Source organism: Phenylobacterium sp. (assembly GCF_035309685.1).
Taxonomy (GTDB): domain Bacteria; phylum Pseudomonadota; class Alphaproteobacteria; order Caulobacterales; family Caulobacteraceae; genus Phenylobacterium.
In genome coordinates this window covers 1-55952 of record NZ_DATGEX010000057.1, presented here as the reverse complement: position 1 = coordinate 55952, position 55952 = coordinate 1, and the positions used below count along the sequence as shown (strand labels likewise).

The window sequence follows — 55952 nt, the reverse complement described above, 5'->3', positions numbered from 1 at the left end:
CGGGCGATCTTCTCATAGGCCGCGAGCAGCGGCGGGATCTGCGCGTGCAGCTCCATCAGGAAGGTGAAGGAGCCATCCAGCGGATGGTCCGACGGCGGCCCGGGAACCTGCGGCTGGCGTCCCTCCGCCAGCGCCTGCACGATCTCGAACATCGCATCCAGCGTCAGGCTGATCTGCAGCAGCAGCAGGTGGGTGCGCGTGCGCAGGACCGAGTCGCCCACGTCGAACAGGGTCTCGCGGTTGCGCTCATAGATCTGCGCCTCGCGCTCCGCGGCCTTCAGGAACCTGAACGTGATCGGGCCATAGGGGTCGCCGCGCCCGCGGGCCTCGTCCGCCAGCCGCAGGATCAGTTTGAGCGCCGCCAGGATCTCGCCGAACAGCTGGGCGGCGCTCTGCTCGCGTTCGCGGCGGCGCAGGTGCTGCTCGAACCGCCCCGACACCAGCCCGCCGAGCGAGGCCAGCACGGCGCCGATGATCACCCCCAGCAGGGTCTCGTCGTTCGGATCGAGATGCATGTCCGCCGGCCCCGCTTTCCAACCCTCAGTTGGGGGGCGCCTGACCCCAGGAAGCAAGGTCGTGATGTCACAGGCTGCGCTTGCCCGTGCGTCAGCCGAAATTGATGTTATGATCCACCGAAGATCAAAGCCAAGACGCTACACCGGGAGTCTGACGCCATGCGACGTGTCCTCATCCTCGCGCTGGGTACCGCCCTTTCCACCGCCGCCCTCGCGCTCACCCTGCCGGCGTCGGCGGCGCCCGCCGCGAAGGCCGACGCCGATCCGACCGTAACCCCGAAAGGCTGGACGGCGCCGAAGACCGCCTTCGGTCAGCCGGACCTCTCCGGCTACTGGTCGAACGCGACCATGACGCCGCTCACCCGCAACGCGAAGCTCACCGACAAGCTGGTGGTGCCGCCGGCCGAGGCCCGCGGCCTTGAGCAGGCGTTCTCCGAGGCGCTCGCCGAAGCCGACCGGCCCACCGACCAGAAGAAGGGTCCAGGCGCCGTCACCGACCCAAATTCGCCCGAGGCCAAGCTGGTGAAGATCCGGCCCGACTTCGCTGCCGCCGGTGGCGACGTGGGCGGCTACAACACCTTCTGGATCGATCCGGGCGCGCACATGATGGTGGTGAACGGCGAGTACCGCTCCTCGATCATCACCACCGCGAACGGCCTGCCGCCGGCCCGCAAGGCAGGCGCCGAGCCCGCGTTCGGCCGCTATCGCGACGTCTACGACAGCTATGAAAACCGCTCGCTTGGCGAACGCTGCATCATGGGCTTCGGGCGCAACTCCAGCCCGCCGATGCTGGCCAACGGCTACTACAACAACGACTACAACATCGTGCAGACCCCGGACGCGGTGGTGATCCAGGTCGAGCTGATCCACGACACCCGCATCATCCGGCTGAAGGGCGGCCACCGCCCCGACGACGTGCGGCCCTACATGGGCGACTCGATCGGCCATTGGGAGGGCGCCACCCTGGTGGTCGAGACCACCAACTTCCCGCAGAGCGACGCCTTCATGGGCTCGTGGAAGCACCTGAAGGTCACCGAGCGCTTCACCCGCGTCTCGCCGACCCGGATCAATTACCAGTTCCAGGTCGAGGATCCGGACACCTGGGACAAGCCGTGGGGCGGCGAGTACGACTTCGCGCCCCTGAAGGGCATCGTCTACGAATACGCCTGCCACGAAGGCAACTACGCGCTGCCCGCCATCCTGGCCGGCGCGCGCCGCAAGGAACAGGAAGCCGCCGCTGGCGGGGCCAAGCCCGGCGGGCAATAGGCGCCGAGAACCCCGCTCATCTCCGCCGCGCGGAGATGAGCGGCGCTACTTCGGCTTGCGGAACCGGAACATGAACTGATCGGTCTTGCCCAGGATCGCCGGGTCCAGGACCATCTTGCTGTGGTCGTCGTCCTTCATGGCCAGGACCGTGCTCTCGCCATCGAACTTGAAGCCCGCGGCCTCCACCTCGGCGCGCACATCGGCCGGGTTGATGCGGTGCAGCCGGTTGACCGCCGTGGTCTCGTCCATGCCGGCCGGCGCCACGTGGTCGATGATCACGAAGACCCCGCCGGGCTTTAGCGCCGCGAACACCTTCTTGTTGAACGCCGGCACATCGGCCGGGCCCATGAAGCGCACATGCAGGTCGTGGTAGTTCTGGCGGATGAAGACCGCGTCCAGGCCCATCGGCAGCGCCATGTCGTTCATCGGCACCGCCAGGGTCGTGACGTTGGACCAGGCCGGATCCTTGGCGCGCGCCGCCTTCAGGTCGACGATTCCCGGGTGCACCTTGAGGATCTCATCGGGCATGAAGCCGTAGACCTTGCCTTTCGGCCCGACGGCCTGGGCGAAGGCGGTGGTGAACCGGCCGGGGAAGATGTCGGCCACCTGCCAGCCCGGCTTCACGCCGACGAACTTCAGCACCTCCGGTCCGTGGTAGGTCGGACTTGAGAGCGCATCGCCGCGCGACGGGTCGATGGGCGAATGGATGTCGAACTTCGGCGGCTGAGCGCCGGCCCAGCTCGCGCTCAGCGCCAGGAGCGCCAAGCCAAGCGCGGCGCCTCTGAACTGGATCGTCATGTCGTTTCCCCCTCTATTTGCCGCGAGGCTAGCACGGCTGGGGGAGGCGCGCCTCAGTCGGCCTGGTCGGCGTAGATCTTCATCAGCCGGTAGAGGTAGTCGCGGCTGTCGTAGAGCACCTTGACCCGGATGTGCTCGTTCAGGCCGTGCACCCCGTCGCCATCCGGATCGCCGAAGTCGCCGCTGATGCCATAGGTCGGAATGCCCACGGGCGTGAGGAAGGCGCCGTCCGTCGCGCCCGCCGACATCAGCCGCACGTTCGGCACGCCGGACCACATCTCCGACGCCAGCTTCTCGGCCGGCCCCAGCACCTTGGGGTCCAGCGGCGGCGGCGGGGCGACCGCGTTGCGGGTCTCGCGAACCGTGACCTTCACCTTCGCATCGCCGATGACCCGATCGAGCGTCTGGCGCACCTCTTCGACACTGGTTCCGGGGAAGATGCGGCAGTTGACGTTGGCCCGCGCCCGCTGCGGCAGGGCGTTGGTGGCGTGGCCCGCGTCCAGCATGGTCGCCACGCAGTTGGTGTGCAGGATCGCGTTGATATCGAGATCCTTTTCCAGGAGGTCCCGCGCGGCCATGTCCTGCGGGTTCTTGAGCAGAACCGCGAGCGCCTCGCGCTCCTGCGGCGTGCGCGTGGCGGAAAGCCTGGTGAAGAAGTCCCGGGTGGTGTCGTTGAAGGTCACCGGGAAGCGGTAGGCCTGGATGTGGGTGAGCGCCGCGGCCAGGTGATAAATCGCGTTGTCAGGCGCCGGCCGTGAGGAATGGCCGCCCGGGTTGGTGACCTCCAGGGTGTAGTTCTGCGACAGCTTCTCGCCCACCTGGATGCCCATGAAGACCGGCTTGCCGTTGGCGTCGAGGTCGCCGCCGCCGCCCTCGTTGATCGCGAAGGCAGCATCGATCAGGTCGCGCTTGTTCTTCGCCAGATACTCAGCGCCGTTGAAGGCCCCGTTGGTCTCCTCGCCGCAGGTCAGCGCCATCTTGATCGTGCGGCGCGGGTGAAAGCCCTCCTTCTTGTAGCGGGCCATGGTGTCGACCCAGGTGGCCGCCATCGCCTTATCGTCGGCGGCGCCGCGGGCGTAGAAGAAGCCGTTTTCCTCGACCAGCGTGAAGGGGTCGCGCGTCCAGTCCTCGCGCTTGGCCTCCACCACGTCCAAGTGGGCCAGCATCAGCACCGCCTTGGCCTTGGGGTCCCTGCCCGGCAAGATCGCCACCAGGCCGCCCTCCTTGGGATGGTCCGGCGCGGCGAAGGGGTGCAGGTCGCTGTCGGGGAAGCCCGCCGCCTTCAGGCGCGCGGCCATGCGCTCGGCGGCGAGCGTGCAGCTCCCCACCGAGAGGCTGGTGTTGGTCTCCACCAGCTCCTTGTAGAGCGCACGGAACTCGACCTGGTCGGGCCTGGGCTGCGGGGCCTGGGCGAACACCGGGCCGGCGGCGACGGACGAGACGGCGAGCACGGAAATCAGCGTTCTGAACACGGAATGGAATCCCCTCGAAGAATCGCCCGCGAACCTGCGGCGTCGCGGCGGTCCTGGCAAGCCGGTCGGCCGGCCCTGGCTCAGCCGGCGAAGCGGCGGTTCAGCTTGCGCATGCCGCCCAGCCAGCGGCCGTAGTTGTCAGTCTTGTTGCGCATGTACTGCAGCACCTCGGGATGCGGCAGGATCAGGAATTCCTCGGCCTCGATCCCGCGCACCACCGACTCGGCCAGAACCTCCGGCTCCATCATGCCGTCGATGCTGGCGACGCCATCGGGATTGTTCGCGGTCATCGCCGTGCGCACCGCCTGCGGGCAGAGCACCGAGACCTTGATGCCCTGGTCGCCGTGGGTGATCGACAGCCACTCGGCCAGGCCCACCGCGGCATGCTTGGTCACCGCGTAGGGCGCCGAGCCGATCTGCGAAAGCAGGCCTGCCGCCGAGGCGGTGTTCAAGAGATAGCCGCCGCCGCGCGCCGCCATCCTGGGGACCAGGTGCCGCGCCGCCCAGACGTGGGCCATGACGTTGATGTCCCAGATCCGCTGCCAGGCGTCGTTGGGCGTTTCCGCGCCGCCGCCCACGCCGATGCCGGCGTTGGAGCAGAAGAGGTCGATGGGGCCGTGGTCGGCCTCCACCGTCTCGATCAGGCTCTGGATGTCGGCTTCGCGGGAGACGTCGGTGGTGAAGGCGACGCCCCCGACCATCTCCGCCGTCGCCTGGCAGCCCGCCGCATCGCGGTCTGCGCAGACGATGAGCTTGGCGCCCTCGGCCTTGAACCGGATCGCGAGCGCGCGGCCGATGCCGCTGGCCGCGCCAGTGATGACGATGATCTTGTCCTTCAGCTCCATGGCGCGGCGGCTCTCCCCATTGCGTGGCGCCTCGGGTTTAGGCCCCCTCTTTCGCCGCCGCCAGCTTGTCCGCCGTCTTCGTCTCGAAATCCGAGGCGTCGTGCCGCTCGTGCAGCTGGCTTTCCGGCGCCCCGAAGGCCCGGTTGACCATCCGCCCGCGCTTCACGGCCGGCCGCGCCGCGATCTGGTCGGTCCAGCGCTGCACGTTCTTGTAGTCCTGCACGCTCAGGAACTCGCCGCCCTCATAGAGCACGCCCTTCACCAGCGCGCCGTACCAGGGCCAGGTGGCCATGTCGGCGATGGTGTACTGATCGCCCGCCAGATATTCCGCCTCGCCCAGCCGGCGGTCCAGCACGTCGAGCTGGCGTTTCACCTCCATGGCGTAGCGGTTGATCGGATATTCCATCTTCGATGGCGCATAGGCGTAGAAGTGGCCGAAGCCGCCGCCCAGGAACGGCGCCGAGCCCATCAGCCACATCAGCCACGAATAGGTCTCCGCCCGCGCCGGTTGCTCGGTCGGCAGGAAGGCGCCGCCGAACTTTTCCGCCAGGTGAATGAGGATCGCGCCGGACTCGAACACCCGGATCGGCTTGGGCCCCGAGCGGTCCATCAGCGCCGGAATCTTGGAGTTCGGATTGACCTCCACGAAGCCGGAGCCGAACTGGTCGCCGGAGCCGATGTTGATCAGCCACGCGTCGTACTCCGCGCCCTTGTGGCCGGCCTCCAGCAGTTCCTCGAACATCACCGTCACCTTCACCCCATTGGGCGTGGCCAGCGAATAGAGCTGGAAGGGATGCTTGCCGATCGGCAGCTCCTTCTCGTGCGTCGGGCCGGCGATCGGGCGGTTGATATTGGCGAAACGGCCGCCGCTCTCCTTGTCCCAGGTCCAGACCTTCGGGGGAACGTAGGCGGTGTCGTCGGCCATCTTGAGAACTCCTGCGGTTGCAGCCTCCGATGTGGGCGACGCAAACGCGTTTGGCTAGTCGGAGCCCACGCCTTATGTACCGAGGCCATGGCCCTGGACGTCTTCCTCAACACCTTCGCCGGCAACCCGCTGGACCGCGCCAGCGAGCGGCGCACCAACCCCGAATGGATCGCCGAACAGCTGGCCTCGTCGGAATCCCTCGGCGTCGCCATGTGGAACGGCCGCCCCCTCGTCGAGCCCGCCCCGACCGCCGAGAACCCCACCGGCCTGCAGATCGCCTATCTGCCGGCCAAGCTGGTGGGCGAGTTGGCCGGCGGCGCCGAGCGCCTGCTGTTCATGGGCCTCTGGAAGGAAACCGCCGTCTTCGCCGTCGACCTGGAGGGCCCGGCCGACCCCGGCGAAGGCCCGCTACAGGGGTTCGGCAAGTTCGAGGACCTGCGCTCGATCGCGCTGCGCCTGCCGCCCAACGAAGCCGCCATCGTCGCCACCGCCAAGCAGATGTTCGAGTGGCGCCGGCGTCATCCGCACTGCGCGGTCTGCGGCCAGCGCAGCGAGGCCCAGGACGGCGGCTGGAAGCGCAAGTGCCCCGCCTGCGAGACCGAGCACTTCCCGCGCACCGACCCGGTGGTGATCATGCTGGCCTACCACGGCGACCGCTGCCTGCTCGGCCGCCAGGAACAGTGGCCCAAGGGGATGTTCTCGGCCCTCGCCGGCTTCCTCGAGCCCGGCGAGAGCATCGAGGAGGCCTGCGCGCGGGAGCTGTCCGAGGAGGCGGGCCTGCGCGCCCGCAAGGTCCGCTACCACTCGACCCAGCCCTGGCCCTATCCCTCATCGCTGATGATCGGCCTGATCGCCGAGGTGGAGGACGACGAGGGCGTCGCCGACCAGGCCGAACTCTCCGAGATCCGCTGGTTCACCCGCGCCGAAGCGCGCGACCTGATCGCCGGCAAGCTCGACGGCGTCGCCGCCCCCAACCGGCTCGCCATAGCCCACCAGCTGATCAAGGCCTGGGTGGAAGACTCATCCCTCCCTTAATGGGGAGGGACGTTACCCCCGCGTCCGGAACGGATCGGCCGGATACACCCCCAGCACCTCGAACTTCTCCGAGAAGAACTGCAGCTCCTCGAAGGCGCGGGCGAGCGCGATGTCCTCGGGCCGCCCGTCGACCTCGGCGTAGAAGAAGGTCGCCGCCCAGGCGCCGTTCTCCATGTAGCTCTCCAGCTTGGACATGTTCACGCCGTTGGTCGCGAAGCCGCCGAGCGCCTTGTAGAGCGCCGCCGGCAGGTTCCGGACCCGGAAGATGAAGCTGGTGATGCAGGGCTCGGTGAACGGCGGCCGCGGCGGATCCTTGTCCGCCGTCATGACCAGGAAACGGGTGGTGTTGTGGTGCTCGTCCTCGATGTCGCGGACCAGGATCTCCAGGCCGTAGATCTCCGCCGCCAGCGCCGGCGAGACCGCCGCGCGGGTCTTGTCGGGGGTCTGGCTCAGGATGCGCGCCGCGCCGGCGGTGTCGCCCACGCCCTCGGTGGTCAGTTTCATCCGCCGGATGGTCTTGCGGCACTGAGCGAGCGCGATCGGCATCGAGACGGCGATCCTCACGTCGTCCAGGGTCACGCCCGGATTGGCCATCAGCATGAAGTGGATCGGCTTGAACCGCTCGCCGACGATCTTCAGGCCGGAGTTGGGCAAGAGGTGGTGCACGTCGGCGACCCGGCCGGCCACCGAGTTCTCCACCGGGATCATGCCCAGCTGGCAGTCGCCCTTCCGCACCGCCTCGAAGGCGTCCTCGAAGGTGGCGTGCGGGACCGGCTGCATGTCCGGATAGGCGGCCATGCAGGCTTCGTGGCTGTTGGCGCCCAGTTCGCCCTGGAAGGCGATGCGTCCGTGACCTGCTTGGGCCTTGCTCATGCAAGGGTCCTAGCATGCGCCCGCGCACGCTCAAGGTCCGCCGGGTTGTCGACGCTGATCGGCGCCTCGTCGATCACCGCCGCCCAGATCGACATGCCAAGTTCCAGCGCCCGCAGCTGCTCCAGCCGCTCGCGCTTCTCGAGCGGCGATGGCGGGGCGGCGCAGAACCGCTCCAGGGCGGCGCGCCGGAAGCCGTAGATGCCGTGGTGCAGCCAGACCGGGCCGTCGCCATAGAGCACCGAGCGGGTGAAATAGAGCGCCCGCGCCGTGCGCCGGTCGGCCTGCATCGCGGCCACCACCTTGGGGATATCCGGATTGCTCCGCTCCGCCGGATCGGCCTCGGCCACCATGACCGTCGAGAGGTCGCAGGAGGGTTCAGCCTCCAACAGGCGCGCCACGGCGACCACCGCGTCGGGCCGCACGAAGGGAATGTCCCCCTGCAGGTTGATCACCACGTCGTGCCGCCCCGCCGGGTCCAACGCCTTGAGCGCGGCCACGATCCGGTCGGAGCCTGACGGCAGATCGGGATCGGTCAGCACCGCGCGGCCGCCGGCTTTTTCGACCGCGTCGACGATCTCCTGATCGCCCGCCGCGACCGCCACGGGCCCCACGCCGGCGGCCTGCGCCTGCCTCAGCACGCGGACGATCATCGGTACGCCGCCGATGTCAGCGAGCGGCTTCCCGGGGAGCCGGGTTGCGGCCATGCGCGCGGGGATGAGGACGATGGGGGTCATAGATACGCTGAGGCAGTGCTTGGGCGGTTGCGCGAGCGCCGGTAGCGTGTAAGAGAGCCGGACGCAACAAGGGGCGGGATTCCCGCGCTTTCGCCGGCGCGAGTCGCTGGCGCTTAGAGGGCCGATTTCGGGAAGATGAGCGACAGCCTAGCCTTCAACAAATACGCCGGCGCGGTGCTCGCCACCGGTTTCGTCATCGCCCTGCTGGTCAATGCCTCGGGCATGGTGTTCAGCGAGGACAAGGTCGCCAAGCCGGGCTTCAAGGTCGAGGTGGTGGAAGACACCGGCGGCGCGGCCGTGGCCGATGTTCCGCCCGACTGGGGCACGGTGCTGCCGAAGGCCGACGTGGCCGCCGGCCAGACCGTCTTCGCCAAGTGCCAGTCCTGCCACAGCCTGACCGCCAACGGCACCGGCCCGAACCTGACGGGCGTCGTGGGCCGCAAGCCCGGCACCGAGGCCGGCTACGCCTATTCCGACGCCATGAAGGCTGAAGGCGCCAAGGTGCCGGTCTGGGACTACGAGCACCTCTACGAGTACCTCAAGGCCCCGCAGGCCTACGTGAACGGCACCAAGATGACCTTCGTCGGCCTGAAGCAGCCGGTCGACCGGATCAACCTGATCGCCTACCTGCGCGGCCAGGGCGGCACGCTGCCGATCCCGGCGCCGAACCCGGCCGCCGCGGCCGCGGCTGCGGCCCCTGCCGCCGGTGGCGCAGCTCCGGCGGCGGGCGCGGCTCCGGCCGCTCCTGGTGCTCCGGCCGCTCCTGGTGCTCCGGCGGCCAAGCCCGGCGACAAGCCGGCTGCGGCGACCACCCCGGCCACGCCGCCCGCCGGCGCGGCGCCCGCGCCGAAGTAGGCGTCCCCGCCGGACCTAGGGCTTGGGTTTCGCCGGCGCCGCCGGCGGCCCGACCGCGCCTTCCAGCCTGTTGTCGATCGCGGCGATATCGGCCGGCGGCTTGGGCAGGCTGGCCCAGGGCATGGGCTTCTTCAGCGTCTCCGCCCACCGGCTGACCCACTGGTTGCCGTTGGTCCCGACCGCGTCCTCGGCCATGACGTAGGCCGGGTCGGTCATCGCCCGCGCCAGGGTCACGGCTTTCAGGTCGTTGGCCTTCAGGATCGCCGCCAGACCATCGATGCTTTCGGCGTTCAGCCGCGTGGCGTGCATCAGGAAAACGAACTTCGGCTCGCGGCCGAGCACGCCCTTGGCCGCGGCGATGTACCAGGGGACGATCTGAGCGGTGAAATCGAGGTACGCCTTCTGGATGCGCGCGGCCTCGGCCGCATCGCCCTTCAGCACCGCCTCGTCATAGGGCATGGCGAACATCCAGTCGGAGTTCTCCATGGAGACCGGCGCCACGCGGTAGCCATGCGCGCCCAGCCAGGCCTCGAAGGTCTTGCGCGCCTCGTCGGTGGCCCCGGTCTCCAGGTAGGGATGGCGGAACCAGTGGGGGCTGCGATGACGCGCGGCCAGCAGGGCGCGGGTCACCACCTCGCCCTTCTCGACCTCGGCGATCTCGGCGGCGGCGTCGGTGGTGAAGTGCGGGTGGTCGTAGGTGTGGTTGCCCAGGTCCATGCCGGCGTCGAGCCAGGCCTTGAGCAAGGCGATCCGCTCGGGCTTGTCCCGCGCTTCCAGCTTCACCTCGTTGACGAAGCCGATGGCCGGGAACCGGTGACGCTTTAGACCGGCCAGCAGGTCCTTGGTGGTCACCACCGCATAGTCGGTGGTCGGCGAGAGCGCCATGGTCGGCAGGTCGTCGAAGGTCAGCGCCACCTCTCCCGCCAAGGCTGGCGAGGCGACCGTCGCCAGCAGCAGGGCCAGGGCGAGCGCGCGCAACTCTAGAGCCTGCGGAACGCGGTCGGCTGGCCGACGCCGGCGGCGTCGATGCGGGCGATGGCCTCGTCCAGCGGCTCGATGGCGACGGCCATGTGGTGGCCGTTGGCGTGGACGATGCGGGTCTCGTCGAGGCCGATGGCCATGTGCCCCCGCCAGAACACCAGGTCGCCGCGGCCGAAGTCGGCGCGGCCGATCGCGCGGCCCATTTCGGCCTGCTGATCGGCGTCGCGGGGACAGGCCTTGCCGCAGGCGAACAGCGCCGCCTGCGAGAGGCCCGAACAGTCGAGCCCAAGGCTCTCACGCCCGCCCCACAGATAGGGGGCGCCCAGGAACCGCTCGGCGACCGCCGCCATGTCGGTCTCAAAGACGCCGATGGGCGCCAGATGCTCCACGGCCATCCAGCCCGCGCCGGCCGCCTTGGCGAGCCGGCCCTCTACCGCTTCGACCGCGACCAGCGCGTTCATCGAATAGGGGCCCAGGGCCCGGGCCTTGATGCTGGGTTCGGCGAAGGCGTAGGTGCGGATCGCGCTGACCCGGTGCGTCGGCTCGGGGCCCGGCGCGGCGAGCGCGCTGGCCGCCACGAAGCCGACATAGCCGTCGCGCCGCGCCTGGCCCCAAAGGTAGGCGCCCTCCTCCTCGACCGCCTCGAACGTCTCGCCGAATAGCAGCTGGTCCATCTGTTCGGAGGCGGCGTCGGGCGCGCGGTGGATGCCCGCGGCCGGGGCTGCGCAGACGCGGACCTTGGAATCCAGATAGACCTCGGCGCGCAGGACGCCCTCCAGCGCCCGGCTGGCGATGCCGTCCCGCAAGGGGGTCGTGCGTGGATCCATGTCCATGCTCAAGCGAACCGATCCCGGATCATCCGGTAAAGGCCGCGGATAGCCTGCGCCTCCGCGCCCACCGGATGGCCCGGCCGGTTGCGCGGGTTCCAGGCGAAGATGTCAAAATGCACCCAGGGCCCGCACTTGGGCCCGGACGGGGCGAAGCGCTGCAGGAACAGGGCCGCGGTCACCGATCCTGCCTGGGCCCAGCCGTCCGGATCGTTCTTGATCTCGGCCACATCGGAGTCGAGGGCGTCGGCATAGGCCTTCCAGAGCGGCATCCGCCACACCGGGTCGCGCTCGGCCAGCGCCGCCGCCTCGATCTGGCGGGCGAGTTCGTCGTCGTCGGTGTAGAACGGCGGCAGTTGCGGCCCGAGCGCCACCCGCGCGGCCCCGGTCAGCGTCGCCAGGTCGATGGTCAACGCCGGCTCCAGCTCGCTGGCCCGGGTGAGCGCATCGGCCAGGATCAGCCGCCCCTCGGCGTCGGTGTTGCCGACCTCGATGGAGAGCCCCTTGCGGGAGGCCAGGACGTCGCCCGGCCGCATGGCGTCGCCGGAAATCGCGTTCTCCACCACCGGCGTCAGCACCACCAGCCGCACCGGCAGCCGGGCGGCCATGATCATCCGGCCGAGCGCGAGCGCATGCGCCGCCCCGCCCATGTCCTTCTTCATCTGCCGCATGCCGGCCGAGGGCTTGATGTCGAGGCCGCCGGTGTCGAAAACCACGCCCTTGCCGATCACGCAGACCAGCGGCATGCCCTCGTGCCCCCAGGTGAGCTCGATCATCCGGGGCGCGCGGGCCGGGTGGGCGGCGCGGCCGACGGCGTGCACCGCCGGATAGTTGGCCTCCAGCAGGGCGTCGCCGGTGACCACCGTGATCTGCGCCCTGTGCTGCTCGGCGATTTCGCGCGCGATGGTCTCGATCTGCAGCGGGCCCATGTCGTTGGCCGGCGTATTGACCATGTCGCGGGCGAGCGCGCAGGCGTGCGCCACCTGGCGCACCTCGACGGCGTTGGCGCCCTCGGCGACCAGCCGGGCGTGCTCCCCGGCATGGGCCTTGTAGCGGTCGAACCTGTAGCTCCCCAGCGCAAAGGCGATGGCGATCTGGTCGGCGCTCATGCCCTCCGGCGCGCGGGCGATCCGATAGGTTCCGGCCGGCAGCTTGGCGGCCAGGCTGCGGAACACCATCGGGTCGCCGCCCTCGCCCAGACCGAACAGCACGCTGGCGAGCGCGCCATCGGTTCCTGGGATCAGCAGGATCTGCCCGGCCTTGCCTTTGAATTCGGTGATGGCCGCATAGGCCTTGCCGCCGGGGGGAGCGGCGTCCAGCGCCGGGCCGGTCTCGTGCTCCAGGATCGCGCGCACCGGGATCGCGGCGGCGTCAGCGGTGTCGAGGATCACGTCTGACATGGCGGGCGCTCTGGAGTGGACGAAAGAACCGGCCCTTCTCCTAGGCGCATCTGGGCGCGCCCCGCAACTTCCCTAAAGGTGCGCCGCCAGCGGCGAGACCGGGAAGGCCGCCAGTGCGCCGACCGCGATAGCCACGCCATAGGGCACATTCTCGCCGGGCTCGGCGAGGCGCGTGAACCAGGCGGGCCCGGCCGGCATGATCGCGCGGACCCGCTGCGAGCGCAGGCCCAGGAGGCCGATCGCCAGGGCGCCGCCGGCCATGCACGTGAACAGCAGATAGCTCATCGCGCCCGGCAGGCCGAGCCACAGCGCCGCGGCGGCGAACAGCTTGGCGTCGCCGCCGCCGATCCAGCCGGCCGCGAACATGCCCATCCCCATGACCAGCGCCACGACGCCCACCGCCACGCTCAGGCCGATGACCGAAGGCGACACGCCGAGTGCGATGGCCGCGATCGGAAAGGCCGCCGCCAGGGCCAGCGAAATCTGGTTGGGAATCGTGAAGCTGGTCAGGTCCTTCAGCGCGCCGGCTATCACCAGGGCGGGGAAGATCAGCAACAGCAGGGTCTGGGCGGCGTGCAGCATCTTTGCAAACTCCAAGGCGCCCAGCATGGCGCGCGCCGATGAACGGAGGGTTTCGCGTCCGCGCTTCAGCGCCGCCTTCAGCCACGAAAAACCCCCCGACGGTCGCCCGTCGGGGGGTCTCTTGGGCTCAACTGGTGAAAACGGTGGCTTAGCCGGCCGGCTTCAGGTCGTTGGCGACGGTGGTGAAAAGGGTCGTGAGGTTGGTGCCGACGGCGGTAAGCGCCGTCACCAGAACCACGGCGACGAGAGCGGCGATCAGGCCATATTCAATGGCGGTGGCGCCGGATTCGTCCTTCAGGAAGCGGGTCACGAACTTCGACATATGTCATCTCCTTTTAGCGAGCAGTCGTTGTCGGGCTTCAAGCTGTCGCCTGCTCGCCCTAATGCCACATCAAGTTCGCAGACTTCGCTTAATTGGAAGTAAAGCGAACGGCAATCAGCCTAATTTTCTTTGGTGAATTGATTTTAACTCTAAATTCCGATTAACCAAGAAGTAAAATAGAGCAATCAAAATGTTATATTCTGTTATCCTCGCACTTAAACCTTAGTTAGGCACAGATCGGTAGACTACGCGCCACGTTCCGAGAGAATCCCGTGCGTAGTCCCTCGCCCGCCCGTTCCAGCCCGTTGGCCCGCTTCCTCCGCCGCTTCGTGCGCGCCGAGCAGGGGGTCACCGCCCTGGAATTCGGCCTGATCAGCCTGCCCCTGATGCTGATGACCTTCGGCCTGCTGGAGCTGGCGATCGTCTTCGTGGTCGGCGCCACCCTGGACACCGCCACCGAGATCGCCTCACGCCAGATCCGCACAGGCGAGTTCCAAACCAGCGCGGCCAGCACTCAGGCCGACTTCAAGAACCTGGTCTGCGGCCGCATGTCGTGGCTCAGCGGCCAGTGCGCCGCCAACCTCTGGATCGATGTGCAGACCTTTTCGACCTTCAACGGACTGGCCAATGCGCCGCCGGTGAACACCGCGACCTTCAATCCGCCGGCAGGCCTGTGCTTTTCGCCAGGCCTGCCCACCGACATCGTGCTGGTCCGCGCCTATTTCGAATGGAGCCTGTTCACCCCGCTGCTGAACAACGCGCTCGAGAACATGGGCGGCGGCTCGGGCAAGCGGTTGATCACCTCGACGACCGCCTTCCGCAACGAGCCCTACAACGTCACCCCGCCGGAAGGCACGAAATGCTGACGCGCTTTGGACGCGACCGGCGCGGCGTCGCCGCCATCGAGTTCGCGCTCATCGCCCCGGTGGCGATCGCGCTCTACATGGGCTTCGCCGAGCTCACCATGGCGATGATGGCCGACCGCCGCGTGGCGCACGCCGCCGCGGTGGTAGGTGACCTGGTGGCGCAGTCGCCCACGGTCGCGCCGAGCGACCTGACCGACATCTTCCAGGTGGGGTCCCAGATCATGTCGCCGTTCACCGCCACGCCGCTGAAGATGCGGATCACCAGCGTGGTCGCCGACGTCAACGGCGTGCCGAAGGTGGCCTGGAGCAAGGGCAGCGGCATGACGGCGATGACGGTGGGAACCACCGCCGGCGGCGTTCCGGCCAACCTGCTGGCGGCCGGCGACAGCGTGATCCAGGCCGACGTGTCCTATTCCTACACCTCGCCGCTGGGCTTCACGCTGAATGCGCCCATCACCTTTGCCAACACCTTCTTCCTGAAGCCACGCCAGTCGGCGTCGGTGGCCTGCGCCCTCTGCTAGGCGCGCCCGGCCGGCGCTAGTCGATGTGCGTCACCTCGCGCCCGCCGCCCTTGACGAACAGCAGCCCGATCAGGCCCACGATCATCAGCAGGATGACGCTGGCGAAGCCGCCCTGCTGGCTGTGGGTCAGGCGCGTGCCGATGTTGACCATGCCGGGCGCGAGCCAGGCCGTGGCGACGCCCGAGAGCCCATAGATCCCGAAGAAGGCCCCGGTCTGGGCCGGTGGCGTCAGCCGGGTCAGCGCCGTGCGCGCCGAGGCGTACTGGGCGGTGATGAAGATCGAATTGCTGAGGCCGACCAGCAGGAAGACCAGGCTGGGCAGGGTGCGGTAGACCGGGCCGGCCCACACCGGCCCATGGGCGGCGACGTCGTAGTGCCAGAAGTAGAGGATCTTGTCGGGCGCCATACCCAAGAGACCGATCAGCGCCAGAACCGTCATGAAAATCTCCAGGCGCAACGCGTTCTTCGGCCCCATGTTGTGGTCCAGCCAGCGTCCGACCAAGCCGCCGAAGGTGGCGATGATGCTGCTGATGATTCCGCTGGCCAGGAGTTCCAGGGGACCCCACTTCATCACGCCTGCCGCCAGCACGCCGTAGAAGAACAGCACGCCGTTCATGCCGTCGAAGAAGAACATCCGCGAGATCAGGTAGACGAAGGCGTCCCCGTAGCGCCGCACCGTCGTCAGCATGGCCCAGAGGTCCGCTGCGCCCTCCTTCAGGGCCCGCAGCACCGGGACCCTGGTCCTGGGCGCATCCGGCGTGAACAGGAAGATCGGAATCGAGCCGACCGCGAAGATGACCGCCGCCAGGAGGGCCACCACCCGCTCCGGCTCGTGCGTGGCTGCGTTCAGCCCGAACAGCGGGTGCGCTGGCACCCAGGCCCAGGCCACCTTGCCCGGCAGGGCGAAGGCCCAGGCGGTGAAGCCGAGCGCGAACACCGAGGCGAAGTTGCCCAGGGATAGCGCGAGGCCTGACGCGCTGTGAGCGCCCTTGAGGCCCGCCGCGCGGATTAGCATCGAATTGTGCAGGATCTCCGTCCAGGCAAACAGCACATTGATCACATAGAGGATCGAAAGCGTGGCCAGGATCGACAGGCCGGAAAGGTCCGGTTTGGCGAACCACAGCATCGCCATCAGCGGCGCCATGACGATCACGCACAGGGCCAGCAACGCCTTGCGCGGCCCGATCTTGTCGATCGAGGCGCCCAGGAACGGCCCGGTCGCGAACACGGTCCAGCCGACATACTGCTGCAGGGCCGAGATCGTCTCCTGACCCTTCACCGGGTCGCCGATCATCGTGGCCGAGACATAGGGCATGAAGACGAAGATCGTCATCAGGATGACGTAGGGGTCGCGCGCGCCCTCGAAGACCGACCAGGAAATCCCACCGCGGGTAAGCTTGGCGTCGCCGCCGTATTCGGCCTCGATGGGCGCATCGGCGACGGAGGCGGGGCCCAGAGCCTCGGGCAGGGGGCTTTCGCCCGGTATCGGACTGGTCAAATCGTCGCCTCCCGGGGCATCCGCCTTTTGGAACAGCGGTATGGGACGACGTTGCCGGTTATTTGCGGCGGTGGCTAGGCGGGACCCGCTTTGCCGAGTTGCTTGTCCGCCGCCGCCAGCGCGGCCTTGGCGTCCACCGCCAGGCCCTGCGCCGCCAGCGCCTCGCAGAGCGCGGTCAGGCACAGCCTCACGTGCCAGGGGGTCGCGGACGCGCCCATCAGGCCGATGCGCCATACCCTGCCCTTCAGCGCCCCGATGCCGGCGCCGATCTCCAGGTCCCAGGCCTTCAGGGCGTGGGCGCGCACCGCCGCCTCGTCGATCCCGTCGGGCACGATCACGGTGTTGAGCTGCGGCAGGCGGTCCTTGGCGGCGACCAGCATGGACAGCCCCGCCGCCTCGATCCCGGCCACCAGCGCTTCATGCATCCGCGCATGGCGCACGATGGCCGCCTGCTGACCCTCCTCGAAGATAGCGACGAGGCTCTCATGCAGGCCGTAGAGCGCGTTGATGGGCGCGGTGTGGTGATAGGTCCGGCCGCCGCCCCCACTTCCATCAGGGCCGCCCCAGTAGGACATCAACAGATTGAAATCCAAAAGCCAGTTGCGGACCTTCTCCTTGCGCCCGGAGATGGCCGCCTGGGCGCGTTTCGACAGCGCGATGGGCGAGAGCCCCGGCGGGGCCGAGAGGCACTTCTGCGTCCCCGAATAGACCACATCGGCGTCCCAGCCGGCCACGTCGACGACGATGCCGCCGAGCGAGGTCACGCAGTCCACGACTGACAGCGCGCCATGCTTGCGCGCGATGCCGCAGAGGCTCGCCGCATCGCTCTTCGCGCCCGTCGAGGTCTCCGCGTGGACGAAGGCCAGGACCTTGGTCGGCGCCTCGGCCAGCGCCGCTTCGCACCGCGCCACGTCCACGGCCTGGCCCCAGTCGTGGTCGACGGTCACCACCGTGGCCCCGGCGCGCCCGGCCATGTCGGCCATGCGGCCGCCGAACGCCCCGTTGACCGCCACCACGCAGCGGTCGCCCGGCTCCAGGAGGTTCATCATCGCCGCTTCCATGCCCGCCGTTCCCGGCGCCGGCAGGGGCACGCAGGCGTGATCCGGGGCGTTGAACAGCCGCTGCAGCGCCGCCTTGATCTCCTCCATCAGGTCCTGGAACGCCGGGTCCAGGTGGCCGATGGTCGGCCGCGCCAGCGCCGCCAACACCCGCGGGCTGACGTCGGAGGGGCCCGGCCCCATCAGGATGCGGTGGGGCGGCTGGAAGCTCTGCATGGGGAATCCGTCTCAGGCCCGAATTTCTAGGCTAGGAGACGGGCGTGTAGCCTTTTGCGCAGGGCCTCGTCCACGCCCAGGACGTCAGCCAGATAGGCGTCCAGGCTCCCGTGCCGCTCGACGATCACCGCGAACGCGGTCTCCAGATAATCGGTGTTGACCCCGACCGCGACCTTCAGCGCCTCGCGCGACACCGTCAGCCCCACCTGCTTTTCGATCCAGGGGCCGAGGAAATCCATCTTCCGCGCCTGGCGCGCCTCGTCGTTGGTGAGCAGATAGTCGGCCATCATGTCCTCGCGGCTGACCCCGGCCACGTGGTGGGTCAAGGCGCAGATCAGGCCCGTGCGATCCTTGCCGGCCGCGCAGTGCACCACGATCGGCCCGCGCCCGTGCGCCAGCTCGCGGAAGTAGCGGCTGTAAAGATCGATGTGCCGCGGCTCGAAGGGCGCGCGGCGGTAGTAGCCGAGGCCGTCCTCGTAGAACCATTGCGGGGTGATCTCGGGCAGGCCCTTCATGATCACCGCCCAGTCGGCGTGGTCGGACAGGATGTCGTTCTCGATGACCTGGGCGTCGAAGCCCTCCCAGCGGCGGTTCGGCTCGCGGGTCCGCTCCTCGGTGCGGCGCAGGTCGATGATGGCGGCGAGCCCCATGTCGCGCATCCGCGCGAGGTCGGCGTCGCTGGCGTAGGCGTGGTTGGCCGAGCGGTAGAGCAGGCCGGTCTTCAGCGGCCGTCCGTGATGGGTCTCATACCCCCCGAAATCGCGGAAGTTCTCGATGCCGTCGAAGTCGATGTGCCGGGTCATGGCGCGAGGCTGTAGCCGGAGTCGAAGCGGAACAAAAGCAGGCCGCGCCTACATCGCCGTCCTGAGCGTCAGGAGTTCGGGGAACAGCTTCCGGTCCAGCGCCTTGACCAGGTACGACACCCCCTCAGAGCCGCCGGTTCCGCGCTTGAAGCCGATGATCCGCTCCACCGTCTTCATGTGGGTGAACCGCCACTGCTGCAGGCGGTACTCCAGGTCGACCAGCTTCTCGCCCAACTCGTAGAGGTCCCAGTATTCCGCGGTGTTGCGGTAGACCTTGAGCCAGGCCGCCTCGACGGCGGGACTGGCCTCATAAGGCTCGCGCCAGTCGCGCTCCAGCCGGTCGGCGGGCACGTCGAAGCCGCGCCGCGCCAGGAGCCGCAGCGCCTCGTCGTAAAGGCTGGGCGCGGCCAGGATCGTCGCCAGTTCGTCGCGCCGCGCCGTGCCCGGCTCATGGACCTCCAGCATGCGGCTATCCTTGGCGCCCAGCAGGAACTCGAGCTGCCGGTACTGGAAGGACTGGAACCCCGAACTCGCCCCCAGCGCCTCGCGGAAATTGGCGTAGTCGAAGGGGGTCATGGTCGCCAGGATCTCCCAGGCCTGGATCATGTGGGCCTGGATGCGCGCCACCCGCGACAGCGTCTTGAAGGCGCCCTGCAGGTCGTCGGCGGCGATGTCGGCCGCGGCGGCGCGGATCTCGTGCACCGAGAGCTTCAGCCACAGCTCGGTCGCCTGGTGGATGACGATGAACAGCAGCTCGTCATGCTCGCCGGTCTTCGTGGCCTGGGCGCTGAGCAGGGCGTCCAGTTGCAGATAGTCGCCGTAGTCCATGGCTCTGGGCCTTAGGCCTTCGCGGCGCGCAAGGCCAGATGCGCGTCTAGCCCGGGCCCGGCGGCGGCCCATTCTCGTATTCGAAGCCAGGGTCACGCGCGGCCTTCGCATTGGCGCCGCCGAAGCGGTAGTCGAGCCGGAAGAAGGCCGCGCGGTTCACCGGCCGGACGAACAGCTCCTCCCGCAGCGTCGGACTGTCCAATTTGCGCCGGAAGTTGTTCGACGCCAGCAGATCCTGCCCCGTCACCGTCGCGGTCAGCCGGTCGCTGAACTTGTGCCGCCAACCCATGTTGAGCGTGAAGTTCGGCTCGAACGCGCCCTGGGTCGCGATGTGTGCGCCCTGCTCGATGGCGTTGAACTGGATCATGTCGTCAGGCCGCACCTGCCAGTTCAGGTTCACGCGGCCGCCGACCGCCCAGAGCGTCCGGCTGCCCTCGCCGATGCCCAGATTGCTGGCGTCGACGTGGCCGTTGTAGGGACTCACGCTCGCGCTGTAGCTCAGCGTCGAGGTGAGCTTGCCGTTGGCGCTGAAGTCGACGCCCAGCGCGGTGCTGGCGCCGGCGTTGGCGAAGGTGGTCTCGAACACGCCGGGCGCGGTCTCGCGATAGATGATCGAGAACTCGTGGTGGGCGTCGCGGTAGTAGAGGTTGGCCTGGAAATCCTGGCCCCAGGCGTGCTGCTGGTAACCCAACTCGTAGACCTGGACCTCCTTCACCTTCAGGCGCGGATTGCCGACCTGGCTGCTCTGCGGGTCGAACACCTGGATGAGCGGATTGAGGATGAAGCTCGGGGGCCGCTGGACGCGGACGCTGTAGCTGGCGGTCAGCTTGGCGTCGTCGTTCAGCTTGTAGGCCGCATGCAGGCTCGGGTAGGCGCGCTCGTAATGCTGACTGTCGCGCTCGCCCGAGGTGAGCTGGGCCAGGGTGAAGTTCACATCCTCGCCCCGCAGGCCGGCTTGCAGGTCCAGGTCGCCGAGACTGCGGTGGTAGGTGACGTAGATCGAGTTCACCAACTGCTCGAAGAGATAGTGATTGGCGAGGTTCGCCTGCGGCGCCAGCGAGGCGGCGGTCGGCCCCATCGAGTCCGCGTAGTTGAAGTCGTTGTCCTCGCGCCGCACCTCGTAGCCGGCGTTCAGCGACCCGCCGGCCAGCGGCCGTATGTAGGACACCGTTAGCTCGGCGTGGTGATCGCTCTCGTCGCCCCGCTGCAGTTCCAGGGGGATCGCCGTCGGCGGTAGGATCGGGGTCGTCGCATAGACCACATGATCGCGGGTCAGGCTGTCGTTGTAGACTGTATTCACCGACAGCTCGTGGCCGTCGCCGAAGGTGTGCTTCCAACCCCCTGAGAAACTGTTGTCGGTCTCCAGGAAGCGCCGCTCGCCCAGCCGGCCGATGATGCTCACCGGCGCGCCGTCAAGGCCATCGGTTTCGAAGCGGTCGAAGGGATGGCCCTGACGCAGCAGCGAGTTGTAGGTGACGCCGCCGGTGAACTGGTCCTTGTCCTCAGGGGTATAGGTCACCGACAGCCGCGCTGTCGGGCCGCGCACGAGGTTGCGGCCGGTGTCCAGGTCGTCGCTCTTGATGAACTGGCCGCTGGTGGCGTCGAAGCCGGCGCGGGCGTCATCGACGTGCACCTTATTGCGCTGATAGTTGCTCGATAGCGCGGCCGTCACCGCGAGCTTGGCGGAGTTGTAGCCGAAGCTAGCCCCCGAGCGCTTCAGGCCGCCGCTGGCGGCGGTGACATAGGCAGAGCCCGTCACGCCGGCGCCGCGGCTCTTCTTGGTGATCAGGTTGATCACCCCGCCGGTGCCTTCCGGATTGAGCGCCGCCGAGGGGTTGGTGATCACCTCCACCCTCTCGATCTGGTCGGCCGGCAGCTGCTGCAGCGCGTCGGCCCGGCCGACGCCTTCGAACATCGGCGAGGGCTTGCCGTCCACCAGGATGGTGACGTTGCTGTCGCCGCGCAGGGAGAGCGTCCCCTGCGGGTCCACCTCGACGGCCGGCAGGTTGCGCAGTGCGTCGCCGATCGAGCCGGTGGTCGCCGTCAGGTCCTTGCCCAGCGTGTAGCTCTGCCGGTCGATGGAGCGCTGCACGTCGGGCGTGGCGCCGGTCACCGTCACGCCCTCGACGGTGCGCCCCGCCGGCTTGCCGGACGCCTTGGGATCGGCGGGCTTGGCGACCGCCGGCGGCGGGTCGGCGGCCTTCGATGCGTCGGTTTGAGCCTGGGCGGCCAGGGGCGCGCCGGCGACCACCGCACCGGCCAGCCAAATCCACGCCCTCGCCATTCGACCTCTCCCCGACGCGGCCATGCTGATGGCCCAGGTGGCCAAATGAAGGCCGACACCGATTACATCCGTAATCGTATTTCGCGAAATCTGTCAAACGACGGTGAGCGGCGGGGTTAGCCGCCGTTTTCGTATTCGAAGCCCGGCTCCTTGGCCTTCGAACCGCCGCCGCCAAAGCGGTAATCCAGGCGGAAGATCACCGAACGCGCCATCGGCCGCGAGACCAGGTCCTCGACCAGGGTCGGCGTGTTGAGCTCGCGATGGAAACGGTTGGAGGCCAGCAGGTCCTGGCCGGTGACGGTCGCCGTCAGCCGCTCGTTGATGACGTGCCGCCAGCCCATATTGAGCGTGAAGATCGGCCGCAGCGTCCCCTGGGCCACCACGCGGCTTCCGTTCACGATGGCGTTCAGCTGCAGCATGTCGTCGGGACGGACCTGCCAGTTCAGGTTGGTCCGGCCGCCGAGCCCGTAGATCGAGTGTTGGCCCGAGACGCCGAGGTTGGTCTGTCCGACGTCGATCTCGTTCCAGTAGGGGCTGAGCGTCAGGCTGTAGCTCAGCACCGCGTTGAACTTGCCGTTGGCGCTGAGATCGGCGCCCACCGAATGGCCGGTTCCCAGGTTCAGGAAGCTGGTTTCGAAGACACCCCCGCCGATGTCGCTCTCCACCTGGCTGAAGTCGTGCTGGGTCTGCCGATAGTAGAGCGTCGCCTGGTAGGACTGCTGCCCCGCGTGCTGCTCATAGCCCAGTTCGAAGGACTGGGTTTCCTTGGGCCGCAGGTCGGGATTGCCGACCTGGATGTCGAGCGTCCCGGGCTGCATGTAGACGAGCGGGTTCAGGATCGAGGCCGGCGGGCGCTGGACGCGGACGGCGTAGCTGGCGCTGAGCTTGCGGTCGTCGTCCAGCTTCCAGGTCAGGTGCAGGCTGGGATAGACCTTGTCGTAGTGCTGTCCGTCGCGCGCGCCGCTGGTCAGCTGGTCGAAGTCGAACTTCACGTCCTCGGCGCGCAGGCCGACCTGGACGTCCAGCGGGCCGTAGCCGTGCTGGTAGGTGGCGTAGACCGCGTTGACCCACTGCAGAAACAGATAGTGGTTCGCCAGGTCCGGCCTGGGCGCCAGCCGGTCGGGCGCCGGGCCCGTCGGGTCGGAGTAGTCGTCGTCCTCGTCCTCGTGGCGAAGCTCGTAGCCGGTCTTCAGCGCGCCCCCGGCGACCTTCTGCGAATAGGCGACCCGCAGCTCGCTGTGATGGCGGTTGTCGTCGTCGTGGTAGAGGTCGAACAGCGGCGGCGCCGGCGGCAGCGCCGTGGTCACGGTGAAGAGCACGTGATCGGGCGAGATGGAGTCGTTGTAGGCCGCGTCCACCGACAGCTCGTGCCCCTCGCCGAAGGTGTGCTTCCAGCCGGCCGAGACAGCGTTGTCGAGCTCCAGGTAGCGGCGGCGGCCGTGGACGTCGAAGATCGAGGTGGGTCCGCCGGCGCCGCCGATCACATAGCTGTCGTCGGGATGGCCGTGCAGCACCTGCTCGGTGTAGCTCGCCGCGGCGGTGACCTGGTCCTTGTCGGTGGGGGTCCAGGTCAGGTTCAGCCGCGCGCTCGGCCCCCGGTTGAGGTTGCGGCCGAGGCTGTGATCGACGTTGGTGAGCAGGGCGTCGCTGATCGGATCGGCCGCGTCGCGCGCGAGCACGGTGTGGTTCTTGTTGCGCTGATAGTTGCCCGACAGCGCCGCGGTGACCGCCAGCGTCGGGGAATTGTAGCCGAGATTGATCCCCGCCCGCTTCAAGCCGGCGCTGCCGGCGGTGGCGTAGGCCGAGCCGGTCACGCCGCCGCCGCGGCTCTTCTTGGTGATCAGGTTGATGACCCCGCCGCTGCCCTCGGGGTTCAGGGCGACGGAGGGGTTGGTCATCACTTCCACCCGCTCGATCTGATCGGCAGGGAGCTGTTGCAGGGCGTCGGCGCGGTTCTTCCCTTCGAAGGCCGGCGAGGGCTTGCCGTCCACCAGGATGGTGACGTTGGAATCGCCGTGCAGGCTGAGGTTGCCCTGCAGGTCGACCTCGACGGCGGGCACGTTGCGCAGCGCGTCGGCCACCGAGCCGGTCGTCGCCAGCAGGTCCTTGCTGAGCGTGTAGCTTTTGGTGTCGATCGTGCTCTTCTCGTCCGGGACGAGGCCTGTGACGGTGATCGTGTCGACGGTCTTCACCGCCGGCGCAGCGGCCTTGGCCGTGGCGGGGGCCGGAGGTTTCGCGGGCGGCTTGGCAGGCGCGGCCTGAGCCGCATCCCCTGCCCCGGCGGGCGGCTGGGCAGGCGCGGGCTGCACCGGGGTCTGGGCCTGGGCCAGGGCCGCACCGGGCAGGACAAAGGCCATCGCGCCCGCGAGACAGAACCGCCGATACGCCATCGAACTCCCCAGGAACCCCCGCACCCTGAGAACACCGGCTCAGCCGCGTGGGACAACCTGAGGTCTACAGCCGTTAAGCAGCTGTCAACTTAACGGTTTTTAACGCGGCGACGGCTTCCCTAGCGGAACGGCGGCTCGTCGAAGCTGCGCAGCTTGCGCGAGTGCAGGCGCGGGCCCTCCTGGCGCAGCAGATCCATGGTGGCGATGCCGATCTGCAGGTGCTGGCCGATGGCGCGGTCGTAGAAGGCGTTGGCCTGGCCCGGCAGCTTGATCTCGCCGTGCAACGGCTTGTCCGACACGCAGAGCAGCGTCCCGTAGGGCACCCGGAAGCGGTAGCCTTGGGTGGCGATGGTGGCGCTTTCCATGTCGATGGCGACCGCCCGGCTCTGGTTGAACCGAAGCGCGCTCTTCGAATAGCGGAGCTCCCAGTTGCGGTCGTCGGTGGTCACCACCGTGCCGGTGCGCAGCCGCCGCTTCAGCACCTCGCCGGTCTCGCCGGTGACGATCTCGGCGGCCCGGTTCAGCGCCACCTGCACCTCGGCGATCGGCGGGATCGGGATCTCCGGCGGCAGCGCATCGTCCAGCACGTGGTCGTCGCGCAGATAGGCGTGCGCCAGGACATAGTCGCCGATGGTCTGGCTCCCGCGCAGGCCCCCGCAGTGGCCGATCATTAGCCAGGCCTGGGGCCTTAAGACCGCCAGGTGGTCGCAGATGGTCTTGGCGTTGGAGGGGCCGACGCCGATGTTGACCAGCGTGATGCCCGCGCGGTCCTTGGCCATCAGGTGGTAGGCCGGCATCTGGTGCTTGCGCCAGGCCGCCGCCTGCACCACCGCCTCCGGGTCCTCGGTCGTTTCGTCCACCAGCACATTGCCGGCCGCCGAAAGCGCTGTGTACGGACTGTCCGGGTTCTTGATCTGCTCGCAGCCCCAGCGGACGAACTCGTCCACGTAGCGGATGTAGTTGGTGAACAGGATGTACTGCTGCACGTGGGTGGCCGGCGTGCCGGTGTAATGCGCCAGCCGCGCCAGCGAAAAGTCGGTCCGCAGCCCATCGAACAGGGCCAAAGGCTTGGGCCCCTGGTCGTGCTGCGACCAGGCGCCGTCGGCGATCTCGTCGCCGATGAAGGCCAGTTCCGTGGTCGGAAAATGCCGCGCGATCTCCGCCGAGCCTATGTCGGCCAGCGCCGCGTCGGCCTGGCCGTCCAGCACATAGGGGAACGGCATCTCCTGGGTGGAGCGGCCGACCTCGACCTCCACCTTGAAGTCCTGCATCAAGAGGCTGAGCTGTTCGATCAGATAGTCGCGGAACAGCGCCGGCTTGGTCACGGTCACCGCATAGCGGCCCGGCGCGCCGATGCGGGCGAAGGCGCGGCTGATCCGCGGATAGGGCTCGCCCACCGGCCAGTGCAGGCGCAGTTCCGGATAGGCGAAGGCCCCGGCCGCGCGCACCGCCGGATCGGGCGGCGGTCCTCCGGCCATGAAACTCTTGAGCGCGCCCCTCAGGGCTTCCACCGTCTGGCGGTATTCGTCTTCCAGCCGGTCAACGATGCCGGCCGCTGCTGTCTTTGATGTCATCGCCCCATTATAGACGCCGCTGGCCGAGCTTGGCGAGCCGGGCAGGATGGACGCGCGCGCGCTTCCCGGCGACAAAGGCCGCGAACTTCACCGTCGGGACCTTCATGAATCGCCTTTTCACGATCCTCATCGTCGCGGCCATGGTGCTGGGCGTCGCCGTCGGATGGGGGGTCCATGAATACGCCAGCCCCGCCGGCGCCAAGGCGGTGGCCGGCAACCTGTCCATCGTCACCGACGTCTTCCTGCGCCTGATCAAGATGATCATCGCGCCGCTGGTCTTTTCCACCCTGGTGGCGGGCATCGCCCACATGGAGAACGCCTCGACCATCGGCCGGGTGGGCGCCAAGACGCTCGGCTGGTTCATCTCCGCGTCCCTGGTCTCGCTGACCATCGGCCTGATCATGGTCCACCTGATCCAGCCGGGCGCCGGCATGCACCTGGTGGCCGATCCGGTGGCGCCGGGCGCCGCGGTCGACATGACCAAGTTCAATCTCAAGGAGTTCGTCAGCCACATCTTCCCCAAGTCGATCGTGGAGGCGATGGCCAACAACGAGATCCTGCAGATCGTCATCTTCTCGGTGTTCTTCGGCACCGCGGTGGCCGCCATCGAGGACCGCGCGCCCGCCGTGGTGGCCGTCGTCGAACAGGTCTCGGCGATCATGCTGAAGGTGACGAGCTACGTGATGAAGACCGCGCCGCTGGCGATCTTCGCCGCGCTCGCCGCCACGGTCTCCACCCAGGGGATCGGGGTGCTGGTCACCTACGCCAAGTTCGTCGGCGGCTTCTACGTCTCGATGCTGCTGCTCTGGGCGCTGCTGATCGCCGTCCTGGTGCTGATCGTGGGGCCCCGCGCGTTGAAGCTGATCGCGCTGATCCGCAGCCCGGCCCTCCTGGCCTTCTCCACCGCCTCTTCTGAGGCGGCCTATCCCGGCACCCTCGAGGCCCTGCAGCAGTGGGGCGTCTCGCGCCGGGTGGCGAGCTTCGTCCTGCCGCTGGGCTACTCGTTCAACCTCGACGGCACCATGATGTACTGCACCTTCGCGACCCTCTTCGTCGCCCAGGCCTACGGCATCCACCTCACCATCGGCCAGCAGATCACCATGCTGCTGCTCCTCATGGTCACCTCCAAGGGGGTGGCCGGCGTGCCCCGCGCCTCGCTGGTGGTGATCTCCGCCACGCTCACCTACTTCCACCTGCCGGAAGCGGGCCTCTTGCTGATCCTGGCGGTCGACAACCTGCTCGACATGGGGCGCTCGGCCACCAACGTCGTGGGCAACTCCGTCGCCGCCGCCGTGGTCGCCAAGTGGGAAGGCCAGATCGAGGAACCCAAGACCGAGGATGCGGTGATCGCCAACAACGCCGCGTGAAGGCGGCGCAACCAACACGGGTGCGGCTTATCGCCTGTTAAGCGTATCGTTTGACGGGGCGTTCACTTCACCCGAGCTAACTCTCGCGACCTTGTTTTCGCGCCCTGAGGCTTCCCCCAACCGTGCCCGATAGCGTCCAAAAGCTTGCGGCCCTGACGGCCCGCGTGGCGGAGCTCGAATCCGAGCGGGCGCTGACGCTCAGACTCGCCCAGACCGACAGCCTGACAGGCCTGGTCAACCGCGGCGCCTTCACCGCCGAACTCTGCGAGCGGCTTGAGGCGGCCAAGCAGGACGATGGCCAGGTTGCCCTCTTCGTCATCGACCTCGACCGCTTCAAGCACCTGAACGACACCCTCGGCCACCACGCCGGCGACCTCTTCCTGGCCGAGGTGGGCGAACGCCTGCGCTGCGACACGCAAGCCGGCGAGCTGGTCGCGCGCACCGGCGGCGACGAGTTCGCGCTGATCACCACCGGCGCCGACCCCGCGCGGCGCGCCCAGCGCCTCGTCCGCCTGCTATCCCAGCCGCACATGATCTATGGCCGCATGGTCTCGCCGGGCGCCTCGGTCGGCGTGGCGGTCTATCCGGACCATGCCGCCGACGCCGGCGACCTGCAGCGCTTCGCCGACATGGCGCTCTACCGCGTCAAGCTGAAGGGCGGCCGGCGCTGGTCGGTCTTCGACGCCGAGCTGCGCGACGAGAACACCCGCCGACGCACCCTGGAGGCGGAGCTTCGCCGCGCCATCCCCGCCGGCGAGATCGAGCCCTGGTTCCAGCCGGTGATCGATTCCAAGGACGGCCGCATCACCGGCGTCGAGGTCCTGGCCCGCTGGCGCCACCCCGAGCAGGGCCTATTGGCGCCCGCCGCCTTCGTGCCGATCGCCGAGGAACTGGGGCTGATCGGCCGCATCGACGAGGCGGTGTTCGAGGCCGGCTGCGCCCGCGCCGCGCCCTGGGTCAAGGCCGGGCTGATCGAGGCCGTCTCCTTCAACGTCTCGCCCCGCGACCTGCTGGATCCCAGCTTCTCGCGCAAGCTGATCGGCCGGTTGGGCAAGACCGCGCTGCCGCCCACCGCGCTCACCGTCGAGATCACCGAGACTTTCCTGCTGCAGGACCTGGCGCTGTCCCGCCGCCACATCGAGCGGCTGAACGCCAAGGGCGTGCGCATCGCGCTCGACGACTTCGGCACCGGCTATTCCAACCTGCGCGCGCTCATGCACCTGCCGATCCAGACGGTGAAGCTGGACCGCAGCCTGATCTGCGACGTCGCCAAGGACCAACGCGTGGCCAAGCTCGTCGCCTCGATGCTGCACGCCGCCCGCGCGCTCGGCGTCCGCATCGTCGCCGAAGGCGTCGAGGAGGAGGCCCAGGCGATCTTCCTGCGCGCCGCCGGCTGCGACCGCATGCAGGGCTACTGGTTCGCCAGGCCCATGCCCGCCGACCAGATGGAGATGGCGCTCAAGGAATCCCACGCCGACACCCCGCGCTTCTTCACCGCCGAGCCCACCCGCCGCCGCGCGCGGCGCTGACGCGGTCCCCATAAGATCCTCCCCCAGCGCGGAGCGCGATTGAGGGGGAGGTGGCTCGGAGCGAAGCGACGAGACGGAGGGGGTTGCAGCCCGCTCCGCGAGCCGCCGCGAACAGCGCCGACGTCAGTCGCCGTTTTCAAGGAAGCCCCGGATGGTGCGCACAGCGGCATCCACGTCGCGCAGGATCAGCGACGCCGCCAGCCGCAGGGTCGAAATCCCCTGCGCCGCCAGCCAGGCGTCGCGCCGCTCGTCGCGGACCGGCCGGTCGCCCGCGCCATGGCTGGCCCCATCGACTTCGACGGCCAGCTTCGCGGCGTCGCAGTAGAAGTCGAGCACGTAGGGTCCGATGGGATGCTGCTTGCGGAATTGCAGGCCGTCGATCGCACCGCCCTTGATCGCCTTCCAGAGCAGCACCTCGGGCAGGCTCATGGCGCGCCGCAGAGCCTTGGCGCGATCCTTGGTGACCCGCGACCCGTCCATGCGGCGAGCCTAGCAAGGGTCTTGTCCCGACCAAGCGCTTTCTCGGTTCGAAGCGCCGTGGGCGGCAACCCCCTCCGTCGCATCGCTTCGCTCTGCGACACCTCCCCCTCAATCGCGCTTCGCGCTGGGGGAGGATCTTGGAGACATCAATACCGCCAGCTCGTGAGGTCGGCGCCGGGCGGCGCGGTCTTGGCGATCCGCTCCAGGATCTTGGGCACGTACATCGTGTTGTAGTGCAGCCGGGAATAGGCGTTGGGCAGCTTCGGATCGCCGTTCCAGCAATGCTCGGCCCGGTCGCCATAGGCCACCTCGCCGCCCCAGGCCGGGGCCTTCAGGCTCTCCAGGGTGTCCTGCGCGAAATAGACCGCGTCGGTCAGGAAGTAGGTGTCGGCCGAGCCCACATAGATGTGCAGCTTGCCCGCCAGCTTCGGCCCCAGCGTCGCCCAGTCGCGCTCGATGATGTGGGTCAGGTCGAAGTGCTCCTTCCAGTAGGCGACGACCGTCGGGTCGATCTCGCCGGTCTGCTTGTTCCAGACCGGGGCCGGATAGCCGTCCTTCCCCTGCGGCCCGAACACCGCCTCCCAAATGTCGTTCTGCTCGCCCGACCGGTCATGGTCGCCCAGCACGGCTTCCATGTCGGTTTCGTCGCGCTGGGTGGCGGTGATGTGGCCCAGATAGTCGCGTTGCGCCGCCCTCTCCTCGCTGTTCACCAGGCCCTGCTCGTAGAAGGCGTTCTTGTCGGCGTAGAGGTTGATGTTGGTGTAGGCGTGGAAGTCGATGGGGTCGGGACAGGCCACGAAGGCGCCGTTGTACATGTCCGGATAGAAGACCTGGGTCGCCATCGCCTCCCAGCCGCCGGTCGAACCGCCATAGGTGAACCGCGCCCAGCCGGCGGCCAGCCCCCGGAACTGCTTCTCGATCGCCGGGATCAGCTCCTTGTTGATGGCGTCGCCGTAGGGGCCCTGGTTGGCCGAATTCACCGCATAACTGTCGTCGTAGTAGGGCGTCGGGTGCGCGATCTCGATCACCAGGAACCGCGGGAAGTCCTTGCCGGTCCAGGTCTTGTAGAAGTTGTAGGCCTCCTGCTGCTGGATGCGGTTGTAGCCCGCCAGGTGGAAGCGCTCGGAATAGTCAGGCTTCAGGTCCGGGTCCGGCGGCGTGGTGCGGAAGTTGGAGATGTCGTCCGGGAAGTGGCCGTGGAAGACCATCAGCGGATAGTGGGCGTTCGGGTGGCTGTCGAAGCCCTCCGGCAGCAGCACGTGCGCGGTCAGGTATATCGGCCGGCCCCAGTACTTGGTGAGCAGCGCGCTCTGTATCCGCACATGCTTGATGTAGGGCGTGTCGGCCTTGGGCTGGATCGGGCCGATCTCCTGGTCGAGCGACAGCTTCAGCGCGCTCTTGGCGGTGATGTGGACCTTCACCGGCTTCGAATAGAGGTTGCCGGGCTTCAGGTTCCAGTGCTGGCCCTCGCCCTTGTCCGGCGGCAGCTTGACCACCGTTCCGTCGGCGCGGTGGAAGGTCTCGTAGCGGTTCAGCACCGCCTGCACCCAGTAGTCGCCGGCGGGCAGTTGCGAGAGCTTCTGTTTCGGCCAGCCATAGGCCTTGTCGCCCAGCACCACCGCCTTGCCGGGCGCCAGTCCGTCGACCGTCTGGCCGAAGATGTAGGGGGTGCGCAGCGGCGCCTCCAGCTCCACCTGCATCCGCGGCTCGGGCGCCGCCTTGGGCGTGACGATCAGGATCAGGCGGCCATCCAGAGCCGCGGCGCTGCGGGCCGCCGGGAAGGACACCGAGACCGTGGCCGCCTGCGCGGCGCAACCAAGCCCGATCGCCGCCAGGCCTCCCAAAGCCATCCGCCGCAACAGCTTCGCCGCCATGATTCCCTCCACCCTGCCGAGGGGAATTTCTGTCATCCCATGAGCCCCAGGGCCAGCGCGGCTTAGAAACCCTGGACGGCGCGCGCCGCAATGTAGACAAGCTTCCCGGCTTGATCCGCCCTTCCATGACCTCCCTTTCGCGCACCCTGGCCCTGGCGGGCGCCGTCGCCCTGGCGGCGAGCGCGCCTGTGCATGCCAAGAGCCACGGCAAGGGGCGGATCATGGCCGACGGCTATTCGCGCCCGGCCGAGGAGGTGTTGGCCCAGGCGCGCAAGGCGTCCGGCGGGGCCGGCTGGAACCTGCTGCGCGGCATCCACGTCACGGGCCACGAAAAGGCGGCTTCGGGCGATATCCGCTTCGAGACCTGGGTCGACCCCCTGCGCTACGGCATGCGCACCGAGACCCGCCAGGCCGCGGGCGTGCTCACCGAAGGCTTCAACGGCCAGGGCGACTGGCGGATTCTGCCCGACGGCAAGACCGTCGCCATCGACGACCACGCCGCCGTCGACAAGCTGCGCACCGAGGCTTTCCTCGCCGCCGGCGGGATTTTCTACACCAGCCGCTTCGAGGCCCACGGCGAGCTCATCGGGGTCAGGACCAGCGGCGGCAAGAGCTTCGACGTCCTGAACGTCGAGCCCTGGGGCGGCGCGCCTCGCGAGCTGTGGTTCGACCGCTCGACCCACCTGCTCGCCCGCGTCGTCGACCGGACCGGTCCGCAGGCCGTCACCACCGAGCTTTCCGACTACCGCCGCGTCGGCCCGGTGCGCATCGCCTTCCACACCGTGGTGCGCGGCCCGTCCCCAGGCGCCATCCAGGACCGCCAGCTCGACAGCGTCGTCTTCACGCCTGCCGACCGCAGCCTCTTCAGCCTTCCGCGGACAGAGACCCCGGCGGCGCCCTGATCCGGCCCGTGTCCCATGCGCCCGCGCTTGGCTATCGCGCCGGCCTGCGCCATACCAACGCCGACGGAGCGCAAGGAAAGCTCCGCGTGCGGGGGATTTGAGACGTGGCGCCGTCAGGATCGCCGCCGGGAGGGGCGCCGAAAGAAGCAGGCGCCAGCCCCCTGACCCTGGCCTTCCTCGAAAAACGCGAGAGTCTGCTGCTGTTCCTGGCCGCGCGGACCCGCTCCATGGCTGCGGCCGAAGACCTGGTGCAGGAGCTTTACCTGAAGGTCGCCGCGGTGGACCCGCAGGCCGATGTCCGCTCGCCCGCGCCGCTTCTCTACCGCATGGCCGCCAACCTCTTGATCGACCAGGTGCGCAGCGCCCAGCGCGACGGCCGCCGCAACGCCGAATGGCGTAGCCAGACCCACGTGACCCTGGGCGGCGAGGACATCGTCGCCGAGCCCGCCGCCGACGATCAGCTGATCGCCAAGGACCGCGCCCGCCAGCTCGCCGACGCGGTCGAGGCCCTGCCGCCGCAGATGGGCCGCGCCTTCCGCCTGCACAAGCTGGAGGGCAAGAGCCAGTCCGAAACCGCCGAGGTGATGAAAATCTCCCGCAAGATGGTCGAGCAGCACATCGCCGCCGCCATCCGTCACCTCACCCAGAAGCTCCGGTCGTGAGGGGGCTCAAGCCGATGATTCGCACTGAATTTGTTCAGCGACCTAGGGCTATGTCGTCACGGCGACGTCTCATTCGCGGACCGGCGCATTCCGCGCCGCTCGGACTATTTCGCCGATGAGCAGCATCGTCGCATCAGAGGATCAAGCGATGATCGACGCCGCGGCGTGGGTCGCGCGCCTCGACGCGCCTGATGTGGGCGAGAATGACGCCGCTCAGTTCGACGCCTGGCTCGCCGCCGCGCCGGCCAACGCTCAGGCGTACCGCCGCACGCTCGCCCTCTGGCACGAGTTCGACGCCGCCGCGCCGCAGGTGCGCGAGGCGCTGGCCCAGCGCGGCGCCGCCGCAGGCCGTGTCGTCCACCCCCGCTTCGGCCAGTCGCGCCGTCGTTTCCTGTTCGCCGGCGCGGCCGCATCGATCGCCGCCGCCCTCGTCGTCGTGGTCGCGCTCCCGCCCACGGCCCCGGTGGAAACCACCCATCAGACCTTCGCCACCGCCAAGGGCCAGCATCAGCGCGTTACGCTGGCCGACGGCTCGGTGATCGACCTCAACGCCGAGACCCGGCTCACCGCCAGGATCAGCGGCTCGGAGCGGCGCATCACGCTCGCCGAGGGCGAGGCCGTCTTCGACGTCACCTCCGACAAGACCCGGCCCTTCACCGTCGACACCGCCCAGGGCGCGGTGCGCGTGGTCGGCACCCAGTTCGATGTGAAGAGCCGCGATGGCGAGCTGACCGTCACCGTCGCCCGCGGCAAGGTCGCCGTGCGCTCGGCGGCCGCTGACGCTTCGGCGGACCCCGTCTTCCTGACGCCCGGCATGCAGCTCTCGCTCGGCGCGGCCAGGACCGAGGCCGTGGCCCATGTGGACCCGCAGGCGACGTTCGCCTGGCGCGAGGGCCGCCTCGTCTACCGCGACCAGCCGCTGACCGCCGTGGTCGCCGATCTCAACCGGCAGTTCCCCGAGCAGATCGCCATCGGGGACCCCACCCTCGACAAGATCCGCATCACCGGCGTGATCGTGCTGGATAATCCGCAGGCTGTGACATCTCGCCTTGCGTTGATGCTGCCGATAAGAGCGATAAGCTCGGAACGGGGGCTGCTGCTTCTCAAGAAGTAGACGCCGAGCCGTGGGGCGAGCGAGATTTCAGTGCGTCGGGAACTTGCGGTGGGAGTCGGGCTGGCGGCCCTAACGCTCGCCGCCGCGCGCCCGGCGCTGGGCGCGGCCCCGCAGATCCGCTTCCACATCGAGCCCAAGCCCTATTCCGAGGCCCTGCTGGACCTGGCCCAGCAGGCCAACGTCACCCTGGTCGGGGCCGGCGCCTGCTCCGGCGCCATGCAGATCCGCATCGCCGCGCCCATGACGCTCACCCAGGCGCTCGACCGGGTGCTGGGCGGCGCCCCGTGCGCCTGGAAGATGGTGGCGCCCGGCGCCGTGCAGGTGTTCCCGCTGGCGCATGAGGCGCCCAGGCCCGCCGACTATGTCTCGGTCTCCGAGCTCCTGGTCACCGCCACCAAACGGGTCAGCGATCCCAGGCAGCTGTCGGTGGCGGTGACTGCGGTGCCGGGCGACGCGCTCGAAATGACCGGGTCCAGCGACGCCGACGCCGCGTCTGCCCAGCTCTCCGGCCTGTTGACCACCAATCTCGGCCCCGGCCGCGACAAGCTGCAGCTGCGCGGCCTCTCCGACGGCGCCTACACCGGCCGCGCGCGCTCGACGGTCGCCACCTACCTCGACGAGATCCCGCTCAACTACAATGCGCCGGACCCGGACCTGCGCCTGGTCGACGTCGACCGGGTGGAGGTGCTGCGCGGGCCGCAGGGTGCGCTCTATGGCTCGGGCTCCCTCAGCGGCATCTACAGAATCGTCGCGGCCAAACCCGATCTGGACCACTATGGCGCGCAGCTTCGCCTCACCGGCGCGCTCACCGACAACGGCGCGCCCAGCGAGTCGACCGAGGGCTACCTCACCGGCCCGCTCTGGCGCGGGGTCGCGGGTCTGCGGCTCTCGGCCTACCAGGACCTCGAGGGCGGCTACCTCGACGACGTGAACCTCAAGCTGCGCAATGCCAACCAGACCCAGCGGAATGGCGGACGGCTGACCTTCCTGGTCGAGCCCGGCGACGACTGGACGATCGACCTGACCTTCGCCGGCCAGCACCTGCGCAGCGACGACACCCAGTACACGAGCCCGGGCCTGGGCCTGACCCGCATCAACCGCATCGCCGAGCCGCACGTCAACGACATCGTGCTGGGCACGGTCACCATCAAGAAGGGCTGGGGCTGGGCCGAGCTCACCTCGTCCACCGGCTACATCCAGCACAACTACGGCAGCTTCTACGACGCCACCGCCGTGCAGGACCTCTACACCGCCTTCGCCCAGACCTCCGCCTATTCCGAGCGGACCCACACGCGGGTGGTGGTGGACGACACCTACCTGACCTCGCGCGGCGCCGGGCGCTTCCAGTGGCTGGCCGGAATCTATGGCTCCGTGACTCAGGAGCATGAGCCCTCGGTGTTCCTGGCCCAGCACAGCTTCGCGCCGGACGTGCCGGTCTACAGCGACAACCGCTACGACCGCATCGCTGAGATCGCCCTCTACGGCGAGGCCTCGGTGGAGATCACCGACGCGCTTCGGGCCTCGATCGGCGGCCGCGGCTTCGACATCCACACCGACACCACCTCGGCGGTGATCTCCGAGCGCTTCCCCTCGCGCAGCATCGCCGGCGTCGAGCATTACAAGGGCTTCTCGCCCAAGGCGTCGATCCAGCAGTCCTTCAATCACGGCGACCTGATCTACGCCGTCTATTCGGAGGGCTTCCGGGCCGGCGGCATCAATTCCGGCGGCGCGGTGCCCCTGCCGGGCGCCCTGGTCATCTTCGCGCCCGACACCCTGCGGAACATCGAGGGCGGCTTGAAACTCCAGGGCCTGGACGGGCGCCTGGCGGTCAATTCGGCGCTGTTCTACGACACCTGGAAGGACATCCAGACCGACCAGTTCCGCGCGTCGGGCATCCCATTTACGACCAACGTCGGCGACGCCGACATCGTCGGCTTCGAGACCGAGGTCGGCTACCATTGGGGGAACGGCTTCTCGGCCCAGGTCAACGGCCGCCTCGCCCACACGAGGATCACCCATCCCAACGTGGCCTTCATCCCAAGCCCCTTGAACGGCCTGCCGGGCGCGCCGGCCATCTCCGGCGGCGCCGTGGTCAGCTACGAGCGCGAGCTGCTGGGCGGCTGGCGGCTGCAGCTGGTCGGCGAGACGACCTATGTGGGCCGCAGCCGCGTCACCTTCGACACCACCTTCCAGGCCATGGGCGGCTATGTCCGCTCCAAGCTGCTGGCCGAGGTCCGCCACAACTGGCTGGGCGCGCAGATCTTCATCACCAACCCGACCAACGCGTTCAGCGACACCTTCGCCTTCGGCAATCCGTTCAATCCGAACCAGACCCAGCAGGTCACCCCGCAGCGGCCGCTGACCGCCGGCCTGACGCTCTTCGCCACCTACTGAGATTTTTTGGTAGGCGAACATCGGGATGTGGCGCGGCGGCGCCGTCATTTCCGCGACCTGGCTCACCTGGAGGGGGCTTAAGGTCATGCCACGGCGTCGCCGCGCGAAACTCCCCCAAAAGCGCGCTGCGGCCGGCAGGCGCGGCCCGGACGTAGGAGAGCGTCCAGGGCCGCGCCGTGGGGCTCCTTCGCTTTTCCGACTGATGGCGCTTTTCCGACTGATGGCGCTTTTCCGACTGAATGGCGCCTTTCCGGCCCAGTGGCGGCTTTCCGACTCAAGCGCGATTGGACGCGCGCGGCGAAGGTGCTAACCTGCGGTGTCGTCGGGTCTCCAGTCTGACGCCGCCCAAAGCCCCGGTTCGAGGTGTCACACCCTTGGCCGGGGCGCTCTGGCCCATCCTTCTGGCCAGCCGCTCAGGCCTATCCATGAACCGCTACTGGACCCTGGCAGCCCGCCCGCTCGACCCATGGCCGACGCGGGACACCTTCGAACTTCGCGAGGCGCCGATCCCGGAACCGGGGCCGGGCCAGGCGCTGACCCGGACGATCTACGTCTCTCTCGACCCCTATCAGTGGGGCTACAAGAAGCGGGGCGTCGAGCCGGCCGGCGCGCCCTGCCACGCCCGCACCGTCGCCCAGGTGGTCGAGAGCCGGATGGCGGGTTACGCCCCCGGAGACCTGGTCTTCAACACCAACGGCTGGTCGGACTACGGCCTGATGGGCGAGGGCGTGCCCAGGCCCGGCTACATGATCCCCCGCAAACTCGACCCCGCGCAGGGCCGGATCTCCCAGGCGGTGGGCGTGCTGGGCATGCTGGGGCTGACCGCCTACGCCGGCATGATCCTGCAGGCCGAGCCGAAGGCCGGCGACACCGCCGTGGTCTCCGCGGCCTCCGGCGGCGTCGGCCAGATCGCCGGCCAGCTCGCGCGGCTCAAGGGCGCGCGCGTGGTCGGCATCGCCGGGCGCGAGGAGAAATGCCGCTTCGTCATCGAAGAGCTCGGCTTCGACGCCGGCGTCTCGCACCTGTCGCCGACCTTCGCGCAGGACCTCGCCGCGGCCTGCCCCAAGGGCGTCGACGTCTATTTCGAGAATGTCGGCGGCGCGGTGTTCGACGCGGTCCTGCCGCTGTTCAACCCAGGCGCCCGGATGACCATCTGCGGCCTGATCGCCCACTACGGCGACGACGCCGGGACCGACGCCCGCGCCGCCCTGATGGCGCGCGGCGAAGAGATCTTCCGTACACGGCAGGTCACCGTCAAGGACCTCTTTGTCGGCGACTTCGTAAAGGATCACGAGGCCACGTTCCTGCGCGAGATGGGCGGCTGGGTCGACCAGGGCCAGGTCCGCTACCGCGAAGACATCCGCCAGGGTCTGGAAAACCTCCCTGAGGCCTTCGCCGAGATGCTGAAGGGCGGCGCCTTCGGCAAGATGCTGGTGCAGGTCGCCGAGGACCCGACGCTCTAAGCATAGCCCAAATGCATTTGGCGCAACGCCGGTCCTTGACTTGGCCGTGCAGGAGGGCTCGCATCCGCTCAAACTTCAAGGGGACGAAACCACCATGTCGCGCATCACGCTTATCGCCGCCGCCGCGGCCGCCACCCTGGCGCTCGGCCTTCCGGCCGTCACCGCCTTCGCCCAGACGCCGCCGGCCAACGCCGACGCGCTCACCGACCCCGCCATGAAAGGGCCCGAGGTCATCGCCTTCATCGGCCTCAAGCCCGGTCAAAAGGTCGCCGACGTCATCGCCGGCCGCTTCGTCCGCGCGCTCAGCCAGGCGGTCGGTCCCAAGGGGGTGGTCTACGCCTACGAGCCGGACGAGATCGTCAAGACCCACCCGGAGGCCGCCGCCGGCCTGACCAAGATCGTCGCCGACCCGGCCTACGCCAACGTCAAGGAGGTGACCGCGCCGATCAACGCCGCCAACCTGCCCAAGGGCCTGGACGCGGTGTTCATCCGCCAGAACTACCATGACCTCTACGACAAGTTCATGGGCCCGGCCGACGTGCCCGGCTTCAACAAGCAGGTGTTCGCCGCGCTCAAGCCCGGCGGCGTCTACGTCATCCTCGACCACGCCGGCGCGGCCGGCTCTGGCCTGACCGGCACCGAAACCCGCCACCGGATCGAGGAGGCCCGCGTCAAGACCGACGTGCTGGCCGCCGGCTTCAAGCTCGATGGCGAAAGCACGATCCTCGCCAACCCGGCGGACGACCATTCCAAGATGGTCTTCAACCCGGCGATCCGCGGCAAGACCGACCAGTTCCTGCTGCGCTTCAAGAAGCCGAAATAGGCTTCGCCGACAGGTCGCGGGGCGGCGGACACAAAAGTCTCAAGCCCCGCGCCTAGTGTGCGCGTGCGATTCCAGTCGGGAGATCATATGCCTAAGCTTCATCGCCTCGCGTCCGCCTGCGCGATCGCCGGAGTGTTCGCCCTCGCCGCCTTGCCGGCCGCGGGCGCGGGCGCCGGCGCGGACGACCTGCGGCTCAACCAGATCCAGGTGATCGGCAGCCACAACAGCTATCACGCGGGCCTCACGCCGGGCGTCGCCAAGATGCTGCAGGCCACCAATCCCAAGGCTTTCGACGGCCTGGACTATCAGCACGCCCCGCTGACCACCCAGTTCGACAAGGGCATCCGCCAGATCGAACTCGACGTCTATGTGGACGCGCACGGCGGCCGCTTCGCGCACCCGTTCGGCGCGACGCTGAACGCCGGCGGCGCGGCGGCCTTCGATCCGGAGCACGTCTTCGCCAAGCCGGGCTACAAGGTCATGCACGTCCAGGACATCGACTACGTCTCCAACTGCCAGCCCTTCGTCGGCTGCCTGAAGGAGATCCGCGCCTGGTCGAAGGCCCACCCGAACCACGTGCCGCTGTTCATCCTGGTCGAGACCAAGACCCAGGATCCGATCAAGGCCGTGCCCGGCATGGTCGACTACGAACGCTTCACGCCGCAGGCGCTGGATGCGCTCGACGCCGAAATCCGCTCGGTCTTCCCGGAAAACGAGATGGTCACCCCCGACCAGGTGCGCGGCAAGCACGCGACGCTCCCCGAGGCGGTGGCTCACGGCGGCTGGCCCACCCTGAAGGCCGCCCGCGGCAAGGTGGTCTTCCTGCTCGACCAGACCAACATCACCCCCAACTACGTCCTGGGCCACGAGGCGCTGAAGGGCCGCGTGCTGTTCACCAACGCCAAGGCCGGCGCGCCCGACGCGGCCTTCGTCGAGCACAACGACGCCGATCCAGCGCAGATCGATGCGCTGGTGAAGCAGGGTTACATCGTCCGCACCCGCTCCGACGCCGACACCAAGGAAGGCCGCACCGGCGACACCACCACCCGCGACAAGGCGCTGAAGAGCGGCGCCCAGATGGTCTCCACCGACTACCCCTGGTACGAGCCCTCGCGCTGGACCGGCTACACCACAGCCCTCCCCGGCAAGGCCTCGGTCCGCTGCAACCCGGTGACAGCGCCGGCCGGCTGCAAGGACGCGGCGATCAAGGATGCGGCGGTCGCGAACTGAGGCGCGAAAGCCGACGCGCGGACATGACGACGCCGCCGGTCCATCGACCGGCGGCGTCATGGATGTCCCTTTCGTCTAGGCGTGGACGATCTTGCGACGGCGGCGCAGGGCCGCCCCGGCCAGTCCGAAGCCGCCGATCATCAAGGCCCAGGAGGCCGGTTCGGGAACGGCCCCGCCGCCATTTGCGAACCTCACCTCGTCGGTGAACGCCCACGGCCCGTTGGAGACCTCCTGGACGCGCACATAGCGGGCGTCGATGCCGAGGCTGTTGACGTCCAGCCACACGTGCGGGCCGGTGTCGAAGACATAGCGATCATTTGCATCGCTGGGTGGCACGACCAGGGAACCGGCCAGGACCCAGGTCAGGTCGTTGTTCGACGAGTAGATGTTGAGTGACGGCAACACGACATCGCCCAGGTTGTCCTGGGTGGATCCCACCGAGACGGAGTCGATGGTCTTGGACGACCCGAAGTCGAAGTCGATGTTCACCAATCCTGCGCCGCCGACGTTCCAGCCGACCCAAGGCGCGGCGCCGTCGACCTCCCAGCCGGCGTCGCCGATGACGCCATCGGTGAGCTTCGTGAACCCCGGATCCAGGTAGCAGAACGACCCGCAGTTGGCGCCGGGCGTAAATGTGTAGCTCGCGGGGGTCACCTGGCCGGCGTTGGCCGCCATGGCGCCCAGGGCCACAAAGCCCGCGGCAACGGTTGGGGCGCAGACTCTGGAAATATTGCGTCGCGACATTGGCAAAACTCCCACGCCGGCGCGACCGGACATTCGCTCACCCCGGTTCCGACAACGCTATTCTTCGACCGATGTTTTTCCAAATCGATTCGCCTGAAACGGGAATCTGGGACCTGGACGATGGCGGCCCAGTCGCCCCTCTGCCTACCCTCTCCCCTCGGACCTCGCCTCGCGGGAGAGGCAGCCCCAAATCCTCCGCCCGCCCTTGCCCACCGCCACCCATTTCACGCTAAGGTCGCGCGGCAAAGCTTGGGGGATGTTCCACGTGATCGAGTACCGGCGTTTGGCCCGCGCGGCCGCCTTGGCCCTGGCCACCGTCCTGGCTTCCGCATCCCTGGCGCCGGCCCAAACCGCGGCGCCAGTCCAGGCGCAGGACGAGGCCTACACCGCGCTGATCAAGAAGCACCTTGTCGATCCGCGCTTCACCACCGAGCTCGTCGACCACATGCCGGCGTCGGACACCGTGCCGTCACCCTTGAAGTTCTTCGGCCGCATCCCCGGCACGCCGGGCGAACTGACCTACGCCAAGGACATCGAGCGCTACTATCAGGAGCTCGCCAAGACCTCGCCGCGCGTGAAGTTCTGGACGGTCGGCAAGTCGGAGGAAGGCCGCGACCAGGTGGTGATCGCCATCGCCGACGAGGCGACGCTGAAGGACCTCGACAAGTACAAGGCCCAGCTGGCCGCGCTCGGCGACCCGCGCAAGACCACGCCGGCTGAGGCCAAGGCGATCATCAAGACCGCCAAGCCGATCTACTGGATCACCAGCGGCATTCATTCGCCGGAGACCGGCGGCCCGGAGATGCTGATCGAGCTCGCCTACCGCCTGGCGATCGAGGAGACGCCCCTCGTCCAGAACATCCGCAAGAACGTCATCACCTTCATCACCCCGGTGGTCGAGGTCGATGGCCGCGAGAAGATCGTCGACACCTACTACTACGGCAAGAAGACCGGCAAGCCGAAGCCGCCGCTGGTCTACTGGGGCAAGTACGTCGCCCACGACAACAACCGCGACGGCATGGGCCAATACCTGAAGCTGACCCAGAACATCACCGCCGGGGTGCTGGAATGGCATCCGACCATCCTGCACGACCTGCACGAGGCGCAGTCCTACCTCTACGTCTCCACCGGCACCGGCCCGTACAATCCGGAGCTCGATCCGGTGCAGTCTCAGGAGTGGTGGCTGCTGGCTGAGACCGAGCTCACCGAGATGGCCAAGCGCAAGGTCCCCGGCGTCTTCACCTACGGCTACTATGACGGCTGGGTGCCGAACTATCTGTTCTGGATCGCCAACGCCCACAACTCGTTCGGCCGCTTCTACGAGGTGCAGAGCTATGGCCCCGACGTCCAGAAGGACCTGAAGCTGCCGGTGACCGCCACCAGCCGCGAGTGGTACCGCCAGAACCCGCCCCTGCCCTCGGTCGATTGGGGGCCGCGCAACAACACCAATATCCAGGAATCGGCCCTGCTGATCGCGCTGGACCGGGTGGCCAAGGACCGCGAGGTCTATCTCGACACCTACTATGTGAAGAGCCAGCACGCCGTCGACGGCGGCAAGGTCGATGGCGGCAAGACGGGCGCCGCCAACGCCTGGATCGTTCCCGCCGACCAGACCGCCAGGCTCAACGTCGCCGACATGATCAACGACGTCCGCCGCCAGGGCCTGGAAGTCAGCGTCGCCGACGCCGCGTTCACCGCCGGCGGGGTTAAGGTCGCGCCGGGCGACTATGTGATCCGCGCCGACCAGCCCTACCGCACGCTGGCCGACCTCTATTTCAGCGTCCAGAACTACCCGGCCGCCAATCCCAGGCCCTACGACGACACCGGCTGGACCATGTCCTACATGCGCAACGTCCGCATGCAGACGATCCATGACCCGGCGGTCCTCAAGCAGCCCATGACCCTGCTCACCGCCGACGTCGCGCCCAAGGGCGTGGTGGCCGGCGGCGGCAAGACCATCCTGGTCAACCACACCGGCGACAACGAGCTCGTCACCTTCCGCTTCAAGCTGAAGGACGTGAAGATGCTGGCCGCCGAGACCGCCTTCGACGCCGGTGGCAAGCACTACGCCGCCGGGACCTTCATCATCCCCGACGCCCCGCGCGCCCAGGTCGAGAAAGCCGTGGCGGAACTTGGCCTGACCGCCGAAGCGGTGGACGCCGCGCCGACGGTCAAGTCTCACGCCCTCACCGTGCCGCGCATCGGCTACCTGCACTCGTGGCTCCGGACCCAGGACGAGGGCTGGTGGCGCGCGGCGCTGGACCACTACGGCGTGCCCTACACCTACCTCGCCGACACCAAGGCCCGCCAAGGCGACCTGCGGAAACGTTTCGACGTCATCCTCTACCCGACCGTCGGCTCCTCGGCCCGCGACCAGGTCGTCGGCGTGGCCATGAACGGCGACGTGGCCATCCCCTACAAGAAGAGCGACCTCACCCCGAACCTCGGCGTCCTCGACAGCGCCGACGATATCCGCGGCGGCCTGGGCGCCGACGGCCTGGCCGAGCTGCAGAAGTTCGTGAAGGCCGGCGGCGTCTTGATCGGCGACGGCTCGACGGTGGAGATGCTGGCGAACTACGGCGTCGCCGCTGGCGTCAGCGTCGCCGCCCCGCCCGAGCTCTACACCAAGGGCGCCCTGATGCGCGGCGTTTTCACCGACCAGGCCAGCCCCATCGCCTATGGCTACGGCGCCAAGGAGATGCCGGTCTATTTCGCCGATGCGCCGGTGATCACGGTCGCGACGCCCGGGCAGGGCGGCTTCGGCGGCGGCGGCGGGCAGGGCGGCGGCGCGGGCGCCCGCTACGCCCAGACCATCACCCCCAACGCCGTCGCGGCCCACGTCTCGCCGTTCCCGACGCCCGACCAGCCGGCCAAGCCCGCCGCCGCCCCGGCCGAACCGGTCGAGACCGCCCCGCCGGCCTCGCGCCAGGGCGGCGCCGAGCCCACCCAGCGCCCGCGCACCGTCATGGCCTTCCCGGCCCAGGCCGACACCATCCTGCTGTCGGGCATGCTGGAGGGCGGGTCGGCGCTGACCCGCAAGGCGCTGATCGTCGACGTGCCGGACGGCAAGGGCCACATGGTGCTGTTCGGCCTGCGCCCCTACTGGCGCTGGCAGACCCAGGGCTCCTACTTCCTGGGCTTCAACGCCATCCTCAACTGGGACCACCTGGACGCGGGCATGCCGCCCAAGCCCGCGCCGGCCAAGGATGCGAAGGACGCGCCCGCCAAGGACGCTCCGGCCAAACCCGCCGACTGAGCTGAGGATAAGTCACAAAGCCGCAGCCGCGAACGCTTCCCTCCAGGCGCGAAGCAGCCGAGTCTGGGCTCCAAGGGGCTTGGAAGCGGATATGTGCCATGAGTGATGCGACCTACGTCGCCTTCGTTCCCGCCAAGAAGTGCGACCGCCTGCGCGAGATGCTGCAGACCGAGGACACCGGACCGCTCGAGTGGAAGGAGCGCCGCGCCTTCTCCGGCGGCAGCGAATTCTACTTCTCCGGCCCGTCCGCGCTCGCCCGCCGCGCCCATGCCTACGTCACCGAGTGGGTGATCGCGGACTAGATCCGGGCGCTACTTGCCCTTCATCCTGCAGTTCTTGAAGGCCGACTTGGCGCCCTCGACCTGCACGGTCTTGCCGTCGGTCCAGAACTTGGCGGTCCCGGCGGCGAACGCCACGCCTGAGGGCGACGGCGTCCGCTTCAGATCGACCGGTTTAGAGCCGTCATTGGCGGTCATCTCGACCTTGGTCGGCTGGTCGGAGTCGTAGTTCAGATTGAACGCCGCCCCGCCGTCGCAGTTGTAGAAGGCCTGGTAGAAGTCGTTCATCGGCGGCTGAGGGCCTCCCGACGCGGCGGGCGAGGCCGGCGGCGTCTGGGCCAAAGCCGCTCCGGCGGCCAGCAAGGCCGCGACGGCGAGAACACGCGAGCCATTCACTCTCACAAAAGCGTTCATTCCAGGGTCTCCCCATAGGATCGCTTCAATGGTTCCGAGACGCAGTATGCCGTGTAACTTTGTGACAGCAAAGCGCGCTCAGCGCCGCGGCTAGCCCCTCCGGTTCCAGGGCAGGTCGAAGCGGCGCAGCATCGCCGCCTCCAGGCCCGCGGCGGTGTTCACCGGCCAGCCGCTCCAGACGCTGTCCAGCGGGCTCACCGTATAGATCTCCACCGACGCCGGCCGCCGAAGCTCGCCCACGAGCTTCTCCCGCAGCCGCACATTGGCCGGCAGTTTGCTGCGCCCCGGCCGGTAGAGCTCAAGCCGCACGTCCAGCCGCCGCAGCGTCAGGCCCATGTAGACCGCCCGCCCGCCAGTGACGAAGGCGTAGAGCCCCGGCCGCTCCGGCGCCCGGCCGCTCATCGCCAATTGCCCGTCCTCGTCCAGGCTCCAGACGCCGGTGTGGTGGAATCCGCCGGCGATCAGCGCCGCCGCCTCCAGCGCCGGCTTGCTGTTCTTCGGCGGCGGCGGCGGCGCGATGGCGCTGACCACGGCCCCGATCAGGCCGGCGTCGCGCAGCACGTCCTCGGCCACGTGCGGCCGGATGCCGAGCTGGGAGGCGATGCTCGCCGGCTCGAACCCCTGGTGGTGCAGGTCGATGATCCGCTGGTTTCTGCTCAACCCCTGCTCCCCGCGCGGCCGGCCGGATAGCCCGACTCATTTGCCGCACAGCATCTCATCCGCGCGGGCGATCCGCACGCGCATCTTGTTCGTTACGCGAACGCGGGTCTTGGGGATGCCTTTAGGGGTTGAGACTCAGCCGCCGCGCAGCATCTGCACCTGCGAGCCCGCGATCTGGCGCACCTCGCAGACGCCTTCCCAGCCCGGCATGTGTTCCACGTGCAGCTCCATGAAGTCGCGCGCGCTCTGGATCGCGGCGGCCATGTCCGGAAGCTCGAAGACCGCGAAGCCGCCGATCACCTCCTTGGTCTCGGCGAACGGCCCGTCGGTGACCGCCAGCTTGCGCTTGCGGATCGAGACCTCGGCGCCGGCGTCGCGCGGGAAAAGGCCGCCGTCGCTGATCATCCGCCCGGCCGCGACCTCGCGCTGCGCCATGGCGTGCATGGCCTCCATCATGGCGGGCGGCGGCCCGGCCGTCTGCTGGCCGTCGGTCTTGATGATGAACATGAAGCGCATGAGGTCTCTCCTGAAGGGCGCACCATAGCGCCGGAGCCCTCAGGACGGGCCAGCCCGCGCCGACCCGACATTTTTTCTTCGACCGTCCCGGCGAGGCCTTCAGCCGCCGCTGGCGGCCGTCTGCCGGGGCGCCGACGTGCGGAACACGGGGCCGCCGCTGTAGGTGAAGTAGAGCTTCCCCTGGCTGTTGGCGACATAGACGTGGTGGGCCAGGAAGAAGTCCGCCCCGATCAGCACGTCGAAGTCGCTCGCCACGGATTGCCCGATGGCGAGCTTGCCGTTCTTGATCTCCTCATCGCCGATCTTGACGCTGGCGAAGGTCGCGACCCAGGTCTTGATCTGGCCGTCGAGGCCCTGGCTCTCGCCGATCTGCGTGACGCCGGCGTCGCTGGTCTTGACGCCCGCCCGCGCCGCCGCGTGCTGGGTGATGAAGGAGGTGGCCGCCCCGGTGTCGAAAAAGGCGCGCATCGGCTGGCCGTTGATCGAGATCATCGCCAGCGTGTGCTCGCCGCCGTTGTTGCGGCCGGCCGCCTCCAGCGGCAGCACCGAATAGGTCATCTGCGGCGTCGCCCAATAGGCCAGGTTCGCCGTCTCGCAGTCCTGCGGCCGCACCAGCCGCAGCACGCCGGCCTTGAAGTCGTACTCGTCGTCGGAGCTGTGCAGCAGGTTCTGCCCCACCAGGCCCGAGGCGCCGCCGTCGAGGTCGCGGATGGTCAGGAACTTCACGTTGGGAAATTTCGAGCCGCCGAACTCGAAGCTCGGCGCGATCACCAGGCCCGTTTCCGTGGCGTGGCCCTTGGCCCCGGTGGTCACCGTGTTGGCCGAGGTCGGCACCAGCGAGCCGATCGCCTTGGCCGTGACCGCGGGCAGCTTCGCCTGCGCCGCGAAGCTGGCGGTGAGCGAGCTGCCGAACGCCCCGGAATCCAGCAGCAGCTGGACGGGCTGGCCGTCGATCTTCGCCGCCACCAGGGGCCTCAGGCCCTGCATGGTGACCGGCACCTCCGCGGTCGCCAGCTTGCACGCGGCGTGCGCCGACAGCGGCCCGGCAAGTGCGGCCGCGAGGACGGCGAAGGGTGCGATTTTCATTTTCGGTTCCGTACTTTAGGCATGGGTTGGCCCAGCCGCGACCGGGGGCGTGGCAAGGACGTCACCGGCCGCAGGCTTCCCGAGGCGCGCCCGCGGCGCGTGAGGCGAGATGTAGCAGCTTCGCCGTTGGGCCCGGCGCCGGTCCCGCTGCGGTTGACGGGGCGGCCGGTTCAGCGACTGCTGCGCGGGCGGGGGAGAGAACGCATGCAAGATGATCCGGCCGGCGGGCGCCTGCGGCGCAACCTCAATTCCTTCGAGGTCCTGCTGCTGACGCTGTCGTGCCTCTCGCCGGTGGTCTCGATCTTCGGCATCGGCGGCGACGTGCTGCACCAGGTGGGGACGGGCGCGGCCGCCCTGTTCGCGCTGGGCATTGGCGCGGCGGTGGTCTGGGCGGCGATGTATGCGGAGCTGGGCTCGGCCTATCCCTACGCCGGCGCCGACTATGTGGGCGTGGGCACGATCCTGGGCGGCTGGGCCGGGGTGGTGACGCTGGGCCTCTGGGCGGCGACCGTCGGACCCTCGCTGGCGTTCACCGCCAAGTCCCTGGCGCCCTACGTCATCGAGCTCGCGCCGGGCCTGCCCGCCGGGCCGATCCCCTTCGTCACCCTGGCCGCGGCGGCGGCCATCGCGCTCCTGGGCGTCCGCACCGGCGCCCTGGTCACCGGCGCCTTCCTGGCCATCGAGCTCGCCGCGGTCGCGGTGCTGATCGGCGTCGGCCTGATCCACCCGGCCCGCGGCGTCGAGACCCTGGCCGCCCAACCCTTCGCCATGATCGGCGGGCGCTGGGCCGCGGTTCCGGCCGGCGCCATGGCGCTGGGCGCGATCACCGCCATCTACGCCACGGTCGGCGGCAACCAGGCGCTGGCGTTCGGCGAGGAGCTGAAGGAGCCGCACCGGCGGATGGGCCGGGTGGTCGTCGCCGCCTGCATGATCGGCGCGTTCGCGACCGCGCTCCCGGTGGTCCTGGTGATCCTGAGCGCCCGCGACCTCCCCGCCGTGCTGGCGAGTCCGGCGCCCTTCGCGACCTTCCTCTCCGCGGCGCTCGGCCCCTGGGCCGGGCCGGCGCTCTCCGCCGGCGTGGCCCTGGCGATCTTCAACGCGCTCGCCGCCAGCGTGATGATCTATGGGCGGCTCTATTTCAGCCTGGGCCGCGACCGCCTGTTCGGCGCCCGCCTCAACGGCTGGCTCGCCCGCGTCTCGCCCGGCGGCGTGCCCAGGTCCGCGACGCTCACGGTCACCGCCTTCGGCCTCGCCTGCTGCTTCATCGACGGCCACGTACTGCTGGTCTTCATGAGCGGCCTATTGGTCTACGGCTGGGGCCTGGTCTGCCTGGCCGTCCTGATCGGGCGCAGGAAGGGCCTGACCGGCGCGCCGGGCTATTGGCGCGCGCCCCTCTTCCCGCTGTTTCCGGTGCTGGGCCTGATCATGACCGCGGTCTTCACGGTTTCCGACCTGATGGACGCCGACGCCGGCCGGCCCAGCGTGCTGCTGCTGGGCCTCGTCGTGCTGGCGGCGCTCGCCTGGTATTACCTGGTCCTGAAGCGCCGCCCGGGCGGCTGGACGCCCTCGCTCGAGCAGCCCTGAACGCCGCCGCCGCCCGGACACCGCATGCAGCGACTTGGCGTCGTTGCGCGTTCATTCCCATGTCGACAAATGACGTGAACAGAGCGTAGGCCTTCTCCACCATGTCCAACGCCCGCGCCCTGCGGAGCCGCCGGAACCGTCCGCCGGACTGGAACGAAGCCACCTGGCGGAAGCGGATGAACGGGAAACGGCCTCAGCAGCTCACCGATCTCGCCGAGGCCGACCGCTTCCAGATCCTGATCGATGCGGTCAAGGACTACGCGATCTACCTGCTCGACGCCGACGGGCGCGTCACCACCTGGAACACCGGCGCGCAGCGCTTCAAGGGCTATCGGCCGGACGAGATCATCGGCCAGCATTTCTCGGTCTTCTACACCGACGAGGACCGCGCCATCGGCCTCCCCGCGCGCGCCCTGCACACCGCCGCCACCGAGGGCCGGTTCGAGGCCGAAGGCTGGCGCGTCCGCAAGGACGGCACGCGCTTCTGGACCCACGTGGTCATCGATCCGGTGATCGGCGAGGACGGCGGGGTCATCGGCTACGCCAAGATCACCCGCGACATCTCCGACAAGCGCGCGGCCGACGACGCCCTCATGGCCAGCGAGCGGCGTTTCCGGCTGCTGGTCCAGGCGGTGCGCGACTATGCGATCTACATGCTCGACCCGCAGGGCAACGTCACCAACTGGAACGCCGGCGCCCAGGCGATCAAGGGCTACACCGCCGAGGAGATCGTCGGGCGCCACTTCTCGCTGTTCTACACCGAGGAGGACCGCGCGGCCGGCGCGCCGGAGCGCGCGCTGGCCACCGCGCGGCGCGAGGGGCGCTTCGAGGGCGAGGCGCAGCGGGTGCGCAAGTCCGGCGAGCGGTTCTGGGCCAACGTGCTGATCGACCCGATCTACGACGAGGCAGGCGTCCTCATCGGCTACGCCAAGGTCACCCGTGACATCACCGAACGGCGCAAGGCGCAGGCGGAGATCGAGCGCGCCCGCGACGCGCTGGCCCAGGCCCAGAAGCTGGAGGCGATCGGCCGGCTGACCGGCGGCGTCGCCCACGACTTCAACAACCTGCTGACGGTGATCCGCGCCTCGGCCGACTTCCTGCGCCGTCCCGATCTCAGCGAGGAGAAGCGCGCGCGCTACGTCGACGCCATCGCCGAGACCGCCGGCCGCGCCGCGACGCTGACCGGCCAGTTGCTGGCGTTCGCGCGGCGCCAGTCCTTGAAGCCCGAGGTGTTCGATGTCGGCGCCCAGCTCACGGGCCTGCGGCAGATCATCGGCACGACCTTGGGATCGTCGGCGCAGCTGGTGCTGGACCTGCCGGAGGTCCCCCTGCTGGTGGAGGCCGATCCGAGCCAGTTCGAGACCGCGGTCCTGAACATGGTCATCAACGCCCGCGACGCCATGCCCAAGGGCGGCCAGGTGAGGATCAGCGCCGCGGCGGCCGACCGGGTGCCGGCCGTCCGGGGCCACGCCGCCGCGGCGGGCCGCTTCGTCGCCGTCGAGGTCGCCGACACCGGCTCCGGCATGACGCCCGACACCATCACCCGCATCTTCGAGCCCTTCTTCACCACCAAGCCCGTCGACAAGGGCACGGGCCTGGGGCTGAGCCAGGTCTACGGCTTCGTCAAGCAGTCGCAGGGCGAGGTCGACGTGCGCAGCGAACTGGGCGTGGGCTCCGTCTTCACCCTCTATCTGCCGCGCTCGATGGCGCCGGCGCCGGCGCCGCACGGCCCGCGTCCCGTGGACCTGGGCGCCGTCCCGGCCCGCCGGATCCTGCTGGTGGAGGACAATCAGGGCGTGGGCCACTTCGCCGCCGGGCTGTTGCGCGAGCTGGGCCAGACCGTGACCTGGGTGGGCGACGGCCAGACTGCGCTCGAGCTGCTGGCCAAGGACGCGGCGGCCTTCGACCTGGTGTTCTCCGACGTGGTGATGCCGGGCATGAGCGGCATCGAACTCGGCCACGCGGTGAAGGCCCGATGGCCCGGCCTGGAGGTGATCCTGACCAGCGGCTACAGCCACGTGATCGCCGAGGAGGGCTCCCACGGCTTCGAACTGCTGCGCAAACCCTACTCCGTCGACGGCCTGCTGGCCGCGCTTCGCCAGGCCCCCGCGCCGGCGGCGCCCGCGCCTTGACTCGCCGGGACCGGCAGGCTCGCATCCACTGTGAGATTTAAGGGCAGGCGGCGCCTGACGGCGCCCTCACCGACCGGGGGATCAGCATGAGACGTCTTGCGATGGCCATCGGACTGCAGCCGCGGACCTTGGCCCTGCTAGCCGCCGCCCTGCTCCTGTCCGGACCCGGCGGCGCCAACGCCCAGGCGCGGCGCTGGGACATCCCGGCGCCCAAGGCGCCGCCGGGCGCGATTCCGCTGACGGCGCCCGCGCCGCCATCTTCAAGCTCCGGGGCCCCGGCGCCGCCGGAGACCTGGAGCATGTCGAGCTCCGACAACGTGCCGGTGGTGCAGAACGTCTCCGCGCCCACCCTCACGCCCTTCCTCCCCGCGCCCGGCAAGGCCACCGGGGCGGCGGTGATCATCGCGCCGGGCGGCGCCTTCTACCTGCTGGCCATGAAGCACGAGGGCTGGGACGTGGCGCGCTACCTGCAGGCCCACGGCGTCGCCGCCTTCGTGCTGAAGTACCGCGTGCACCCCACCGAGCCCAAGGCCGCCGGCCTCGACAAGGGCCTCGCGGCCCTGGGCGCCCTGCCCCCGCCGCAGCGCCTGGCCGCCCTGGACGAGGGCGCCAGGATCGCCACCGAGGACGCGCAGGCGGCCATGCGCCTGGTCCACGCCCGCGCCGCGCAATGGCACATCGACCCGGGGCGGATCGGCTTCATGGGCTTCTCGGCCGGCGCCATCACGACCATGAGCCTGGTCTACGCCGACGCGCCGGGGACGCGGCCCGCCTTCATCGCCCCGATCTATGGCGGCCTGGGCGCGCCGGCCAAACCGATCCCCAACGCCCCGCCGCCGATGTTCGCCGCCATGGCCGCCGACGACCCGCTGTTCGGCAAGACCGACTTCGCCCTGATCCCCGCCTGGGAGGCCAAGGGCGGCGCGGTCGAACTGCACCTCTACGAAAAGGGCGGCCATGGCTTCGGCTTCCCGGGGCGCCCGGGCACCACGACGCTGGGCTGGCCGGACCAGTTCCTGGCCTGGATGCGCGCGCGGGGGTTGCTGACCAGGGCGAATTAGGTCGCGCCGCCTCGCCTGCAAAATCAGTCGTGGCCGCCCAGGCCCAACGCGGCCCGCCCTCCGGGCCACAGCGCCTGAAAGCGCGCCTCCGCGGCGAACCAGTCGCGAAGGTCCTCGCCGATGTCGACGGCGTCCGCGAACGATGGCCAGCGCCGCCGCCACGCCCGCATCGTCGTCGCGCACGGCATTTGCGGGTCGCGGTCCAGGTCTCGCAACGACGCGCCGTGCGTCAGCCGCAGGCCCACCGCGTCCTCCGCCGCCCACGCCCGCGCGCGGCAGCGCGCCGCCGCGGCGCGCGCCTGTCCGCGCCGCATCGCCGTCTTCAGCGCCGCCGCCCATTCCGGCTGCTCGGCCCGCCAGCGGTTCAGCACCTTCAGCGAGGGAAAGTCCGGATCGCTGGCCAGCGTCCGCCGCATCGGCGCCCCCTTCAGCACCGCCGCCAGCAGCCGGCCCGCCACCTGCGCATCCCAGGCCCGCCAGCGCGGATGGCCGCTCATCGAGCGCTGCGAATAGCCGCCGGCCCGCAGCCGCCGCAGCGCCGCCTGGAACCCCTGCTGCGTGCGCCGCCAATAGGCATAGGCCCGCTGGCTCGGCATCCCCGGCCGCCCGAGCAGCTCCCGCACCGTCTCGCCAGCCGCCAGCCGCGCCAGGAAGGCGGCGGCCACATCCTCCCGGAACATCAGCCCGCGCGCCCAAGCCCCCTTGCGCCGCGCCGCCGCCAGCTCCGCCGCGAACCAGGCGTCCGCGCGGGCCCAGCCCCGCACGCTGTCCGCCGACGGCGCCCCCGCCGCCGCGCAGATCGCCGCCACCGTTTCCCCGGCCGCGACACGGGCGATGATGGCGAGCTTGATCTGGCCGCGGTCGGGGTAGGAAGGCATGGCGAGAGCCTGCCACAGATAGCCGCAATCGAGAACATATTAGGAACATACTGGCGCGCCGTGCGCGTGGATCGGATTGCGCGCCCGGCGCGTTAGCTTCCGCCGAGGGACGGCGCTTTCGAGATCGGAGCACCGTCATGCAGACCACCATCCCGGCCATCGCCGCCGCCGCGAGCCTCGCCACCGCGCTCATCGCCGCGCTCACCGCCGGCGCCGCCCAGGCCGCGACCTGCGCCTGCGCCGCCCCGCGCCATCACCACGTCCGCCACCTGACGCCGGCGCGCTATCGCCCCTACTACGTGCCGGAATACCGGCCGTACCGGATCGCCTATGCCGCGCCCGGGCCGCTTTACGAGGAGCCCGCATTCATCCCAGGACCGCCGCCGCCGCCGGTCCGCCTCGTCCGCCGCGTCTACGAGCCCGTGGTCTACGCGCCGCCGCCGCCGCCGCCGCCCCCGCCGCCCCCTATCGAATACGTCGACGGCCCCGGCTACCGCGCGGTCGACGCCGCCTACATCGGCCCCGATCCGGACTGGCGCCCGCCCGTCCGCCGCCACCCCCGCCACGCCCCGATCTGCCGACGGCCCTAGGAGGCGCAAGTCCACCCCCTCTCGCTCATCCCCGCGAAGGCGGGGTAAGCAAGGACCCACGCGACTTGTGTTCACCCGAGCGGCAGTTCCTCAAACAGATCCCGCCATCCGGGATTGAACCGTTCGATCAGTTCGAGCTTCCAGAGCCGCCGCCATTTCTTCATGGCCCGCTCTCGGGCAAAGGCGCCCCCGCGCCCCTCGAACACCTCGTAGTAGACGAGGCGCTTGACCCCATACGTCGCGGTGAACCCGGGGATCGCGCCCTCCCGATGCTCGATCATCCGACGGCTGATGCTGTCGGTGTGGCCGATGTAGAGCGTACCGTTCCGCTGGCTCGCAACGATGTAGACGTAGAAGGCCATCGCTCACCGCGACACCGATTGTTCCCCTTCCGTTCTAACACTCCGCTCATCCCCGCGAAAGCGGGGACCCAGGTGTTTTGTGTTTCAGAGGTCCCGCTTCCTAGGCATCGCCCAACTAGGCGCCGCTACGAAAAAAGCCTGGGTCCCCGCTTTCGCGGGGATGAGCGGATTAAGGGGTGGCGCATGGAAAGGCGTCCCTCGGGACGGACCGAGCCATAGATCTCATGGCGGCCAGTTTGCCTGCCGGCCTCGGCAACTCAAGGACCGGGCTTCGCCCGGCCGCGGCCCGGCGCGCCAAAGAGCGGGTCCTTGACTTGCCGAGGCCGGCAGGCTCGCATCCCCTTCGGGGGATTTCATATGAGAACTCGCGTCTTCGTTATCATGCTTTCGGCGCTGACCCTGGGCTTGCCCATGGCCGCGCACGCTCAAAGCCATGCCATCGATCCCAAGGCGCCCAATGGCTGGCAGATGCTGGACAGCCTGCCGACCTACAACAAGCTCCCCTGCACGGCCCGCATGGGCGGCGCGGAGATCAATGTGAACCTGTCGCTGAACAACGACGGGATTCCGTTCCTGGTGCTGGCCAGGCCCGATTGGCGCGACCTGCGGGGCGACGCGGTCGCCAAGGTCTCGGTGGACGGCGCGGCCGCCGACGACCAGCCGGTGACCATGATCGGCAACCTCGTCCTGGCGCTGGTGCGCGATCCGGCGCTGGTTCAAAAGCTGAGGGGTGGCCGCAGCGTCGCATGGACGCTCCCCATCGGCCGCTTTGAAGGGCGCATCGACGGCTTCGACGGCGCCCTGACGGCGGTGACCGCCTGCATCGTCAAACGGGATGGGCGAGGAATTTAGAAGGCGCCCGCCGGGGCGCTCCTGCCGGGGGGCATGCCAGTGAATCGTTGCGCCATTCTGGCGGTCGGAATGACCGCGCTCGCGACCGCCGCCGCCGCGGCCGAGCCGTTCCGCTTCGAGTCTGTCGCCAGCCTTCAGGACATGCAGGCCTTGGCGAGGCACGATTTCCCGCTCGGCACGCCGCGTGACCAGGTGCGCGCGGCCTTCGTCCAGCAGGGCGGCGCGACCCTCAAGCTTCACGCGAAGCGCGCCGAGACCGAGAAGTACCTCTACGACATCGACCTCTGCGGCTACTACGTCTGGCGTTGGAACATCTCGGCGGACTACGACGCCAAAGGCGGCTTGAAGCAGCTCTATGTGAACGCCACCCCGATGCTTGCCAACGCGCCGCCGCCGCCCTTGCCCGCCAAGGGGCCGTTCTACATGCTCTCCCGCCCACGGCCTCAGGCGGCCAAGGGCGAGAGCACCCTGAAGGCGATCATCAACGGCGATCAGATGATGCTGACGGCCATCGGACCCACGCGCCCCGATCCCCTGAACATGGGACGCGCCATCAACTACACCGGCGAGGTCTGGCGCTCGATCTTCGACGCCGACGACGCCGACCACATCGCGCCCTACGCCGGTGACTGCGCGAAGGTGGACGCGGAGATGAAGAAACAGATCGAGGCGGCGAAGGCGGCTCCTAACGGCGCGCCCTCCCACTGACCGTCATCCCAGGACTTGTCCCGGAGTCCCATAAGCGACGGCAGCGCAAGCAAGCCCCCACCCCTCTTCCCCGCTCATCCCCGCGAACGCGGGGATGAGCGGATTAGAGGGAGGGCTCGTAGGAAGGGCGTCCGTCGGACAGACCGAGCCATAGATCTCATGGCGGCCAGTTTGCCTGCCGGTCTCGGCAACTCAAGGACCGGGCTTCGCCCGGCCGCGAAGCGGCGCGCCAAAGAGCGCGTCCTTGACTTGCCGAGACCGGCAGGCTCGCATCTACCGTGAGATTTAGGGGCAGGAGTCATCCTGACGATGCATCTTCGTGATCGGGGCGCGGCCTCCATCGTGCTGGCGCTTCTGTTGATGTCGTCGTCAACGGAAGCTCGGCAAGCCTCGGCGAACCAGATCGTCAGAGTCGGGATCGGAGGCGGAATCCGTGTCCCGTCCGACAGCCCTGTTCGATACGTCCGTACCGGCAAAGAAGAAGGTGACTCCCACTTCTTCGGTCAGTTCGTCATCACCGGAACGTACAGATATGGCTGCTTCGTGGGGTGCGATGGCCCGCTCCAACCGGATGACCTCGTTCTCAAATTCTATCCTGACCGCTCTCTTGTGAAGCGGCTACCAAGCTGGGTTGTGTACAAGGAGCCGGCGGACGAAATTATCATCGAGAAGGCGGCCCCCTTCGTACAGTCCGTCGTCAGTTCGAAAATCCGCGGCCAGTTGCTCTCGAACAAACGCCAGTACGTCAGCGGTCGAGCTTCGATCTTGGTCGACGACTTCACGATGGATATCGAATGCGATTCTCCGAGCTATTTCGCTCGCTTCGTCCGAATCGTTCAGAGCCTGGATGCGCCAAAGCCCACCCCGGTCAGGCAAGTGGGCTGCGGCTAGCTCCTACTCCGCCGGTATCCCCTCCGCCGCGCTCTTCTTCGCCTGCATGTCGTCGAACGCCGCCCAGACGCCGCCGCCGCCATGCCACTGCCCGCGCGTGGCCGCCTTCGAGTACTCCGTACTCCGCGCCTCGAAGAAGTTCGCGTGCTCCACCCCGCTCAGCATCGACTGCAGCCAGGGCAGCGGGTTTTCCTTCACCCCGTAGACCTCCGGCAGCTGCAGCTGCCGCAACCGCCAGTCGGCGATGAAGCGGATGTAGGCCTTGATGTCGGCCGGGGTCATGCCCTGCACCTCGCCGGCCTCGAAGGCGAGGTCGATGAAGCGGTCCTCGAGGCCGACCACGGTCTTGCAGCAGTCGACGATGTCGTCGGCCACCGCCTTGGTCACCGCCTTCGTCTCGGCGTTGAAGGCGTGGTAGAGCTTGGTCATCCCCTCGCAGTGCAGGCTCTCGTCGCGCACCGACCAGCTGACGATCTGGCCCATGCCCTTCATCTTGTTGAAGCGCGGGAAGTTCATCAGCATGGCGAAGCTGGCGAAGAGCTGCAGGCCCTCGGTGAAGCCGCCGAACATGGCCAGCGTGCGGGCGATGTCGGCCTCGGTGTCGACGCCGAACTGCTGCATGTAGTCGTGCTTG

The 55952-nt window shown here is 68.9% G+C and carries 52 protein-coding genes (1 of these 52 running past the window's edge); 23 read left to right on the top strand and 29 right to left on the bottom strand.

Features of this window, described 5'->3' with window-relative positions:
* Positions 1-515: the 5' portion of a hypothetical protein gene (locus tag VKQ35_RS17860; RefSeq protein ID WP_324364068.1), read on the bottom strand. It extends 73 nt beyond the left edge of the window; only the first 515 of its 588 coding nucleotides appear in the window; it begins with the start codon at positions 513-515; its stop codon lies off the left edge, out of view.
* A gap of 159 nt (positions 516-674) precedes the next feature.
* Here VKQ35_RS17860 and VKQ35_RS17855 point away from each other — a divergent pair, with 159 nt between their 5' ends.
* A complete protein-coding gene (locus VKQ35_RS17855) occupies positions 675-1781 on the top strand; it encodes a hypothetical protein (RefSeq protein WP_324364067.1) in 1107 nt (368 codons plus the stop codon).
* 45 nt (positions 1782-1826) lie between these two features.
* Here the strand turns inward: VKQ35_RS17855 and VKQ35_RS17850 are convergent, their stop codons facing one another.
* The 4 genes from VKQ35_RS17850 to yghU all read right to left on the bottom strand — a co-directional run bounded on the left by VKQ35_RS17850 (position 1827) and on the right by yghU (position 5821).
* Complete coding sequence (locus VKQ35_RS17850) at positions 1827-2579, bottom strand: methyltransferase (protein WP_324364066.1); 753 nt, start codon at positions 2577-2579, stop codon at positions 1827-1829.
* Between the two features lie 53 nt (positions 2580-2632).
* Positions 2633-4051: a M20/M25/M40 family metallo-hydrolase gene (locus tag VKQ35_RS17845; protein ID WP_324364065.1), complete on the bottom strand. Its 1419-nt coding sequence runs from the start codon at positions 4049-4051 to the stop codon at positions 2633-2635.
* Positions 4052-4131: 80 nt separating this feature from the next.
* Complete coding sequence (locus VKQ35_RS17840) at positions 4132-4896, bottom strand: SDR family oxidoreductase (RefSeq protein ID WP_324364064.1); 765 nt, start codon at positions 4894-4896, stop codon at positions 4132-4134.
* A gap of 37 nt (positions 4897-4933) precedes the next feature.
* Positions 4934-5821: a glutathione-dependent disulfide-bond oxidoreductase gene (yghU, locus tag VKQ35_RS17835; RefSeq protein ID WP_324364063.1), complete on the bottom strand. Its 888-nt coding sequence runs from the start codon at positions 5819-5821 to the stop codon at positions 4934-4936.
* A gap of 87 nt (positions 5822-5908) precedes the next feature.
* Between yghU and nudC the strand changes: the two genes are divergently transcribed.
* A complete protein-coding gene (nudC, locus tag VKQ35_RS17830; RefSeq protein ID WP_324364062.1) occupies positions 5909-6856 on the top strand; it encodes an NAD(+) diphosphatase in 948 nt (315 codons plus the stop codon).
* Positions 6857-6868: 12 nt separating this feature from the next.
* On the opposite strand, the gene VKQ35_RS17825 is transcribed toward nudC, so the two are convergent.
* Both VKQ35_RS17825 and VKQ35_RS17820 read right to left on the bottom strand, forming a co-directional pair.
* Positions 6869-7729 (bottom strand): prephenate dehydratase, encoded by an 861-nt coding sequence (locus tag VKQ35_RS17825; protein ID WP_324364061.1) that lies wholly within the window; start codon positions 7727-7729, stop codon positions 6869-6871.
* Entirely contained in the window at positions 7726-8463 is a 738-nt protein-coding gene (locus VKQ35_RS17820) for a 3-deoxy-manno-octulosonate cytidylyltransferase (RefSeq protein WP_324364060.1), read from the bottom strand. Before VKQ35_RS17820 ends, VKQ35_RS17825 begins: the two co-directional genes overlap by 4 nt.
* Before the next feature lie 135 nt (positions 8464-8598).
* On the opposite strand from VKQ35_RS17820, the gene VKQ35_RS17815 reads away from it, so the two are divergent.
* A complete protein-coding gene (locus VKQ35_RS17815) occupies positions 8599-9318 on the top strand; it encodes a cytochrome c family protein (RefSeq protein ID WP_324364059.1) in 720 nt (239 codons plus the stop codon).
* Between the two features lie 15 nt (positions 9319-9333).
* Here the strand turns inward: VKQ35_RS17815 and VKQ35_RS17810 are convergent, their stop codons facing one another.
* The 5 genes from VKQ35_RS17810 to VKQ35_RS17790 all read right to left on the bottom strand — a co-directional run bounded on the left by VKQ35_RS17810 (position 9334) and on the right by VKQ35_RS17790 (position 13430).
* Positions 9334-10296: a polysaccharide deacetylase family protein gene (locus VKQ35_RS17810; protein WP_324364058.1), complete on the bottom strand. Its 963-nt coding sequence runs from the start codon at positions 10294-10296 to the stop codon at positions 9334-9336.
* Between the two features lie 2 nt (positions 10297-10298).
* A complete protein-coding gene (locus VKQ35_RS17805; RefSeq protein WP_324364088.1) occupies positions 10299-11132 on the bottom strand; it encodes a C40 family peptidase in 834 nt (277 codons plus the stop codon).
* A 2-nt stretch (positions 11133-11134) separates the two neighbouring features.
* Positions 11135-12526 carry a leucyl aminopeptidase family protein gene (locus VKQ35_RS17800; RefSeq protein WP_324364057.1) on the bottom strand — a complete coding sequence of 464 codons (1392 nt, stop codon included), beginning with the start codon at positions 12524-12526 and terminating at the stop codon, positions 11135-11137.
* A 72-nt stretch (positions 12527-12598) separates the two neighbouring features.
* A complete protein-coding gene (locus VKQ35_RS17795) occupies positions 12599-13105 on the bottom strand; it encodes an A24 family peptidase (protein WP_414692363.1) in 507 nt (168 codons plus the stop codon).
* A gap of 151 nt (positions 13106-13256) precedes the next feature.
* A complete protein-coding gene (locus VKQ35_RS17790) occupies positions 13257-13430 on the bottom strand; it encodes a Flp family type IVb pilin (protein ID WP_324364055.1) in 174 nt (57 codons plus the stop codon).
* Between the two features lie 272 nt (positions 13431-13702).
* Here VKQ35_RS17790 and VKQ35_RS17785 point away from each other — a divergent pair, with 272 nt between their 5' ends.
* Together VKQ35_RS17785 and VKQ35_RS17780 are read left to right on the top strand one after the other, a co-directional pair.
* Positions 13703-14296, top strand: coding sequence for a TadE/TadG family type IV pilus assembly protein (locus VKQ35_RS17785; protein WP_324364054.1), 594 nt, complete (start codon positions 13703-13705; stop codon positions 14294-14296).
* A complete protein-coding gene (locus VKQ35_RS17780; RefSeq protein WP_324364053.1) occupies positions 14290-14817 on the top strand; it encodes a TadE/TadG family type IV pilus assembly protein in 528 nt (175 codons plus the stop codon). Before VKQ35_RS17785 ends, VKQ35_RS17780 begins: the two co-directional genes overlap by 7 nt.
* A gap of 16 nt (positions 14818-14833) precedes the next feature.
* On the opposite strand, the gene VKQ35_RS17775 is transcribed toward VKQ35_RS17780, so the two are convergent.
* The 7 genes from VKQ35_RS17775 to VKQ35_RS17745 all read right to left on the bottom strand — a co-directional run bounded on the left by VKQ35_RS17775 (position 14834) and on the right by VKQ35_RS17745 (position 25468).
* Positions 14834-16315 carry an MFS transporter gene (locus tag VKQ35_RS17775; protein WP_324364052.1) on the bottom strand — a complete coding sequence of 494 codons (1482 nt, stop codon included), beginning with the start codon at positions 16313-16315 and terminating at the stop codon, positions 14834-14836.
* Between the two features lie 74 nt (positions 16316-16389).
* Positions 16390-17589 (bottom strand): alanine--glyoxylate aminotransferase family protein, encoded by a 1200-nt coding sequence (locus tag VKQ35_RS17770; RefSeq protein WP_324364051.1) that lies wholly within the window; start codon positions 17587-17589, stop codon positions 16390-16392.
* A gap of 26 nt (positions 17590-17615) precedes the next feature.
* Positions 17616-18392 carry a tyrosine-protein phosphatase gene (locus tag VKQ35_RS17765; RefSeq protein WP_324364050.1) on the bottom strand — a complete coding sequence of 259 codons (777 nt, stop codon included), beginning with the start codon at positions 18390-18392 and terminating at the stop codon, positions 17616-17618.
* Between the two features lie 48 nt (positions 18393-18440).
* Positions 18441-19220, bottom strand: coding sequence for a tryptophan 2,3-dioxygenase (locus tag VKQ35_RS17760; RefSeq protein ID WP_324364049.1), 780 nt, complete (start codon positions 19218-19220; stop codon positions 18441-18443).
* Between the two features lie 46 nt (positions 19221-19266).
* Entirely contained in the window at positions 19267-21504 is a 2238-nt protein-coding gene (locus VKQ35_RS17755) for a TonB-dependent receptor (protein WP_324364048.1), read from the bottom strand.
* A gap of 116 nt (positions 21505-21620) precedes the next feature.
* Positions 21621-23894 (bottom strand): TonB-dependent receptor domain-containing protein, encoded by a 2274-nt coding sequence (locus VKQ35_RS17750; RefSeq protein WP_324364047.1) that lies wholly within the window; start codon positions 23892-23894, stop codon positions 21621-21623.
* 119 nt (positions 23895-24013) lie between these two features.
* The gene (locus VKQ35_RS17745) at positions 24014-25468 is read right to left on the bottom strand and encodes an AMP nucleosidase (protein WP_324364046.1); all 1455 of its coding nucleotides are present in this window, start codon (positions 25466-25468) and stop codon (positions 24014-24016) included.
* A gap of 104 nt (positions 25469-25572) precedes the next feature.
* Here VKQ35_RS17745 and VKQ35_RS17740 point away from each other — a divergent pair, with 104 nt between their 5' ends.
* Both VKQ35_RS17740 and VKQ35_RS17735 read left to right on the top strand, forming a co-directional pair.
* Complete coding sequence (locus VKQ35_RS17740) at positions 25573-26835, top strand: dicarboxylate/amino acid:cation symporter (protein ID WP_324364045.1); 1263 nt, start codon at positions 25573-25575, stop codon at positions 26833-26835.
* 122 nt (positions 26836-26957) lie between these two features.
* Positions 26958-28364 carry a putative bifunctional diguanylate cyclase/phosphodiesterase gene (locus VKQ35_RS17735; protein WP_324364044.1) on the top strand — a complete coding sequence of 469 codons (1407 nt, stop codon included), beginning with the start codon at positions 26958-26960 and terminating at the stop codon, positions 28362-28364.
* 123 nt (positions 28365-28487) lie between these two features.
* On the opposite strand, the gene VKQ35_RS17730 is transcribed toward VKQ35_RS17735, so the two are convergent.
* On the bottom strand, positions 28488-28844 hold the full coding sequence (locus tag VKQ35_RS17730; protein ID WP_324364043.1) for an endonuclease domain-containing protein: 357 nt from the start codon (positions 28842-28844) through the stop codon (positions 28488-28490).
* A 146-nt stretch (positions 28845-28990) separates the two neighbouring features.
* Positions 28991-30718: an alpha/beta hydrolase-fold protein gene (locus VKQ35_RS17725; RefSeq protein ID WP_324364042.1), complete on the bottom strand. Its 1728-nt coding sequence runs from the start codon at positions 30716-30718 to the stop codon at positions 28991-28993.
* 125 nt (positions 30719-30843) lie between these two features.
* Between VKQ35_RS17725 and VKQ35_RS17720 the strand changes: the two genes are divergently transcribed.
* From VKQ35_RS17720 to VKQ35_RS17690, 7 genes are all read left to right on the top strand, one after another.
* Entirely contained in the window at positions 30844-31620 is a 777-nt protein-coding gene (locus tag VKQ35_RS17720) for a hypothetical protein (RefSeq protein ID WP_324364041.1), read from the top strand.
* Positions 31621-31724: 104 nt separating this feature from the next.
* Positions 31725-32282, top strand: a complete 558-nt coding sequence (locus VKQ35_RS17715; protein ID WP_324364039.1) for an RNA polymerase sigma factor — start codon at positions 31725-31727, stop codon at positions 32280-32282.
* Between the two features lie 148 nt (positions 32283-32430).
* Positions 32431-33396, top strand: a complete 966-nt coding sequence (locus VKQ35_RS17710) for a FecR family protein (protein ID WP_324364037.1) — start codon at positions 32431-32433, stop codon at positions 33394-33396.
* Between the two features lie 48 nt (positions 33397-33444).
* Positions 33445-35790, top strand: a complete 2346-nt coding sequence (locus tag VKQ35_RS17705; protein ID WP_324364035.1) for a TonB-dependent receptor — start codon at positions 33445-33447, stop codon at positions 35788-35790.
* A gap of 425 nt (positions 35791-36215) precedes the next feature.
* Positions 36216-37253: an NADP-dependent oxidoreductase gene (locus tag VKQ35_RS17700; protein WP_324364033.1), complete on the top strand. Its 1038-nt coding sequence runs from the start codon at positions 36216-36218 to the stop codon at positions 37251-37253.
* A 94-nt stretch (positions 37254-37347) separates the two neighbouring features.
* A complete protein-coding gene (locus VKQ35_RS17695) occupies positions 37348-38076 on the top strand; it encodes a methyltransferase (protein ID WP_324364031.1) in 729 nt (242 codons plus the stop codon).
* 87 nt (positions 38077-38163) lie between these two features.
* Positions 38164-39306, top strand: a complete 1143-nt coding sequence (locus VKQ35_RS17690) for a phosphatidylinositol-specific phospholipase C1-like protein (protein WP_324364030.1) — start codon at positions 38164-38166, stop codon at positions 39304-39306.
* A gap of 75 nt (positions 39307-39381) precedes the next feature.
* On the opposite strand, the gene VKQ35_RS17685 is transcribed toward VKQ35_RS17690, so the two are convergent.
* Positions 39382-40050 carry a PEPxxWA-CTERM sorting domain-containing protein gene (locus tag VKQ35_RS17685; RefSeq protein WP_324364029.1) on the bottom strand — a complete coding sequence of 223 codons (669 nt, stop codon included), beginning with the start codon at positions 40048-40050 and terminating at the stop codon, positions 39382-39384.
* Between the two features lie 256 nt (positions 40051-40306).
* Between VKQ35_RS17685 and VKQ35_RS17680 the strand changes: the two genes are divergently transcribed.
* The gene (locus tag VKQ35_RS17680; protein ID WP_324364028.1) at positions 40307-43306 is read left to right on the top strand and encodes a M14 family zinc carboxypeptidase; all 3000 of its coding nucleotides are present in this window, start codon (positions 40307-40309) and stop codon (positions 43304-43306) included.
* Positions 43307-43404: 98 nt separating this feature from the next.
* On the top strand, positions 43405-43608 hold the full coding sequence (locus tag VKQ35_RS17675) for a hypothetical protein (protein ID WP_324364027.1): 204 nt from the start codon (positions 43405-43407) through the stop codon (positions 43606-43608).
* Positions 43609-43617: 9 nt separating this feature from the next.
* Here VKQ35_RS17675 and VKQ35_RS17670 read toward each other — a convergent pair whose 3' ends face one another.
* The 4 genes from VKQ35_RS17670 to VKQ35_RS17655 form a co-directional block, all read right to left on the bottom strand.
* Positions 43618-43998 (bottom strand): MliC family protein, encoded by a 381-nt coding sequence (locus VKQ35_RS17670; protein WP_324364025.1) that lies wholly within the window; start codon positions 43996-43998, stop codon positions 43618-43620.
* Between the two features lie 90 nt (positions 43999-44088).
* A complete protein-coding gene (locus VKQ35_RS17665) occupies positions 44089-44658 on the bottom strand; it encodes a hypothetical protein (protein WP_324364023.1) in 570 nt (189 codons plus the stop codon).
* 135 nt (positions 44659-44793) lie between these two features.
* Positions 44794-45174: a YciI family protein gene (locus tag VKQ35_RS17660; protein ID WP_324364021.1), complete on the bottom strand. Its 381-nt coding sequence runs from the start codon at positions 45172-45174 to the stop codon at positions 44794-44796.
* 99 nt (positions 45175-45273) lie between these two features.
* Positions 45274-46260 carry a retroviral-like aspartic protease family protein gene (locus tag VKQ35_RS17655; protein ID WP_324364019.1) on the bottom strand — a complete coding sequence of 329 codons (987 nt, stop codon included), beginning with the start codon at positions 46258-46260 and terminating at the stop codon, positions 45274-45276.
* A 204-nt stretch (positions 46261-46464) separates the two neighbouring features.
* On the opposite strand from VKQ35_RS17655, the gene VKQ35_RS17650 reads away from it, so the two are divergent.
* The 3 genes from VKQ35_RS17650 to VKQ35_RS17640 all read left to right on the top strand — a co-directional run bounded on the left by VKQ35_RS17650 (position 46465) and on the right by VKQ35_RS17640 (position 51037).
* Complete coding sequence (locus VKQ35_RS17650) at positions 46465-47844, top strand: APC family permease (RefSeq protein ID WP_324364017.1); 1380 nt, start codon at positions 46465-46467, stop codon at positions 47842-47844.
* 176 nt (positions 47845-48020) lie between these two features.
* The gene (locus VKQ35_RS17645; protein WP_324364015.1) at positions 48021-49976 is read left to right on the top strand and encodes a PAS domain S-box protein; all 1956 of its coding nucleotides are present in this window, start codon (positions 48021-48023) and stop codon (positions 49974-49976) included.
* An 86-nt stretch (positions 49977-50062) separates the two neighbouring features.
* Entirely contained in the window at positions 50063-51037 is a 975-nt protein-coding gene (locus VKQ35_RS17640; RefSeq protein WP_324364012.1) for an alpha/beta hydrolase, read from the top strand.
* A 23-nt stretch (positions 51038-51060) separates the two neighbouring features.
* On the opposite strand, the gene VKQ35_RS17635 is transcribed toward VKQ35_RS17640, so the two are convergent.
* The gene (locus tag VKQ35_RS17635; protein WP_324364010.1) at positions 51061-51915 is read right to left on the bottom strand and encodes a hypothetical protein; all 855 of its coding nucleotides are present in this window, start codon (positions 51913-51915) and stop codon (positions 51061-51063) included.
* 137 nt (positions 51916-52052) lie between these two features.
* On the opposite strand from VKQ35_RS17635, the gene VKQ35_RS17630 reads away from it, so the two are divergent.
* A complete protein-coding gene (locus VKQ35_RS17630) occupies positions 52053-52505 on the top strand; it encodes a hypothetical protein (RefSeq protein WP_324364009.1) in 453 nt (150 codons plus the stop codon).
* 71 nt (positions 52506-52576) lie between these two features.
* Here VKQ35_RS17630 and VKQ35_RS17625 read toward each other — a convergent pair whose 3' ends face one another.
* On the bottom strand, positions 52577-52867 hold the full coding sequence (locus VKQ35_RS17625) for a GIY-YIG nuclease family protein (RefSeq protein ID WP_324364007.1): 291 nt from the start codon (positions 52865-52867) through the stop codon (positions 52577-52579).
* Positions 52868-53224: 357 nt separating this feature from the next.
* Between VKQ35_RS17625 and VKQ35_RS17620 the strand changes: the two genes are divergently transcribed.
* The 3 genes from VKQ35_RS17620 (at position 53225) to VKQ35_RS17610 (ending at position 55318) form a co-directional block, all read left to right on the top strand.
* Positions 53225-53719, top strand: a complete 495-nt coding sequence (locus VKQ35_RS17620) for a hypothetical protein (RefSeq protein WP_324364005.1) — start codon at positions 53225-53227, stop codon at positions 53717-53719.
* 69 nt (positions 53720-53788) lie between these two features.
* Positions 53789-54427 carry a hypothetical protein gene (locus VKQ35_RS17615; protein WP_324364004.1) on the top strand — a complete coding sequence of 213 codons (639 nt, stop codon included), beginning with the start codon at positions 53789-53791 and terminating at the stop codon, positions 54425-54427.
* A gap of 309 nt (positions 54428-54736) precedes the next feature.
* Positions 54737-55318 (top strand): hypothetical protein, encoded by a 582-nt coding sequence (locus tag VKQ35_RS17610; RefSeq protein ID WP_324364003.1) that lies wholly within the window; start codon positions 54737-54739, stop codon positions 55316-55318.
* A 3-nt stretch (positions 55319-55321) separates the two neighbouring features.
* Here the strand turns inward: VKQ35_RS17610 and VKQ35_RS17605 are convergent.
* On the bottom strand, positions 55322-55952 hold a 631-nt coding region (locus VKQ35_RS17605), incomplete at its 5' end, for a ribonucleotide-diphosphate reductase subunit beta (protein ID WP_324364001.1).

Excerpts from the sequence above, each read along its gene's own strand:
- nudC (WP_324364062.1), top strand. The coding sequence starts at position 5,909 with ATGGCCCTGGACGTCTTCCTCAACACCTTCGCCGGCAACCCGCTGGAC.
- VKQ35_RS17825 (WP_324364061.1), bottom strand. The coding sequence starts at position 7,729 with ATGAGCAAGGCCCAAGCAGGTCACGGACGCATCGCCTTCCAGGGCGAA.
- VKQ35_RS17695 (WP_324364031.1), top strand. The coding sequence starts at position 37,348 with ATGTCGCGCATCACGCTTATCGCCGCCGCCGCGGCCGCCACCCTGGCG.
- VKQ35_RS17820 (WP_324364060.1), bottom strand. The coding sequence starts at position 8,463 with ATGACCCCCATCGTCCTCATCCCCGCGCGCATGGCCGCAACCCGGCTC.
- VKQ35_RS17770 (WP_324364051.1), bottom strand. The coding sequence starts at position 17,589 with ATGCAGAGCTTCCAGCCGCCCCACCGCATCCTGATGGGGCCGGGCCCC.
- VKQ35_RS17640 (WP_324364012.1), top strand. The coding sequence starts at position 50,063 with ATGAGACGTCTTGCGATGGCCATCGGACTGCAGCCGCGGACCTTGGCC.
- VKQ35_RS17610 (WP_324364003.1), top strand. The coding sequence starts at position 54,737 with ATGCATCTTCGTGATCGGGGCGCGGCCTCCATCGTGCTGGCGCTTCTG.
- VKQ35_RS17660 (WP_324364021.1), bottom strand. The coding sequence starts at position 45,174 with ATGCGCTTCATGTTCATCATCAAGACCGACGGCCAGCAGACGGCCGGG.
- yghU (WP_324364063.1), bottom strand. The coding sequence starts at position 5,821 with ATGGCCGACGACACCGCCTACGTTCCCCCGAAGGTCTGGACCTGGGAC.
- VKQ35_RS17800 (WP_324364057.1), bottom strand. The coding sequence starts at position 12,526 with ATGTCAGACGTGATCCTCGACACCGCTGACGCCGCCGCGATCCCGGTG.
- VKQ35_RS17615 (WP_324364004.1), top strand. The coding sequence starts at position 53,789 with ATGACCGCGCTCGCGACCGCCGCCGCCGCGGCCGAGCCGTTCCGCTTC.
- VKQ35_RS17680 (WP_324364028.1), top strand. The coding sequence starts at position 40,307 with ATGTTCCACGTGATCGAGTACCGGCGTTTGGCCCGCGCGGCCGCCTTG.
- VKQ35_RS17620 (WP_324364005.1), top strand. The coding sequence starts at position 53,225 with ATGAGAACTCGCGTCTTCGTTATCATGCTTTCGGCGCTGACCCTGGGC.
- VKQ35_RS17625 (WP_324364007.1), bottom strand. The coding sequence starts at position 52,867 with ATGGCCTTCTACGTCTACATCGTTGCGAGCCAGCGGAACGGTACGCTC.
- VKQ35_RS17655 (WP_324364019.1), bottom strand. The coding sequence starts at position 46,260 with ATGAAAATCGCACCCTTCGCCGTCCTCGCGGCCGCACTTGCCGGGCCG.
- VKQ35_RS17740 (WP_324364045.1), top strand. The coding sequence starts at position 25,573 with ATGAATCGCCTTTTCACGATCCTCATCGTCGCGGCCATGGTGCTGGGC.
- VKQ35_RS17855 (WP_324364067.1), top strand. The coding sequence starts at position 675 with ATGCGACGTGTCCTCATCCTCGCGCTGGGTACCGCCCTTTCCACCGCC.
- VKQ35_RS17730 (WP_324364043.1), bottom strand. The coding sequence starts at position 28,844 with ATGGACGGGTCGCGGGTCACCAAGGATCGCGCCAAGGCTCTGCGGCGC.
- VKQ35_RS17850 (WP_324364066.1), bottom strand. The coding sequence starts at position 2,579 with ATGACGATCCAGTTCAGAGGCGCCGCGCTTGGCTTGGCGCTCCTGGCG.
- VKQ35_RS17635 (WP_324364010.1), bottom strand. The coding sequence starts at position 51,915 with ATGCCTTCCTACCCCGACCGCGGCCAGATCAAGCTCGCCATCATCGCC.
- VKQ35_RS17725 (WP_324364042.1), bottom strand. The coding sequence starts at position 30,718 with ATGGCGGCGAAGCTGTTGCGGCGGATGGCTTTGGGAGGCCTGGCGGCG.
- VKQ35_RS17790 (WP_324364055.1), bottom strand. The coding sequence starts at position 13,430 with ATGTCGAAGTTCGTGACCCGCTTCCTGAAGGACGAATCCGGCGCCACC.
- VKQ35_RS17805 (WP_324364088.1), bottom strand. The coding sequence starts at position 11,132 with ATGGACATGGATCCACGCACGACCCCCTTGCGGGACGGCATCGCCAGC.
- VKQ35_RS17720 (WP_324364041.1), top strand. The coding sequence starts at position 30,844 with ATGACCTCCCTTTCGCGCACCCTGGCCCTGGCGGGCGCCGTCGCCCTG.
- VKQ35_RS17700 (WP_324364033.1), top strand. The coding sequence starts at position 36,216 with ATGAACCGCTACTGGACCCTGGCAGCCCGCCCGCTCGACCCATGGCCG.
- VKQ35_RS17750 (WP_324364047.1), bottom strand. The coding sequence starts at position 23,894 with ATGGCGTATCGGCGGTTCTGTCTCGCGGGCGCGATGGCCTTTGTCCTG.
- VKQ35_RS17630 (WP_324364009.1), top strand. The coding sequence starts at position 52,053 with ATGCAGACCACCATCCCGGCCATCGCCGCCGCCGCGAGCCTCGCCACC.
- VKQ35_RS17670 (WP_324364025.1), bottom strand. The coding sequence starts at position 43,998 with ATGAACGCTTTTGTGAGAGTGAATGGCTCGCGTGTTCTCGCCGTCGCG.
- VKQ35_RS17650 (WP_324364017.1), top strand. The coding sequence starts at position 46,465 with ATGCAAGATGATCCGGCCGGCGGGCGCCTGCGGCGCAACCTCAATTCC.
- VKQ35_RS17710 (WP_324364037.1), top strand. The coding sequence starts at position 32,431 with ATGATCGACGCCGCGGCGTGGGTCGCGCGCCTCGACGCGCCTGATGTG.
- VKQ35_RS17675 (WP_324364027.1), top strand. The coding sequence starts at position 43,405 with ATGAGTGATGCGACCTACGTCGCCTTCGTTCCCGCCAAGAAGTGCGAC.
- VKQ35_RS17755 (WP_324364048.1), bottom strand. The coding sequence starts at position 21,504 with ATGGCGAGGGCGTGGATTTGGCTGGCCGGTGCGGTGGTCGCCGGCGCG.
- VKQ35_RS17685 (WP_324364029.1), bottom strand. The coding sequence starts at position 40,050 with ATGTCGCGACGCAATATTTCCAGAGTCTGCGCCCCAACCGTTGCCGCG.
- VKQ35_RS17765 (WP_324364050.1), bottom strand. The coding sequence starts at position 18,392 with ATGACCCGGCACATCGACTTCGACGGCATCGAGAACTTCCGCGATTTC.
- VKQ35_RS17780 (WP_324364053.1), top strand. The coding sequence starts at position 14,290 with ATGCTGACGCGCTTTGGACGCGACCGGCGCGGCGTCGCCGCCATCGAG.
- VKQ35_RS17645 (WP_324364015.1), top strand. The coding sequence starts at position 48,021 with ATGAACGGGAAACGGCCTCAGCAGCTCACCGATCTCGCCGAGGCCGAC.
- VKQ35_RS17760 (WP_324364049.1), bottom strand. The coding sequence starts at position 19,220 with ATGGACTACGGCGACTATCTGCAACTGGACGCCCTGCTCAGCGCCCAG.
- VKQ35_RS17815 (WP_324364059.1), top strand. The coding sequence starts at position 8,599 with ATGAGCGACAGCCTAGCCTTCAACAAATACGCCGGCGCGGTGCTCGCC.
- VKQ35_RS17745 (WP_324364046.1), bottom strand. The coding sequence starts at position 25,468 with ATGACATCAAAGACAGCAGCGGCCGGCATCGTTGACCGGCTGGAAGAC.
- VKQ35_RS17690 (WP_324364030.1), top strand. The coding sequence starts at position 38,164 with ATGCCTAAGCTTCATCGCCTCGCGTCCGCCTGCGCGATCGCCGGAGTG.
- VKQ35_RS17840 (WP_324364064.1), bottom strand. The coding sequence starts at position 4,896 with ATGGAGCTGAAGGACAAGATCATCGTCATCACTGGCGCGGCCAGCGGC.